Annotated in this window: 47 protein-coding genes (1 of these 47 running past the window's edge); 9 read left to right on the top strand and 38 right to left on the bottom strand. The window is 73.6% G+C overall.

The features are described from left to right. Both AC3ET3_RS12605 and AC3ET3_RS12600 read left to right on the top strand, forming a co-directional pair. Positions 1–199, top strand: the 3' portion of a protein-coding gene (locus AC3ET3_RS12605; RefSeq protein WP_432137010.1) for a TusE/DsrC/DsvC family sulfur relay protein. Its footprint begins 119 nt before the window's first position; only the last 199 of its 318 coding nucleotides appear in the window; its start codon lies off the left edge, out of view; the stop codon is at positions 197–199. 29 nt (positions 200–228) lie between these two features. Next, positions 229–702, top strand: coding sequence for a DsrE/DsrF/DrsH-like family protein (locus AC3ET3_RS12600; RefSeq protein WP_432137011.1), 474 nt, complete (start codon positions 229–231; stop codon positions 700–702). A 1-nt stretch (position 703) separates the two neighbouring features. Here the strand turns inward: AC3ET3_RS12600 and AC3ET3_RS12595 are convergent, their stop codons facing one another. The 13 genes from AC3ET3_RS12595 to AC3ET3_RS12535 form a co-directional block, all read right to left on the bottom strand. After that, positions 704–1,564, bottom strand: coding sequence for a sulfite exporter TauE/SafE family protein (locus AC3ET3_RS12595; RefSeq protein ID WP_432156239.1), 861 nt, complete (start codon positions 1,562–1,564; stop codon positions 704–706). Beyond that, on the bottom strand, positions 1,561–2,142 hold the full coding sequence (locus AC3ET3_RS12590) for a rhodanese-like domain-containing protein (protein WP_432137013.1): 582 nt from the start codon (positions 2,140–2,142) through the stop codon (positions 1,561–1,563). The genes AC3ET3_RS12595 and AC3ET3_RS12590 overlap by 4 nt, the downstream gene beginning before the upstream one ends. A 136-nt stretch (positions 2,143–2,278) precedes the next feature. Further along, entirely contained in the window at positions 2,279–3,661 is a 1,383-nt protein-coding gene (locus AC3ET3_RS12585; RefSeq protein ID WP_432137014.1) for an MBL fold metallo-hydrolase, read from the bottom strand. 128 nt (positions 3,662–3,789) lie between these two features. Continuing rightward, positions 3,790–5,019 (bottom strand): NAD(P)/FAD-dependent oxidoreductase, encoded by a 1,230-nt coding sequence (locus AC3ET3_RS12580; protein WP_432137015.1) that lies wholly within the window; start codon positions 5,017–5,019, stop codon positions 3,790–3,792. Positions 5,020–5,071: 52 nt separating this feature from the next. Beyond that, complete coding sequence (locus AC3ET3_RS12575) at positions 5,072–5,398, bottom strand: rhodanese-like domain-containing protein (protein WP_432137016.1); 327 nt, start codon at positions 5,396–5,398, stop codon at positions 5,072–5,074. A 174-nt stretch (positions 5,399–5,572) separates the two neighbouring features. Next, on the bottom strand, positions 5,573–7,873 hold the full coding sequence (locus AC3ET3_RS12570) for a beta-L-arabinofuranosidase domain-containing protein (protein ID WP_432137017.1): 2,301 nt from the start codon (positions 7,871–7,873) through the stop codon (positions 5,573–5,575). A 137-nt stretch (positions 7,874–8,010) separates the two neighbouring features. Then, on the bottom strand, positions 8,011–9,759 hold the full coding sequence (locus AC3ET3_RS12565) for an ABC transporter ATP-binding protein (RefSeq protein ID WP_435612174.1): 1,749 nt from the start codon (positions 9,757–9,759) through the stop codon (positions 8,011–8,013). A gap of 167 nt (positions 9,760–9,926) precedes the next feature. Further along, positions 9,927–10,364, bottom strand: coding sequence for a lasso peptide biosynthesis B2 protein (locus tag AC3ET3_RS12560; protein WP_432137018.1), 438 nt, complete (start codon positions 10,362–10,364; stop codon positions 9,927–9,929). After that, positions 10,361–10,615 (bottom strand): lasso peptide biosynthesis PqqD family chaperone, encoded by a 255-nt coding sequence (locus AC3ET3_RS12555; RefSeq protein ID WP_432137019.1) that lies wholly within the window; start codon positions 10,613–10,615, stop codon positions 10,361–10,363. The genes AC3ET3_RS12560 and AC3ET3_RS12555 overlap by 4 nt, the downstream gene beginning before the upstream one ends. Positions 10,616–10,646: 31 nt before the next feature. Beyond that, positions 10,647–12,485 carry a lasso peptide isopeptide bond-forming cyclase gene (locus tag AC3ET3_RS12550; protein ID WP_435612121.1) on the bottom strand — a complete coding sequence of 613 codons (1,839 nt, stop codon included), beginning with the start codon at positions 12,483–12,485 and terminating at the stop codon, positions 10,647–10,649. A 25-nt stretch (positions 12,486–12,510) separates the two neighbouring features. Beyond that, positions 12,511–12,621: a keywimysin-related RiPP gene (locus tag AC3ET3_RS12545; RefSeq protein WP_019759430.1), complete on the bottom strand. Its 111-nt coding sequence runs from the start codon at positions 12,619–12,621 to the stop codon at positions 12,511–12,513. Positions 12,622–13,110: 489 nt separating this feature from the next. After that, positions 13,111–13,623 carry a hypothetical protein gene (locus AC3ET3_RS12540; protein ID WP_432137021.1) on the bottom strand — a complete coding sequence of 171 codons (513 nt, stop codon included), beginning with the start codon at positions 13,621–13,623 and terminating at the stop codon, positions 13,111–13,113. 263 nt (positions 13,624–13,886) lie between these two features. Next, on the bottom strand, positions 13,887–14,417 hold the full coding sequence (locus tag AC3ET3_RS12535) for an SRPBCC family protein (RefSeq protein WP_435612120.1): 531 nt from the start codon (positions 14,415–14,417) through the stop codon (positions 13,887–13,889). A gap of 335 nt (positions 14,418–14,752) precedes the next feature. Here AC3ET3_RS12535 and AC3ET3_RS12530 point away from each other — a divergent pair, with 335 nt between their 5' ends. Continuing rightward, positions 14,753–15,439, top strand: coding sequence for a phosphatase PAP2 family protein (locus AC3ET3_RS12530; RefSeq protein ID WP_432137023.1), 687 nt, complete (start codon positions 14,753–14,755; stop codon positions 15,437–15,439). A 219-nt stretch (positions 15,440–15,658) separates the two neighbouring features. On the opposite strand, the gene AC3ET3_RS12525 is transcribed toward AC3ET3_RS12530, so the two are convergent. The 22 genes from AC3ET3_RS12525 to AC3ET3_RS12420 form a co-directional block, all read right to left on the bottom strand. Then, a complete protein-coding gene (locus tag AC3ET3_RS12525; RefSeq protein ID WP_432156235.1) occupies positions 15,659–16,990 on the bottom strand; it encodes a glutamate-1-semialdehyde 2,1-aminomutase in 1,332 nt (443 codons plus the stop codon). Positions 16,991–16,995: 5 nt separating this feature from the next. Further along, positions 16,996–17,547, bottom strand: a complete 552-nt coding sequence (locus tag AC3ET3_RS12520; RefSeq protein WP_432137025.1) for a dTDP-4-dehydrorhamnose 3,5-epimerase family protein — start codon at positions 17,545–17,547, stop codon at positions 16,996–16,998. Further along, positions 17,544–18,767, bottom strand: a complete 1,224-nt coding sequence (locus tag AC3ET3_RS12515) for a polysaccharide pyruvyl transferase family protein (protein ID WP_432137026.1) — start codon at positions 18,765–18,767, stop codon at positions 17,544–17,546. Before AC3ET3_RS12515 ends, AC3ET3_RS12520 begins: the two co-directional genes overlap by 4 nt. After that, positions 18,764–19,711, bottom strand: coding sequence for a glycosyltransferase family 2 protein (locus AC3ET3_RS12510; protein ID WP_432137027.1), 948 nt, complete (start codon positions 19,709–19,711; stop codon positions 18,764–18,766). Before AC3ET3_RS12510 ends, AC3ET3_RS12515 begins: the two co-directional genes overlap by 4 nt. Beyond that, positions 19,708–21,015: an MATE family efflux transporter gene (locus AC3ET3_RS12505; RefSeq protein ID WP_435612119.1), complete on the bottom strand. Its 1,308-nt coding sequence runs from the start codon at positions 21,013–21,015 to the stop codon at positions 19,708–19,710. Before AC3ET3_RS12505 ends, AC3ET3_RS12510 begins: the two co-directional genes overlap by 4 nt. Further along, positions 21,012–22,265, bottom strand: a complete 1,254-nt coding sequence (locus AC3ET3_RS12500) for a DUF4910 domain-containing protein (RefSeq protein WP_435612173.1) — start codon at positions 22,263–22,265, stop codon at positions 21,012–21,014. Before AC3ET3_RS12500 ends, AC3ET3_RS12505 begins: the two co-directional genes overlap by 4 nt. 50 nt (positions 22,266–22,315) lie before the next feature. Continuing rightward, positions 22,316–23,341, bottom strand: coding sequence for an NAD-dependent epimerase/dehydratase family protein (locus AC3ET3_RS12495; RefSeq protein ID WP_432137029.1), 1,026 nt, complete (start codon positions 23,339–23,341; stop codon positions 22,316–22,318). Positions 23,342–23,344: 3 nt separating this feature from the next. Beyond that, a complete protein-coding gene (locus AC3ET3_RS12490) occupies positions 23,345–23,992 on the bottom strand; it encodes a PIG-L deacetylase family protein (protein ID WP_432137030.1) in 648 nt (215 codons plus the stop codon). Continuing rightward, positions 23,989–24,783 (bottom strand): sugar phosphate nucleotidyltransferase, encoded by a 795-nt coding sequence (locus AC3ET3_RS12485; RefSeq protein WP_432137031.1) that lies wholly within the window; start codon positions 24,781–24,783, stop codon positions 23,989–23,991. Before AC3ET3_RS12485 ends, AC3ET3_RS12490 begins: the two co-directional genes overlap by 4 nt. Continuing rightward, on the bottom strand, positions 24,780–26,030 hold the full coding sequence (locus AC3ET3_RS12480) for a class I SAM-dependent methyltransferase (protein ID WP_432137032.1): 1,251 nt from the start codon (positions 26,028–26,030) through the stop codon (positions 24,780–24,782). The genes AC3ET3_RS12485 and AC3ET3_RS12480 overlap by 4 nt, the downstream gene beginning before the upstream one ends. Then, on the bottom strand, positions 26,027–27,235 hold the full coding sequence (locus AC3ET3_RS12475; protein ID WP_432137033.1) for a glycosyltransferase: 1,209 nt from the start codon (positions 27,233–27,235) through the stop codon (positions 26,027–26,029). The genes AC3ET3_RS12480 and AC3ET3_RS12475 overlap by 4 nt, the downstream gene beginning before the upstream one ends. 1 nt (position 27,236) lies before the next feature. Then, complete coding sequence (locus tag AC3ET3_RS12470) at positions 27,237–28,469, bottom strand: O-antigen ligase domain-containing protein (RefSeq protein WP_432137034.1); 1,233 nt, start codon at positions 28,467–28,469, stop codon at positions 27,237–27,239. Between the two features lies 1 nt (position 28,470). Next, the gene (locus tag AC3ET3_RS12465) at positions 28,471–29,991 is read right to left on the bottom strand and encodes a right-handed parallel beta-helix repeat-containing protein (protein ID WP_432137035.1); all 1,521 of its coding nucleotides are present in this window, start codon (positions 29,989–29,991) and stop codon (positions 28,471–28,473) included. A 10-nt stretch (positions 29,992–30,001) separates the two neighbouring features. Then, positions 30,002–31,957 carry a heparinase II/III family protein gene (locus AC3ET3_RS12460; RefSeq protein WP_435612118.1) on the bottom strand — a complete coding sequence of 652 codons (1,956 nt, stop codon included), beginning with the start codon at positions 31,955–31,957 and terminating at the stop codon, positions 30,002–30,004. Then, positions 31,954–34,122 (bottom strand): bi-domain-containing oxidoreductase, encoded by a 2,169-nt coding sequence (locus AC3ET3_RS12455; RefSeq protein WP_435612117.1) that lies wholly within the window; start codon positions 34,120–34,122, stop codon positions 31,954–31,956. Before AC3ET3_RS12455 ends, AC3ET3_RS12460 begins: the two co-directional genes overlap by 4 nt. A gap of 32 nt (positions 34,123–34,154) precedes the next feature. Then, positions 34,155–36,089 (bottom strand): asparagine synthase (glutamine-hydrolyzing), encoded by a 1,935-nt coding sequence (gene asnB / locus AC3ET3_RS12450; RefSeq protein WP_432137038.1) that lies wholly within the window; start codon positions 36,087–36,089, stop codon positions 34,155–34,157. 3 nt (positions 36,090–36,092) lie between these two features. Next, positions 36,093–37,646, bottom strand: coding sequence for a Wzz/FepE/Etk N-terminal domain-containing protein (locus AC3ET3_RS12445; RefSeq protein WP_435612116.1), 1,554 nt, complete (start codon positions 37,644–37,646; stop codon positions 36,093–36,095). Continuing rightward, entirely contained in the window at positions 37,643–39,004 is a 1,362-nt protein-coding gene (locus AC3ET3_RS12440; protein ID WP_435612115.1) for a Wzz/FepE/Etk N-terminal domain-containing protein, read from the bottom strand. The genes AC3ET3_RS12445 and AC3ET3_RS12440 overlap by 4 nt, the downstream gene beginning before the upstream one ends. Further along, positions 39,001–40,308, bottom strand: a complete 1,308-nt coding sequence (locus AC3ET3_RS12435; protein WP_432156231.1) for a glycosyltransferase family 4 protein — start codon at positions 40,306–40,308, stop codon at positions 39,001–39,003. The genes AC3ET3_RS12440 and AC3ET3_RS12435 overlap by 4 nt, the downstream gene beginning before the upstream one ends. Next, positions 40,298–41,623 carry a nucleotide sugar dehydrogenase gene (locus tag AC3ET3_RS12430; protein WP_432137042.1) on the bottom strand — a complete coding sequence of 442 codons (1,326 nt, stop codon included), beginning with the start codon at positions 41,621–41,623 and terminating at the stop codon, positions 40,298–40,300. The genes AC3ET3_RS12435 and AC3ET3_RS12430 overlap by 11 nt, the downstream gene beginning before the upstream one ends. An 82-nt stretch (positions 41,624–41,705) precedes the next feature. Beyond that, positions 41,706–43,184 (bottom strand): sugar transferase, encoded by a 1,479-nt coding sequence (locus AC3ET3_RS12425; RefSeq protein ID WP_432156311.1) that lies wholly within the window; start codon positions 43,182–43,184, stop codon positions 41,706–41,708. Positions 43,185–43,734: 550 nt separating this feature from the next. Then, positions 43,735–44,460: an NAD(P)-dependent oxidoreductase gene (locus tag AC3ET3_RS12420; protein WP_432137043.1), complete on the bottom strand. Its 726-nt coding sequence runs from the start codon at positions 44,458–44,460 to the stop codon at positions 43,735–43,737. 121 nt (positions 44,461–44,581) lie between these two features. On the opposite strand from AC3ET3_RS12420, the gene AC3ET3_RS12415 reads away from it, so the two are divergent. The 3 genes from AC3ET3_RS12415 to AC3ET3_RS12405 all read left to right on the top strand — a co-directional run bounded on the left by AC3ET3_RS12415 (position 44,582) and on the right by AC3ET3_RS12405 (position 47,004). Continuing rightward, the gene (locus AC3ET3_RS12415; RefSeq protein WP_432137044.1) at positions 44,582–45,277 is read left to right on the top strand and encodes a TetR/AcrR family transcriptional regulator; all 696 of its coding nucleotides are present in this window, start codon (positions 44,582–44,584) and stop codon (positions 45,275–45,277) included. Between the two features lie 153 nt (positions 45,278–45,430). Then, on the top strand, positions 45,431–45,868 hold the full coding sequence (locus tag AC3ET3_RS12410) for an NfeD family protein (RefSeq protein ID WP_435612114.1): 438 nt from the start codon (positions 45,431–45,433) through the stop codon (positions 45,866–45,868). A gap of 29 nt (positions 45,869–45,897) precedes the next feature. Continuing rightward, the gene (locus AC3ET3_RS12405; RefSeq protein ID WP_435612113.1) at positions 45,898–47,004 is read left to right on the top strand and encodes an SPFH domain-containing protein; all 1,107 of its coding nucleotides are present in this window, start codon (positions 45,898–45,900) and stop codon (positions 47,002–47,004) included. A gap of 537 nt (positions 47,005–47,541) precedes the next feature. Here the strand turns inward: AC3ET3_RS12405 and AC3ET3_RS12400 are convergent. After that, complete coding sequence (locus AC3ET3_RS12400; protein ID WP_432137047.1) at positions 47,542–50,358, bottom strand: ATP-binding protein; 2,817 nt, start codon at positions 50,356–50,358, stop codon at positions 47,542–47,544. A gap of 151 nt (positions 50,359–50,509) precedes the next feature. Continuing rightward, a complete protein-coding gene (locus tag AC3ET3_RS12395) occupies positions 50,510–51,361 on the bottom strand; it encodes a helix-turn-helix transcriptional regulator (protein WP_432137048.1) in 852 nt (283 codons plus the stop codon). 125 nt (positions 51,362–51,486) lie between these two features. On the opposite strand from AC3ET3_RS12395, the gene AC3ET3_RS12390 reads away from it, so the two are divergent. Together AC3ET3_RS12390 and AC3ET3_RS12385 are read left to right on the top strand one after the other, a co-directional pair. Beyond that, positions 51,487–53,157 (top strand): AMP-binding protein, encoded by a 1,671-nt coding sequence (locus tag AC3ET3_RS12390; RefSeq protein ID WP_432159086.1) that lies wholly within the window; start codon positions 51,487–51,489, stop codon positions 53,155–53,157. Further along, positions 53,154–54,770, top strand: coding sequence for an AMP-binding protein (locus AC3ET3_RS12385; protein WP_432137050.1), 1,617 nt, complete (start codon positions 53,154–53,156; stop codon positions 54,768–54,770). The genes AC3ET3_RS12390 and AC3ET3_RS12385 overlap by 4 nt, the downstream gene beginning before the upstream one ends. An 18-nt stretch (positions 54,771–54,788) precedes the next feature. Here AC3ET3_RS12385 and AC3ET3_RS12380 read toward each other — a convergent pair whose 3' ends face one another. Beyond that, entirely contained in the window at positions 54,789–55,124 is a 336-nt protein-coding gene (locus AC3ET3_RS12380; RefSeq protein ID WP_432159087.1) for a hypothetical protein, read from the bottom strand. 778 nt (positions 55,125–55,902) lie between these two features. Here AC3ET3_RS12380 and gcl point away from each other — a divergent pair. Further along, on the top strand, positions 55,903–57,671 hold a 1,769-nt coding region (gene gcl, locus AC3ET3_RS12375), incomplete at its 3' end, for a glyoxylate carboligase (RefSeq protein ID WP_435612112.1).

Genomic DNA, 57,671 nt, shown 5'->3' with positions numbered 1-57,671 from the left:
CACCCTCACCGAGCGGCACTGGCAGGTGATCCGCTTCATGCGCGACCAGTACGCCGAGAAGGGCACCGGCCCGACGGTCCGGGTGCTCGGCAAGACCTCCGGGGTCGGGGTGAAGGAGCTGTACCAGCTCTTCCCGAAGGGCCCGGCCAAGACGGCCGCGAAGATCGCCGGGATTCCCAAGCCGCGCGGCTGCATCTGAGCGCCGCCGCATCCGAGGAGGAGGACACCATGGCGGACACCGCCACCATCGAGAAGGTCTCGATCATCGTCTCCAAGGGCTCCCTGGAGGGCGTCTACCCGGCACTGATCATGGCCAACGGCGCCCGCGCGGAGGGCATCGAGGCCGATCTGTTCTTCACCTTCTTCGGTCTGGACGCCGTGACCAGGAGGCGCTGGGACCACATCAAGCTGGCCACCGTCGGCAACCCGGGCCTGCACCTGCCGACCCTGCTGGGCGGCCTGCCGGGCGTGCCCGACCTGGTCACCCGCTTCATGGCGCGCAAGATGGACAAGCTCGACATCCCGCCGATCCCCGAGTTCATCGAGATGATCTCCGACACCGGTGCCGGTCTCTACGCGTGCAAGGCCTCGGTCGACCTGTTCGAGCTGGACAAGGACGACCTGGTGGAACAGGTGCAGGGCATCATCACGGTCGGCGAGTTCTACGAGCACGCCGCCGGCGGCCAGATCATCTACACCTGAGTCACGAGCCTCGCCGCGCGTGAGCGGCCCGCTGCACGAACCGGGCGACCGGGACGCAGGCCGCGGCGGCGAGGCCGGCCCACAGCCAGGGACTGGCCGACAGGGCACGCAGCGGGCCGAAGCCGACCTGCTGCCCGAGCACGAAGACCCCCATGACGGCGACGAACCAGCCGAAGGCCCGGCGCAGCGCGTCCTGCGGCAGGCGCCCGGCGACGCGGCCGCCGAGCAGAGCGCCGACCACGGCGGTCACCGTGACGAGGGCGGCCAGGCCCCAGTCGATGTGCACACTGGCCAGGTAACCGGCCAGCCCGGCGAACGACTTCATGGCGATGACGAGAAGGGAGGTGCCGACGGCGACCGTCATCGGCAGCCCGCCGAGCAGGGCCAGCGCCGGGACGACCAGGAAGCCGCCGCCCGCGCCGACCAGACCGGTCACCAGCCCCACCACGATGCCGTCCAGCAGGACGTGTGCGACGGGGAGTTCGTGCGGAGCGGCCTTCCGCGGCCCGCGCCGGCCGCGGATCATGGCGACGGCGGTGGCGATCATCATCAGGGCGAACGCGATCAGCAGCACGGAGGCGGCGACGAACTCGGCCAGCCGCCCGCCCGCGTAGGCGCCGATCATGCCGGCCAGGCCGAACAGCAGCCCGGTGCGCCAGCGGACGCGTCCGGCGCGGGCGTGCGCGACCACCCCGGCGGCGCTGGTGACGCCGACGACGAACAGGGAGGTGGCGATGGCCTCCTTGGTCTCCACGCCGGCCAGGTAGACCAGCACGGGAACCGTCAGGATGGACCCGCCGCCGCCCAGGACACCCAGCGCGACCCCGACGAGCAGGGACGCGGCGACGACCAGGACGATCACGGAGCGCTCCGCAGCGCGGCCACGACACCGTCCAGGTCGGTGCGCGGGCCGCGGTTGTACGGCAGCTTCGACAGCAGCATCCCCATCGCGCAGGTGTTGGTGAGCGCGGCGACCGCCAGACCCCCGCCGACGGCCGTGCCGATCAGGTGCAGCCCCGGCACGAACACCCCCGCGACACCGCTGACCAGGACCAGCGAGCCGGCGACCAGCCGCACCTGCCGCTCCAGCTCCCAGCGCTCGGGCCCCCGGGTCAGGGCGCCGCCCGCCGCCTCCCAGGCCATCACACCGCCGTCCAGGATCCGCAGGTTGGGCAGCCCGGCCTCGGCCAGCGCCCGCTCGGCGCGGGCGGCCCGGGCGCCGGAGCGGCAGATGAGGACGACCTCCTCGTCTAGGTGGTGCCGGATCTCGTCGCGGTGCTCGCGCAGGGTGTCCAGCGGGACGTTGTACGAGCCGGGTATGTGGGCGGTGCGGAACTCGCCCGGCGTGCGCACGTCCAGCAGCCGGGGGCCCGAGCCCTGCTCGTGGAGGGTGCGCAGGGTGGCGGGGTCGAGACGCGGGGGGTCGGTCGGTGTCGTCACGGGGGTGTTCCTCGCTGTCGGACGGGCGGCAGAGGCCGGATGGGTGGCGCAGGACGGTTCGGGTGGCGCAGGGCGGCGCAGGACAGTACGGGGCGGCGGCCGGTGCTGCGGGCCGCCGCCCGGGGTGCGGGCCGGGTCAGGCGTCGGCGGTGGTGTGGACGGGCCAGGCGCCGTAGCCGCCGAGCAGGTCGGACACGTCGGCGCGGCCCTGGTGGCGCAGCAGGCTGGCGGCGATGGAGGAGCGGTGGCCGCCGGCGCAGTGCACCACCAGCGGGCGCCCGGCCGGGATCTCCCCGGCGCGGCGGGCCAGTTCGGCCAGCGGGATGTGCAGGGAGCCCTCGATGAAGCCGCCCTCGCGCTCGGCGTCGCCCCGCACGTCGAGGACCAGCGGCGCGTCGTCGCCGTCCAGCAGCATGCGCAGCTCGTCCGCCGTCAGCCGGCTGGCCTGCTCCATCTCGCCCGCCAGCGCCGGAAAGGCGCCCTCGGGTTCGCGCAGGTATCCGCCGACCCGGTCGAAGCCGATCCGGGCCAGCCGGGTGACGACCTCCTCCTCGCGGTCCTGCGGCGCCACGACCACCACCTCGTCGTCCGGGGTGACGACCATGCCGGCCTGCTCCGCGAACCGGCCGTCGGCGGGCACGTTGACCGAGCCGCGCAGATGACCGGCGGCGAACTCCTGCGGCGAGCGGGCGTCGACGACGACCGCGCCGGCCGCACGCCGCTCCATGAACTCCTCGGCGGACAGCGGCCGGGGGGCGGCGGCCGCGTCGAACAGGCCGTGCTCCTTGCGGTTGAGGATCGCGTCGTACACGAAGTAGGCGGGTGCCGTGGACTGGCCGGCGGTGACCAGTTCCACGAACCGCTCCTCGCTCATCGGCCGGCAGGCGTAGTTGGTGGCGCGCTGCTCGCCGATGGTGGACTGGCGCTGGGTGGAGAGGTTCTTGCCGCAGGCGGAGCCGGCGCCGTGCGCGGGGAAGACCCGTACCGCGTCCGGCAGGGCCATCAGCTTGTGGTGGATGCTGTCGTAGAGCATCGAGCCGAGCTCGTCGGCGGTCACTCCGAACGAGGCGAGCAGGTCGGGGCGGCCCACGTCGCCGATGAACAGGGCGTCGCCGGTGAGCACCCCGTAGGGGACGGAGTCGTCGGCGTGCTCGTGGACCACGATGCTGATCGACTCAGGGGTGTGGCCCGGGGTCTCCATGATCCGCAGCCGTACGTCGCCGAGGCTGATCACCTCTCCGTCGGCGAGCCGCCGGATCGGGTACTCCGCGTCGGCGCGCCGACCGTAGCCGATCCAGGCGCCGGTGCGGTCGGCGAGTTCCAGGTGCCCGGCGAGGAAGTCGGCGTGGAAGTGGGTGTTGAGCACGGCCTCGATGGTGAAACCGTGGGCCTCGGCGTCGGTGAGGTACTCCGAGACGTCCCGGCGCGGATCGACGACGACGGCCCTGCCGGTCGTCTCGTCGGCGATCATGTACGACGCCTGGGAGAGGCAGTCGAGGTAGTACTGGGCGAAGAACATGGTCCGGTGATCTCCCTCTCGGACGAACGGGTCTGTAATACCCCGGGGGGTATTAATGGGGGTCTGGTCCGCCCTGGGACGAGGGCGGGAGGGGCCGGTCCGGGCCGGGGGATGCCCGGACCGGCGGTTCAGATACGGCCGGTGAGCATGCCGTGCCAGTACACCGGCGGCAGCCCGTACCGCTTGAACACCCACATCGAGCGCCGTTCCTCGAACGGGTCGAGCAGCGGGAAGGTGGGCGTGGGGTTCAGGTCGTAGTCGAACTCGGCGAGCAGCATCCGGTCGCGGGCGGTCACCAGCGGGCAGGACGTGTAGCCGTCGTAACGGCGGGACGGGGAGCGGCCGTTCATCACGTCGAGCAGGTTGGCGGCGACCACCGGCGCCTGCTTGCGCACGGCCGCGCCGGTCTTGGAGGTCGGCAGGTTCGCCACGTCGCCCAGCGCGAAGACGGTGTCGTAGGAGGGGTGCCGGAGCGTGTGCTTGTCCGCGGCGACGAAGCCCTGTGCGCTGCCGGGGTCGGCGAGGGGGCCGCCCTTGATCCAGTCGGGAGCGCTCTGCGGCGGGACCGCATGCAGCAGGTCGTAGCGCACGGTCTCCTCGGTGCCGTTCGCGTGGTCGGTGATCACCAGCTCGCGGCGGTCGCCGTCGACGGCGGTCAGCTCCGAGCGCAGCCGCACCTCGATGCCGTACCGTGCCGCCACCTTCTCCAGCACCCGCGTCCAGGCGGGCACCTTGAAGAGGGCCGGGTCGGGGACGACCAGGATGATCCGGATGCGGTCGAGGACCTTCTCCCGGCGCCAGTGGTCGGCGGCCAGATAGGCGATCTTCTGCGGGGCGCCGCCGCACTTCAGCGGCGTCGCCGGGTGGGTGAAGACGGCCGTGCCGGACCGCATGCCCTTGATCAGCTCCCAGGTGCGCGGGGCGAACTCGGGTGCGTAGTTGCTGCTCACCCGGTCGTGGCCGACGGCCGCGGCCAGCCCCGGTACGCCGGCCCAGTCCAGCTGGAGGCCGGGGGCCACCACCAGGTACTCGTAGGCCAGCTCGGCGCCGCCGGACAGTGCCACCGTACGGGCCTCGGGGTCCACGGACAGGGCGCGCCGGCGGATCCAGCGCACGCCGTCGGGGATCACCGAGCCCTCGGGGCGCCGGGAGGCGCCGAGGGGGGCCTGGCCGCCGCCGACCAGGGTCCACAGCGGCTGGTACCAGTGGGTGTCGGAGGGCTCGATCAGGGTGATGTCGGTGACGCCGGCGCGGCGCAGCCGGGCCGCGACGCTGATGCCGGCGCTGCCGCCGCCGATCACGGCGACATGGTGACGGCCGGAAGCCGTCGCATCGGTGGGGTCGGGGGTGGCGGCCATGGCGGTACTCCTTCTGCCGTGGGGGGCTCGGTGGGGGCGCGGCGCGCGGCGGTCAGGCCGCGTGCTCGCGGGCGCCGGTCACGACCGGGCGGCCGTCGCGGACCCAGGCGCCGGTGCCGCCGGAGACGGAGCAGGCGTCGATGCCGCGGGCGGTCATCAGGTCGGCCGCGGTCCGGCTGCGGTTGCCGCTGGCGCAGATGACGTACACCGGCCGGTCGGCGGGCAGCTCGCCGCACCGGGCCGGCACGGTGTGCAGCGGCATCAGGCGGGCGCCCGGCACGTGCCCTGCCGTGTACTCCGCCGGCTCCCTTACGTCCACGACGACGCCCCCGCCGGCCCAGGCCGCCCCGAACGTCTCCTGCGTCACTTCACGAGCCATCTCGTTGCCTCCTCAAATACCCCCGGGGGTTTCCTGATGGCGAGGGTAGGACGACTCGCGGGCTCGCGTCAAATACCCCTGGGGGTATGAAGGGGGGCTTCCCGGCCACAGACGACGGCGCCCCCACCGGGAACGGTGGGGGCGCCGCGGGGCCGGGGCGGTGGCTGCCGGTCGTCAGCGCAGGACGCGCCACCGGTTGTCCGGTGTGCCGTCGTCCGAGTCCTGCACCACGAAGGCGCCGAGTGCGGTGGAGCCGTTCTGGACCGCGAGCAGTTTCCCGCTGTGCACGTTGCGGATCTTGTAGGTGCCGTCTCCCTGGTCGAGGAGGGTCCAGCGGTGGTCGGCGGTGCCGTTGTCCGACCATTGCAGAACGGTGGCGCCGGCGGTCGTGGACATGTTCAGCACGCCGAGCACCTTGCCGCTGTGTGCGTTGCGGAACCGGACGGCGTCCCCGTCGGGGATCATCTCCCAGTCGTGGTCGGCGGTGCCGTTGTCGCTCCACTGCAGGGCACGGCCGCCGTCGGCGGTGGACATGTCCTGGATGCCGAGGAGCAGGCCACTGGCCGCGTTGGCGAGGCGGACGGTGGCGCGGGCGCCGGTGTTCCAGTAGACGGTGTAGTTGTGGCCGTGCGCGTCGTGGAACGGCCCGAGGTTCACGGTGGTGCCGTTCGCGGTGGCGGTGAAGGCCAGCGCGGTGGCGCTGGTCCGCCGGACCGAGGCGGTGTCCAGCGACGGCGGGGCGGCGAGGGCCGTGTCGCCGTAGTCGCCGGACAGCACCACCGGCCCGTAGGTGACGGCGGCGACGTCCGGATCGTCGTTGGCCGGGCGGACGACGGTCCGCATGGGCAGGCGCACGGTGACGGTGTCGCCGGAAGTCCAGGCGCGGGTCAGTGTGGCGTAGCCGCCGGGTGTGGCCGGGATGTCCTGCGCCACGCCGTTGACGCTGACGGTGGCCCCGCCGGTCCAGCCGGGGATGCGGATGCGCAACGCCCAGGTCCCCCGGGTGTCGCCGGTGACCCGCAGGGTGGTGGTGTCGCTCGCCGGGTACGCGGTGGTCTGGGTGACGGTGATCCCGCGCTGGGTCCAGCTGAGCACCGAGGGTACGAACAGGTTCACCGTCAGGGTGGTGCCGGAGTGGAAGTAGACCGAGTCCATCAGCCGGGTGTGCATCTCCAGGCCCGTGCCCTGGCAGCACCAGAAGGAGGAGTAGTCGGTGCTCCAGGTGCCGCCGCCCCACGCCGGGCCGACCCCGCGCCGGCCGCCGGGGTTCAGGGGGGTGAAGTAGGTGACGTGACCGTGCGGGTCGGCCGGGTTCTGCTGCCCGGTCATCTGGTTCAGCCACGCCTGCTCGTAGTAGTCGAACAGCGCGGCCCGGTCCGGGGTCAGCGTGAACAGCTCCCGGGTCAGGGTCAGCATGTTGACCGTGTTGCAGCTCTCGCAGGTGTCCCGCCGCAGGTAGGACGCGATGGCGTTCGGCGCGCGGAAGTGCTCGGCCTGGCTGTTGCCGCCGATGGCGTACGTGTGGGCGGTGACGCACATCGTCCAGGCGTTGGCGGCGATGTCCCGGTAGCGGGTGGTGCCGGTGGCCTTGTACGCGCGGACGGCCCCGATCCACTTCGGCACCTGGGTGTTGGCGTGCAGACCCGCCAGCCGGTCCTGGTTCGCCGCCAGCGGGTCGAAGACCGCGGCGTGGTCGAAGCGCTGGGCGACGGTGAGCCACCGGGCGTCGCCGGTCTGCTGGTAGAGGTCGGCCAGGACGGCGTTCATGCCGCCGAACTCGGTGCCGAGGACGGCCTGCATCTGACCGGTGGAGAGCCGGCCGGTGCGCCGGTCCACCCAGCCCGCCAGCGCCAGCAGCACGTCCCGGGCCTGGCCGCTGCCGAGGTGCCGCCACACGTCCAGCAGCCCGGCCAGGGTCTTGTGGATCGTGTAGTACGGCACGTTGCCGTTGGACAGGGTCCGGTTCTCCAGGGCGGTGAAGTCGGACTCGGGATAGCCGGCGAGGTACCCGGCGCCGAAACCCGCGGCGCCGTTGTTCGCCTGGCACCTGGCCAGCTCCGCGACCATGTACAGGGCCTTGTCGCGGAACGCGGTGTCCCCGGTCACCGCGTACGACTGCGCCCAGGCGGTGAGGAAGTGGCCCTGGACGTGACTGCGGAACGGGAAGTCGGGCGCCTCCCAGCCGCCGGTGGGCGCCGCGCCCTGGGTGGACAGGCGATGGTTGGCGCGGAAGTTGTACAGCAGCCGGTCGACGTCGACGAACCGCAGATAGCTCTGCGTGCGGTTCTGGTTGTCCAGCCAGCGGCTCGCGGTCAGCCGGACCTGGCCGAGGTCGAAGGGGGAGGCCAGTACCCCGGCCTCGGACCGGGCCGGCGGCACGGCCGCCCGCGCGGTGGTGGGGCCGAGCGCCAGGGGCCCGGCGGCCGTGACCCCGGCGAGCTGGAGGAGGCGTCGTCTGCTGACGGAGGAGGACATGGCTGCACCTTCTTCGTGGGGGGCGTGCTCCTCAGGGCGTGTTCGTCATGTCGAACGTCGTTCGCAGAATCGTCGAGACCGTAGCGGTGTCAGGGATGACCCGTCAATGCGGCCGACGCGGGTGATCGCCCTCCGGATCAGGGCTGTCGAGGGGCCGGGTGTCCGCCCGGCCGCAGCATCTGACTCGCCGCCAGCTCGCGGTACAGGCCACTGGCGGCCAGCAGTTCCTCGTGGCGGCCGCCGGCGGCGATCCGGCCGTCGTGCAGGACCACGATGCGGTCGGCGTGCTGCACGGTGGACAGCCGGTGCGCGATGACCAGCAGCGCGCACTCCTCGGCGATGTCCTTCATGACGGTGGTCAGCGCCGACTCGTTGATCGCGTCCAGGTGGGACGTGGGCTCGTCCAGCAGGAGCAGCGAGGGGCGCGCCAGCAAGGCGCGGGCCAGGGCCACCCGCTGGCGTTCACCACCGGAGAGGGTGCTGCCCCGCTCGCCGACGACGGTGGCCAGGCCGGCGGGCAGCCGGTCGACGACCTCGTCCAGCCGGGCCAGCTCCACCACCCGCCGGATCTCCGCCTCCGGGGCGTCGGGGGAGGCGTAGGCGATGTTGTCGCGCAGGGTGCCGTGGACGACGTGCGCGTTCTGGTCCACGACGGCGATACGCCGGCGGCAGTCCTCACGGCTGAGGTCGGCGGCGGGCCGCCCGTCGAACGACAGGGTGCCCGCGTCCGGCTCGTAGAACCGCGCCACCAGGGCGAACACCGTGCTCTTGCCGGCCCCCGACCGGCCCACCAGGGCGACGTGCTGCCGCCGCGCCACGGTGAACGAGACATCCCGCAGGACCGGCCGGCCGGGGTCGTAGCCGAAGCGGACACCGCGTAGCGCCAGCGCAGGGGGCTCCGGGGCGGCGGTGGGACGCGCCGCGCCGGACCGAACGGCGGGCCGGCGGGGCGCGGTCGGCTCCACGGGCAGCCGGAGCGCCTCGTCGATGCGCTGATAGGCGCCCATCCCGCGCTGGATGAGCCCCACCGCCCGGAAGACCGAGGACAACGGCAGCACCAGGTACGACGCGTACAGCAGGAAGGCGACCAGGTCGCCGAGGGAACCGGCGTGCCCGCCCACGCGCAGCCCGCCCACCACCAGGACGATCAGGAAGGAGCCCTGGACGGCGAGTTCGACGGCTGGACTCATCACCGAGGCGAGCTTCGCCGTGCGCACCCCCGCACCGTAGGCCGCCTCGACGCGCGCGCCGATGCCCGCGGCCTCGCGCTCCTCGGCGCGGTGGACCCGGACCATCGGCAGGGCGCCCAGCGCGCGTTCCAGGTCGGCGGCGACCGCGCCGATCGAGCCCTGCATCTGCTCGGACGCCCGCCGGATGCCCGCCAGCAGCGAGGCGACCACCACGGTCGCCAGGGCCACGGTGACGGCGACCAGGAGCAGCAGCAGCGGATCGAGCCACGCCATCAGGACGATCGCCCCGGCGGCGACGAGACTGCCCGTCACCAGGTCGACGAGGGCCTGCGACACGACCTCCCGGAGCACGGTCGTGTCGGCCGTCACGCGGGAGACGAGGTCGCCGCCCCGGTGCCGGTCGTACTCGCGCATCTCCAGCCGGAGCAGCCGCCCCACCAGCCCGTGCCGCAGCTGCCGGACGACGCCCTCACCCGTCCGCTCCAGCAGGAAGCGGCCCACCGCCCCCGTGGCCGCCTCGGCGACGAACAGCCCGCCGAGGAGCGCGAGCAGCGACCACACGAGCTCTCCGCGGCCGCTCGCGTCGACCACCTGCCGCGCGATCAGCGGCTGGGCCAGCCCCAGGGCCGAGCCCACGAGGGTCAGGACGGCGGCCACGGCCATGGCGGCGCGGTGGCCCGCGGTGAGCCGGTACATCGTGGCCACCGCGGCCCAGGTGGAACCGCCGGTCGCGAGGTCCCGCGCGCGTCCGCGGCCCCTTGCCGGGCCGTCCCCACTCACGCCCGCGGCACCCGCCGCGGACCCGCCGACCGCGCGGCGGCCGCCGTCCGCCGCCCGCCCGTCGTCCGTCGCGGTCGTACCGCTCATCGGTGCGTGGGCCGGGACGGCGGGCCGACGGCCACCAGCCGGGCGAAGTAGCCGTCCGGCACGCCCTCGCCGACCGGGCGGCCGTCCGCCTCGATCCACGCGTGGGCGGTGAAGGGCGGCACGACACGAACCCCGGTGCACCAGGTCGGCCAGGTTCCGCCGAGCCGGCACAGCAGCGCCGCCCCGAGGGAACGCGGCAGGCAGCCCTTCGGCCCGGCGCAGTGCAGGCTGGCGGCGCACATGGCGTCGCGCGCGTCCTGGGCCTGCCCGGTGGTGGCCGGCGCGGCACCGCGCCGCAGCACGCCGAGCACGGCGCGGATGCGGCGGGGCGGCAGGAGGGCGATGCCGACGGCGGGGACGAGGACGAGGCGGGCGGCCAGCCGCCGGGTCAGCGGGACACCGGTGGGGCGTTCCAGTGCGCTGGGAGTCGTCATGAGGCGAGCCCCGAGCCGCGCAGCTGCGCCACGAGCGCCTCGACGTCCTCCAGGGCCTCCGCCCGGTCGACGTCGAACTCCCGGACCACGGCGTCGGCCGCTTCCGCCACCTCGCCGCCGGCCAGCAGCGTCCGCACCACCAGCGCGGCCGTCGGATTCAACTCCCAGTAGACGCCGTCTCGTTGGTCGAGCAGGACCGTGCCGTACTCGGTCTCGGCCGTGGCGACGTCGGCACCGAACCGCAGGGGCATGTGAGGGCCTTTCTGACGTTGGGGTGGCGGATCAGGACTGGGGGACGCGGGCGAGTCCGCGCAGCCACACCTCGGTGGCGATCGTCGAGTAGAGGATGGCGTCGGACAGCCCCCGGGTGGCGGGCCGCCGGGCGAGGCGGCGGAGTTCGGCACCGTCCACCAGGCCGAGTTGCTCCAGCCGCGAGCCCTCCCACAGGGCCAGCAGGTCCGCGCGGTGCTCCCGCAGGCCGTTGGAGGCGTCCATGGAGGCCGTGGCCTTGTTCGCCCGCCGCAGGCAGGGCTCGGGCACGACCCCGCGCATCGCCGCCGTCAGAACGGGCTTGTACCGCCAGGGCGTCACCCGGTCACCGGGACGTACCGCCAGACACGCCTCGACGACACGGTCGTCCAGGAACGGTGACGCCATCGGCAGACCGGCGCGGGCCGCCATCCGGTCCCACTGGCGCAGGATCCGGCCGCACACCCGGATCTGCTCCAGGTCGGCGTGCAGGCCGCGGTCCGGATGCAGCGGCCGCGCCGTGCCCGCGGCGTCCAGCAGCGCCTCGCGGGCCATCCGTTCGGCCTCGGGGGTCACCCAGCCGAACAGGCGCGGGGCCATGCCCCAGCCCAGGCCCGTCGCGACCGACGGGGGCAGGGGGTCCCGCAGCCGGCCGGCGGCCCGCGCGAGCCACGCCCCGTACGGCCGGGAGTCGGTGAGCGCCCGGGCGGTCCCGGCGAGCGGCCACTGCCACAGGGCCCGGAAACCCCGCAGCCGGCGCAGCGCGAACAGCGGGTGGGTGCGCAGCAGCCGGTGGTAGTAGGCCTCCGAGCACCAGGCCACGTGGTCGCCGCCGATGCCGGTCAGGTGCAGTCGGCTGCCCCGCGCGGCGAGGGCCGGCAGGTGGTGCAGGACCCGGGACCGGTCCATCACGCCGATGGTGGGCTCGTCGAGGAGGTCGTCGATGGTCAGCAGGTCCTCGTAGACCAGCGGGGAGGCGTCGGCGTCCCAGACGACGTGCTCGACGTCGGGCAGGTGCCGCACCGCCTCCTCGGCCCAGTGCAGGTCGGTGTCGGCCGGGTCGCGGCCCGGCCAGGTACTGGCCACCACGCGGGCCGGGGAGCGGTCGGCGAGGAAGCACACGCTGGTCGAGTCCAGGCCGCCGGACAGGTCGCAGCTGACGACGCCGCCCCGCGCGGTGCGGGCCCCGACGGCCTCCTCCAGGGCCGCGCGGATCAGCGGGGCCGCGTCGGTCAGCGGTCGCACCGGCTCCGGCGGGGTCCACCACCTGGTGTGGCGAGCGGTGCGCCCGTCCGCCGCGACGACCAGGGCGTCCTGCGGGGGCACGGCGGTGACCGCACGCCACACGGACCTCTCGGACAGCGGGTACGGGGCCGGCCACAGCAGCCGCACGGCCAGTTCCCCGGGGTCCGGGTCGATGCCGAGGGCCGCGGCCAGCGTGTCGGCGCGGGTGGCGGCCACCTGTACGCCGCCGATCCGCGCGTGGAAGACGAGCCGCTGCCCGGAGGCCGTGCCCTGGGCCCTGATCCGTCCGTCGAGGGCGGCGACGAGGTGGAAGCTGCCGGGCAGGGAGCGGGCCAGGGCGTCGAGCTCCGCGAGGTCCCGCAGCCGGGCCGCCCGGCGCCGTAGCGCCTCGGCGTCCACCGGGCAGCAGCCGACCACCGCGAGGGCGGCGGCGCCGGCGGTCGCGGCGACGACCTCGCTGTCGTGCCACCGGCCCACCAGCCAGGGTCGGCCGGACGGGTGCGGGAGGGTCCGGTCTCCGGGGCGGGTGAACGAGCGGGCCACGGCGGCGGCCTCCGCGTGGTCGGTGAAGACCGCGAAGTGCGCGTCGCCGGGGCCCGTCCCCGCACTCTCGTGCAGTTCAGTCATGACGTCGGGTCGAGACCGTCGGTCGTCAGTTCTTGCTCAGGATCAGCCGGTCGTTGCCGGAGCGCCCGAGGAGCCCCGTCTCCTTGCGGAAGGAACCGAGCCGGACGAGCGTCGGCGCTTCGTAGGCCTTCTTCATGACCACTCCTCACATGCGGGTTTCTCATCCACCTTCCTGACCGGCCGCCGATCCGGTCCGGCCGGAGCCGCCGGTCCGTTCCGGGTTCATCGGGAGCCCGGAACGGAAGGTGGGGTGACGCCATCCAGCTAGCTGCGGAGCACGGGCCCATGGCAAGAGCATGAGCAAAGCTCGCATAATATGCACAATCCCCCTCCCTGGGGGTTGTGCGCCCCCCTGTATGCGGCTGCGTGCGGCATGGCACCCCCGGCCCCGGGAGCCGGCTGCCGCGCACCGAAGCACGTGCCGGCGCGGCTCTCACGTCTGTGCCGCGCTGTGCGGGGGATGCCGGACGGGGCTCGCGGGGGGCGGCGGCGCCCGGCGCACTCGGCCTCCGGGGGAAGCGGTCTCGTCACTCCGAAAACCACGCCGCCGGACCTCGTCGTCCCGGCGGCACGCGAGAGGGCGGGCCCCGCGGGACCCGCCCTCGTCACGCCGGCCGGCGTCTGATCAGTCGATCAGCGGTGAACCGGTCAGATTCCACGTGTAGGAGCCCTTGCCGTCGCGGTCGAGGTCGTAGACGACCTTGCCGTCGGCGCTCCACTTGGCCGTCCGGTCGTGCGTGACGAACTTGGTGCAGAACTTGCCCCCGCGCTTGGAGGTGTTGATGCTGAACCGCATGTCGCAGGTACGGCTGCCCTTGACCACGTCGGAGCCGTTGACGCGCTGCTCCACCCGCACCTGGACGTCGAACCGGTCGAACTTGCGGTGGTCGTCGACGCTGCTGTCGCCGCCGTTGAACCAGTTGACGTCGGCGCTGGCCTCGTAGCCGTCGGCGACCCTCTGCACGCACAGCTCGATCTCGACGAACGTGTCGTCACCGGGCGTCGGGAACGTCTTGCTCTGGTACTTGCAGTTGAAGTCGACGGCGCTCGCGGGCGTCGCCGCGAGGGTGGTCAGCCCTCCGCAGGCGAGCAGGAACGCGGCGGCGGCGGTGGCCGGACGCCGGATGCCCAGACTCATTCGATTCCCCCTTGCTCAGACCTCCGTGCGAATCACTGGAGGATCACCTTCATGGTCAGCACGAAATGATCCACGACGGTGATCGGACCGGAGGACCGTGACCGAGGCGTTACCAACAGGCGAGCGACAACTCGGCTTCGCCCCAGGGCACTTCACGCCCTGCCCCATGATGTCGCCCAGTGCTCGGCCTCGCCGGGGAAGGCGCTGTCGTCCGCGAGGAACGCCTGGTCGCAGCGGCTCATCGTGAACACGACGGCTTGCCTTCATCCGCCTTCCTCCGCGAGTTCCTTGATGCCGCGAAGGGTGGCCTCCATCCCCGCGCGCAGCTCCTTCAGCCGGAACGCGACGATCTCCGCCTCCCGGTCCGGCCACCGCTCGACCGCCCGGGTCAGCCCGTTGCGCCCCGGCCCGAGGACGGCCGAGTGCCGCAGGCGGACGCCGTCGTCCTCGGCCTCGATCTCGAACCGCCAGGACGCCATGGCCCGCGCCGGATCCACCGTCGCCCCGCCGAAGCGCCCGTCCGCGTCCATGACGGCCCAGGCGAACACCCGTGGCTCGGCCACCTCGACCACGTGGGAGACGGTCCGCCACTCGCCGAGCATGTCGTGCCGGTTGTGGCCCTCGAACCGCGCACCCACCACGGGCCGGTCGGCGCCGTCGAGCCAGGCGACTCGCCGCAGTTCCGGGCTGAGCCGGGCCGGCAGACGGATGTCCGTCACCAGCCGCCACACCCGCGGCGCGGCCGCCTCCACGTGGACGTCGCAGGCCACCCGTGGCCCGTCGGTACAGCGCACGTCGGTCTCCCTCGATCGCGGATCTCCGTCCCGCTGATCCTCACCTCCCGGCGCCGTTTCCACAACGGCCTTCCACAGGACGGTGCCGCGGCCACCCACGAGTGGTGGCGGACGGGTGGACGAACCCGCCCCCGGGACAGCGGACGCTGTGCCAGAGTGGCGGCACACGGACCGTACGGCGACGGCCCACCGCGGGTCCTCCGCGGGCCGTGCCGCCCGGCAGGGGCAGGGGGCAGGGGCAGGTGGACACCGACCGGACAGGGGACTCCGCGCGGTCGGGCCGTGCGGTCGCGCGGCCGGCGACGACAGGGGCCGGCGCGCCGCCTCCCGGGCGGGTGACCGGCCGGGAGGCCCCCGCGGTGCTGCCTTTGCCGCTGCGCGCATGGCTCGCGCTGACGGCGGCCCTCGCCGCGCTGGTGGTCGTCGTGCTCGGGGCCGTGTACGCGGGGCACGGCGAGCCCGGCACGGTGGACGGATGGCTCGTCCCGCCGACGGCGGACAGCGTGCGGCCGCCGTGGCGGAACGTCGCCCTGGCCGTGGACTTCCTCGGGGAGCCCGGGGGAGCGGCGACGCTTCTCGGGGCCGCGGTGACCGGCTGTCTGCTTCTGCGCCGTCCGCGCGCGGCGGTGGCCGCGGTGGCCGGGACGGGCGTGACCGTGGCGGCGACCACGCTGCTCAAGTCACTGGTGGGGCGCACCATCCACGGCGACGACAACCTGTCCTACCCGAGCGGGCACACCGCCTTCCTCACCTCCGTAGCCCTCCTCGCGGCGCTGGTCGTGACCGGCCGGCTCGGCCTCGGCAGGGGGGCCGGGGCCTCGCTCGTGCTCGCCGCGGCGCTGGTCGCCGGTGCCGTCATGGGCTGGGCCCAGGTCGCCCTCGGCGCCCACTACCCCACCGATGTCCTCGGCGGCTGGTGCACCGCGCTGGCGTTGGTCCCGGCGACCGCGTGGCTGGTCGACCGGTCGGCCGACCGGAGAGCCGGCCGGCCGGCCGGCACTGGTCTGCCGGAGCGCCGCTGAGTGCGCGGTGCTGATCCCCGGTGCGGTGATCAGCCGCGCACCGCGCGGTGGAGAACGGCGCGGTCGGCAAGGCCCTGGTGGACGTCATGTCATGACGTCTGGTGCGGGTGCCGCTGCCGGTGTCCGCCCCGCCCCGACCGCCGGGCGCCCCACCGCGACCGCCGGGCGCCCCACCGCGGACGAGCGCGGTCCCTGCACGCGGCGTGCGGGGACGTCCCCTCACGCCAGGCGGCGGAACACCGGCTTCACCGGCCGCCCGCCCATCCAGGGGGTCGGATCGGCGGCGTCCAGCGCCTTCCGGTACACCGCGCACGCCTGGGCCACCACGTCGACGGTGTGCTCGATGTCCGAGTCCTGGAGCGCGCTGCTCACCACGAACGACGGGGCCAGCACCCCGCCCGTGAGGAGCCGGCGCAGGAACAGGGTGCGGTACCGCTGCGACGGCTGCCCGTTCTCGTCGAGGGTGGCGAAGACCAGGTTGCTGGCCCGCCCCCGGACGACGACGTGGTCGCCGACGCCCATACTGGCCGCGGCGTCCCGGACCCCGGCGGCCAGCCGCTCGCCGAGGGCGTGCAGCCGCGCGGTGACACCCTCCTCGACATAGGTGTCGAGGACGGCCGTCGCGGCGGCCAGCGAGTGGGTCTCCGCGCCGTGCGTGGTGGACAGCAGGAACACCCGGTCGCCGGAGTGCCGCAGCCCGCCCCGCTCCATCAGCTCGCGGCGCCCGGCCAGCGCGGAGACCGCGAACCCGTTGCCCAGCGCCTTGCCGAACGTGGAGAGGTCGGGGACGACGCCGTACAGGCCCTGGGCGCCCGCCTCGGACCAGCGCAGCCCGGTGATCATCTCGTCGAAGACGAGGACGCAGCCGTGCCGGTCGGCCAGCTCCCGCAGGCCGGCGAGGTACCCGGGCGGCGGCTCGGTGTGGGAGGCCGGTTCGAGGATGAGGCAGGCGACCGCGTCCCGGTGACGGAGCAGCAGTTCCTCCGTGGCGGCCAGGTCCCCGTAGGGGAACGCCACGGTCAGCTCGGTCGTCGCCGCCGGGACGCCCGCGGACATGGGGGTCGTGCCGATGAACCAGTCGTCGACGGAGAAGAACGGCTGGTCGGCGCAGACGGCCACCAGCGGCCGCCCGGTCACGGCGCGGGCGAGGCGCACCGCCGCCGTGGTGACGTCGGAGCCGTTCTTGGCGAACTTCACCATCTCGGCGGTCGGCACCGTGGCCAGGAAGCGTTCCGCGGCCTCGACCTCCACGACGGACGGCCGGACGAAGTTGCCGCCGCGGTCGAGTTCGCGCCGTACCGCCTCGGTCACGCGGGGGTGGGCGTGGCCGAGGCTGACCGACCGCAGGCCGGAGCCGTACTCGATGTACCGGTTGCCGTCGATGTCCCACACATGGGCGCCACGGCCGTGGCTGATGACCGGGGCCAGGCCCTCGGGGTACTGGTCGTCGCCCTTGGCGTACGTGTGCGCGCCCCCCGGGACCAGGGAGTGCAGCCGTTTGTTCGCCGCCCGCGACCGGGGCAGCAGGGGCTCTTCAGCCGTGTCGTCCACGTGACTCACCTCTTCCTTCCCTTCAGGACCTCGGCGAGGCTCGGTGCCTCCCGGTCCCGCCGGGACGCTGATGTGACCGGCAGCGGCCACGGAATGCCGAGGTCCGGGTCGTCGAAGGCGATGGTGACGTCCTCGGCCGGATCGTGGGGGCGGTCGATCCGGTACGAGGTGTCGGCGGTCTCCGTCAGCGCCTGGAAGCCGTGCGCGCACCCCGCCGGGACGTACAGGGTGACCTGGGTGTCGCCGGACAGCTCGAAGGAGGCCCGGCCCAGGTACGTCGGCGAGTCCGGCCGCAGGTCCACGACCACGTCGAAGATCCGCCCGTACGAGCACCGCACCAGCTTGGCCTCGCCGGCCCCGGAGCGCAGGTGCAGGCCGCGCAGCACTCCCCGCGCCGAGCGCGACAGGCTGTCCTGCACGAAGGCGTCCGGGTCGATGCCCACCGAGCGGACCACGTCGGCGTCGAAGGTGCGGCAGAAGAAGCCGCGTTCGTCGGCGTACGGCGTCGGCTCGAACAGGTACGCGCCGGCGATCTCCGGGACTTCGGTCGCTTTCATGGAGCCTTCCGCAGGGAGTGAGTGTGGTGGTCGGTCGCCGGGAACAGGGCCGCCGTCAAGGCCGTGAAGTGCGTCTCCAGTTGCCCGGCGGCGGTCCGGTTCCGCTCGGTGAGGGTCTGCCGCAGCTCCGCCGAGCGCTTCTCCAGCTCCCGGAACTGCTCCAGCAGCCGATCGGCGTCGACGTCGCGAGCCGGGTGGCAGAACGCGCCGAGGCCCATCCGGTCCATGAGCGCGTCGCTCTTCGCCGCATAGCTGAGCGCGAGCGTCGGTGTGCCGGCCTTCAGGGCACAGACCAGGTTGTGGTACCGGGTAGCCACCACGGCGTCGGCGGCCGCCGTCTCCTCCATCAGGTCGCCCAGCGAGGCCGCCTCGCAGACCGTGACCAGCGGCGAGTCCACCGCGTCGCGGATCGCCGCGACCACCGGCGCGTCACACTCGTCGCCGGTGAGCAGCCGGACCGGTCTGCCGTCCTCGACCAGCGCGCGCACGAACCGGGTCGTTCCGTCGAGGTAGCGCCGGTGGATCTCCTCGGCCCGGGCCCGGTCGTCGTTGCCGCCGTGGAAGTCCATGACGCCGACGCAGACCAGCCCCGGCGGGCCCGCCGACGGCGCGCCCGGCGCCGGCGCCGGCAGGGCGAACGCCAGGTCCGGGCAGACCTCGTCGCGCGCGGTGTCCACGCCCATCTCCCGCAGCGCCTCGCGGGACCGGTCGTCGCGGTACGACCGGTACGCCGCCAGCCGCGCCGACCAGCGCACCAGGGCCCGGGTCGCCCGGTCGCCGATCGGGGCGGCGCCGACACCGACCAGCGCGACCCGGGTGCCCAGCAGCCGGCCACTCGCGCAGAGCAGGAACAGCGAGTAGGGGAAACCCCAAGGCCGCAGCGGCAGCGTGGCCTCCAGGACGCCCATGCCCGGCACGATCACCACGTCGTGCCGGCGCACCCAGGCCGCGGTGCGGAACGCGTCGACCAGCTTGCCCAGCCCCTTCGCCGCGATCGCGCCCGCACGGGAGGCGGTCCGGTACTCCCCGCGGTACCAGTGCAATCGCGTCGCCGGGATCCCGAACCGTGCCGCGACCACCTCGGGCCCGCCGCACAGCGCGTCCACGACCGCGTCCGGGTGCTCGGCGCGGAGATACCCGAGCACCGCCTCCAGCGATCCGTCGTTGCCGAGGTTGCCGGAGCCCAGCAGGCCGAACACCCCGACCCGGGCGGCCGTCACGACCGCCTCCCCTCACGGCCGGCGACCAGCGCGTCGACGGAGACGGCCAGCCGGTCCGGGTCGACGGGGGCGCGGTCCTCGACCCGCTCCCCGGCACCCGGCCGGACCCGGCTGGTCATCCAGGCGGCCAGGTGGCGGTAGCAGGCGCGCCGGTCGGCCGGCGACAGCGGCGCCCGCCGGATCGCCGAGGCGAACCCCCAGACGTACTCGGCGAGCAGCCGGGGCGTCGGGTGCAGCGGACCCGCCCGGCGCGGGTCCAGGTTGACGCACCGGGAACGCTTGGACGGGTTCGCCCGCTCGGCGCGGGTGGGGTGGTCGCGACGGAAGTACAGCAGCTCCGGCACCTGGTGGAAGGGCCCGTGCAGGGTGATCTCGGCGACGAACGTGCGGTCGGCGTGGTGGTAGCTGTCGTGCGGTTTCACCCGGCGCAGCATGTCGGCCCGCATCACGCCGTAGAAGTCGTCACCGCCGGGCTCGAACAACAGGCTGCGGAAGCGCTCCGGCGCGTGCGGCGAGTCGGTGGCGAGCCCGTACTCGTACGGGACCCGCACCCGGCCCTCGCCGTCGATGACCGCCTGCCCGCTGTGTGCCAGGACCACCTCCGGCCGCTCGTCCAGCGCCTCGACGCAGCGCCGCAGCAGGTCCCGGGCGTACAGGTCGTCGTGCGAGGCCCACTTGAACAGCTCGCCGCGGCACTCGGTGAACACGTGGTTGTGGTTGGGCGCGGCGCCGATGTTGCGGGGCAGCCGGATGTACCGCACGCGTGAGTCCTTCGCGGCGTACCGGCGGCAGATGTCCTCGGTCCCGTCGGTCGAGGCGTTGTCGGAGACGACCAGCTCGAAGTCCTCGTAGGTCTGGCCGAGCAGGGCGTCGAACGACTCGGCCAGGTACTCCTCGCCGTTGTACACGGGCAGGCCGATGCTGAGCCTGGGACGGTCGGTCATGAGGTCCTCACTTCGGGAACGGAGTTGTGCCGGCGCTCGCGCAGGGCGGAGCGCAGGTGCAGCCACCACACGGCCGAGCCGCCGACGGTCGCGGCGGCGACGCCCCAGGCCGAGCCGGCCGTGCCGGCGAGAGCCGCTCCGCCGAGCCCGCCGCCGACATAGCAGGCGGAGGCGAACAACTGGCAGCGCAGGCTGCGCCGGGCCGCGCCGAGCGCGCGCAGCCCGGCCGCCGCGCCGGTGCCGAGGCCGGCGCCCGCGACGCCGAGGGTGACCGGCACGATGAGCCGGGAGGCGGAGTGCCACACGTCGCCGAGCCCGAACTCGCCGAGCCGGTCCGGCATCAGCAGCAGCGCGCCGCCCCACACCAGCGCGGCGGCGGCCTGCCCGCCGCCCAGCAGGAGGCAGAACCTGCCGAGGCGGTGCGGGGCCTGCCGCAGCACCCGTGCCGCCTCCGGGACGGTGACCAGCGAAAGACCCATCAGCACGGCGAGGAACGGTCCGAGCAGCAGCTCGGCACCCCGGACCGCACCCACCGCGCCGACCCCGGCGATCACGCCGAGGCCGTAGGCCCGCACCTGGCTCGCGCCGCTGAGGCTGACGTTCTCGACCAGGTACCGGTATCCGAGATCGCGCTGCTCGCGCAGCCACCCGCGTGCCTCGGCCGCCCGGGGCCGGATGCCGGACTGGACGTAGCCGTACCCCGCCGCCACCGTGGCGGAAGCACCCCAGGCGAGCACGAAGGCGGCCACGGTGCCCACGCGGGCCGCCAGCACCAGGGCCGGCACGAGCGCGACGCCCCACACGACGTCGTTGACGAACGCCTTCCGCCCGGCGCCGGCGGCGAAGAACGAGAACCGCCAGGCGTCCTGCAGCAGCAGCCCCGGCAGCATGACGCCGAGGCAGGCGAACGCGGGTCCCACACGGCCGCCGAGAAGCAGCCCGGTCACCAGACACGCCGCGCCGACGACTCCACCGACGCCGATCGCGGTACCCGTCGCCCGGGCCACCGCCCCTCGCCAGGAGGCGTCGGACACGCCGCTGAAGCGCACCACGAGGGGATCGGTGGCCAGCCCCCGCGCGACGTTGAGCACCACGCCGTACGTCACCCAGGCGAGGCTGAACACGCCGAACGCGGCCACCCCCAGCGAGCGGGCCACGTAGATGCCCACCGCGAAGTTGGACATGCTGGAGGCCGCCTGGTCGGCCAGCCCCCAGGACAGCCGGCCGGCGAGGGCCCGCCTGGCCGATCCGGCCGGCGGCGCCGTCGGCCGCGGATTCCCCTCCTCGGTGGTCACCGGCGTCATTCCTTGATCAACCCGGCGCCGTGCAGGGCGTCGGCCGCGGTGGCGACGGTGTCGAACGGCAGCCCGGACCGCTCGGCGACGTCCAGCAGACTGTGCTCGCCGTCGGAGAGGTTGAGCACCCAGAGCATGGCCATCTGGGCCTGCTTGGTGTCGCTGCGGCCACCGAGCGCGTCGTACAGCCCGCGCCGGCCCAACTGCGGTTCGCCGTACGGGCTGAGGTTGAGGTACGTCCGGTTGCGGTCCAGGACGTCGAACGCCTCGCGGCAGACCGCGAGGGTGTCCGCCATCGCCTCCGCGGAGACGAGGTCCAGGTCGTCCGCCGAGGTGTGGTACTCGGGATAGCCCGCGTACGGGGTCCGGGTGAGCGAGCCCACGCCCAGATCGAAGCCGGGCGAGCAGAACTGCCGCTCGTCGTATCCGTACGGAGTGAACTCGGCGACGCGGTGCGGGCGTTCGGAGGCGCTCAGCACATGCCGCATCACCCGGTCGATCTCCGCGTCGCCGCGCCTGCTCTGCTTGTACGTCAACGAGCCCGGATCCCCGGCGCAGGCCAGCACCAGGCCGTGCCTGACCCGCTCCACCCGCTCCGCGTTGCGGGCCAGCCAGGTGATCGCCCCGATGGTGCCGGGCGCGAAGAGGAACCGGTAGGTGTAGTACGGGGTCTCCTCGGCCAGCGCCCTGGCCAGGAACGTCGCGACCGCCACGCCGGCCATGTTGTCGTTGGCCAGCGACGGGTGGCAGACGTGGCAGGAGACGATCACCTCCTCCGGGACCTGTCCCGGGACCACGTGCTCGGCGTAGGTGAGGTGGCCGTCGGCGAGTGTGGAGTCGATCCGCACCTCGTACTCGCCGTCCGGCATCGCGTCCAGGGTCTCCTGCGCCAGGCAGAACCCCCACTCCGGCTTGTAGTAGCTGGTGCGGTACGGCACCCAGCCCGGTCGGTCCGGCAGGGTGTGCAGGTGCGCGCGCAGCTCGGACAGGGGCATGGTCGCCGACACCGGCACGCTGTAGCCGAGCACGTGCAGGCTGGACGCGGCGAAGTCGACGACACGGCGGCCGGCACCGTCGGCGATGTACGCGTCGCGGATGTTCCACTCCTGCGGCACCGTCCAGTCGAGCACCCGCGTCCCGGTCGGCACCTCGTGCACCCGCAGCGGGATGTACTCCCCGACGATGTCCAGGGTGGCGCGCACCCCGTCGCCGGTGATGCTGCGGCACAGCGGGTACAGCCGCTCCACCAGCGCGTACATCTCCTCGCCGAGCGCGGGCGCGGGCGCGGGCGCCGGCCGGCCGGCCGCGGTCACCGGCGCCACCGCAGGGTGTCGTCGACCGCGCCGGTCCCGGACGCCGAGCGCAGCACGGCCAGCCGGGTGAAGCGCCGCTCGAAGCCCTCGCGGGTCAGGCCGTGTTCGCGGTAGGCGTCGGCGAGTTCCAGCGCGCCCCGCTTCACCGTCCACTCGCAGTCGAAGCCGGGCACCGCGGCGCGGAACCGGGAGAAGTCGACCCGGTACGACCGCGGATCGGCGCCGGTCTCCCCGGTGATGACCACCTTCGCGCCGGACACCGCCTCGGCGACCTGCCCGGCGATCTCGGCGACCGTCACGTTGTTGGCCTCGCCGCCGATGTTGAACGCCCGGTCGTGCACCGCCTCCCGCGGCGCGGACAGCGCGGCCGTGAAGGCCCGCGCGATGTCGGCGGCGTGCACCAGCGGGCGCCAGGGCGTGCCGTCGGAGAGCACGAGGACCTCGCCGGACAGCAGGGCGTGGCCCACCAGATTGTTGAGCACGATGTCGGCGCGCAGCCGGGGGGAGTACCCGAAGGCGGTGGCGTTGCGCATGAACACCGGGGTGAAGTCGCCGTCGGCCAGGGCGTGCAGGTCGTCCTCCACCCGTACCTTGGACTCCGCGTACGGCGTCACCGGGCGCAGCGGGGCGTCCTCGGTCACGAGCTCGCCGCCCCCGGCGGCTCCGTAGACGGAGCAGGTCGACGCGTACAGGAAGCGCCGCACGCCGGCGTCGCGGGCCAGCCGGGCCAGCCGCACGGACGCGTGGTGGTTGATGTCGTAGGTGAGCTGCGGTGCCAGTGATCCCAACGGGTCGTTGGACAGGGCGGCCAGGTGGATCACGGCGTCGACGCCGGCCACGTGCTCGGCCGTGACGTCGCGCAGGTCCACCCGGTGCCCCGGCGGGTCGGCGGGCGCCGGGCCCAGCACACAGTCGGCGAACAGGCCGGAGTCGAGGCCGACGACCTCGTGTCCGGCGGCGGCGAGGACCGGGGCCATCACGGTGCCCAGATAGCCCTGGTGTCCGGTCAGCAGTACGCGCAAGGTTCAACCCCCCAGGTTGAGCGTGAGTTTGGTGACGGCGAACGCCTCTGCGTATCGCTGATGGCATTCGATGCCGCGGATCCGCGCGAGGCCCAGGAACGCCTCCCGGTCGTACCAGGGCCGGTGCCGCTGCGAGGGGTAGTGCTCCTGCAGCAGCCGCACCTTCCGCTCGGCGGTCTCCGGAGTGAGCGGCTGGTAGGCCGTGGGGCGGCCGAGATCGCCGTCCCACTTGACGATCTCGTAGCCGAGCACCAGGTGGTCGCGGAAGGCGGTCGGTATCAGCTTCGCCAGGCCGCGGTGGTCCTGGTGCGCGTCCTCGGCGCGCGGTGCCAGCACCAGGTCCGGGTCGGTGCGCCCGCGCAGCTCCTCGACCGCGGCCTTGGCCTCCTCCCAGTGCGCGGGCAGCCGGCCGTCCGGCAGCTTCAGCACGGTCAGCCGCAGGTCGGCGCCCGGGCAGAAGGCGGCGAGCGCGGCCTGCTCCTCCTGTTCCCGCTCACCGCCGCCACCTGACATGACCAGCGCGTCGACCCGGACGCCAGGCCGCCCCTGACACAGTGTCAACAGCGTGCCGCCGGCCCCGATGGCGATGTCGTCGCAGTGCGCGCCCACCGCGACGACCCGGTCCGGGCGCCCGGCCCCGAGCCGGATCACGCGCCCACCCCGGCGCCGTCGCGCTCCCACACGGCCCACGGCCGGTCGCCGCGGGCGTAGGCGGCGTCGAGCGCGGCCCGCTCCTTCACGGTGTCGGTCGGCTTCCAGAAACCGCGGTGCCGGTGCGCCACCAGCCGGCCCCGCTTCGCGAGCCGGGCGCACCCGTCGGCGACCAGGTCCCCGTTCTCCGGTATGTGGTCGAAGACCTCCTGACGGAGCACGAAGTAGCCGCCGTTCTCCCACAGGGGCAGTTCGCTCACCGCGGTGATGCCGCCCACCAGGCCGTCCTCGCCCAGCTCCACGCAGTGGAACGACGACTGCGGCGGCACCACCATCATCGACGCGCCCGCGTCGCGCCGCGCGAACCGGTCGATCATCTCCGGCAGCGGGGCGTCGGTGAGCACGTCGGCGTAGTTGGCGAGGAACATCTCGTCCCCGTCCAGGTGGTGCCGGACGCGGCGCAGCCGCTCGCCGATCGGCGACTCGACGCCGGTCTGCGCGAAGGTGATCGTCCAGTCCGAGATGTCGGTGGACAGCAGCTCGGTCCGGCCGGCCCGCAGCACGAAGTCGTTGGACGTCGTCTCCTCGTAGTTGAGGAAGAAGTCCTTGATGTGGTGGGCCCCGTACCCGAGGCACAGGATGAACTCCGTGTGCCCGAAGTGCGCGTAGTAGCGCATGACGTGCCAGATCAGCGGCCTCGGGCCGACCATCGCCATCGGCTTGGGCACGTCGTCGGAGGTGCCGTTGCGCATCCGCATCCCGTAACCGCCGCAGAACAGGACGACCTTCATGCTGTGACCTTTCGGGACGCGACCTCGACAATGCTCAGTTCCGGGATGGGGAAGACCAGCCGGCCGCCCCACTCGTGCACGTACGACAGCTGCTCGACCAGTTCGGCCCGCAGGTTCCACGGCAGGACGAGGACGTAGTCCGGCCGGTCGGCGGCGATCCGCTCGGGCGGCAGGACCGGAATCCGGGTGCCCGGGGTGAACCGCCCGTGCTTGTAGGGGTTGCGGTCGACGGTGTAGGGGAGCAGGTCGGGCCGGATGCCGCAGTGGTTGAGCAGGGTGTTGCCCTTGCCCGGGGCGCCGTAGCCGACGACCGTCTCGCCGCGATCGGCCGCCTCGATCAGGAACCGCAGCAGGTCCCGGCGCACCTTGGCCACCCGCGCGGAGAACGCGGTGTATCCGGACAGCTCCTGGAGTCCGGCCGCCTTCTCCCGGTCCAGTACGTCGGTCACCCGCCGGGTCGGCTCGCCGGCCACCTCGGCGGGCCGGGCCCACAGCCGCAGGGAACCGCCGTGCGTGGGCAGCAGCTCCACGTCCACCAGCGCGAGGCCGCCGCTCGCCAGCGCCCGTATCGCGGACGCCACCGTGTAGTACTGGAAGTGCTCGTGGTAGATCGTGTCGTACTGGTTCTCCTCGATCAGCGTCAGCAGGTGCTGCACCTCGACGGACACCCAGCCGTCGTCGGCGACCAGCGCGCGCAGCCCCCGGGTGAACCCGGTCACGTCGGGGATGTGCGCGTACACGTTGTTGGCCACGACCAGGTCCGCCGGCCCGTGCTCGGCGCGGACGGCCGAGCCGGTGTCCGGGTCCAGGAACGCCGTGAGCGTGGGCACCCCCGCCTGACGTGCCGCGCCGCCGACGTTCACCGAGGGCTCGATGCCCAGACAGCGCATCCCGCGGTCCACCACGTGTCTCAGCAGGTAGCCGTCGTTGCTCGCGACCTCGACCACGAAGGCGTCGGGACCGAGACCCAGCCGCCGCACGGCGTCGGTGACGAACGTGCGCGCGTGCTCCACCCAGGAGGTCGAGTAGGAGGAGAAGTACGCGTACTGCGTGAACGTCTCCTCCGGCGTGATCAGCGGCGGGATCTGCGCCAGCCAGCACTCGGTGCACACCCGCAGGTGCAGCGGGTACGTCGGTTCCGGCTCGTCCAGCCGGTCCGCGGCGAGAAAGCTCTCACACGGCGGGGTCGCCCCCAGGTCGACGACGCTCGCCGGCGCCGCCGAGCCGCAGAGTCGGCATCGTGTCATGTACTGCCCCCCATTGATTCCGTCCGATCCGCGATCGCGGTGCGGTATCCCTCCACCAGGCGCTCCAGCCCGACGGCCGGGCTGAAGCCCTGCTCGTACCGGCGCCGGGCCGCCCGGCCCATCTCCCGGCCCAGGGCGGGCCCTTCTGCGATCCGGCGCAGGCACGACGCGAGCGAGGCGGCCTCGCCCGGCCGGTGCAGCAGCCCGGTCACCCCGTCCTCGACGAGTTCGACGAACGCCCCGTGACCGGCGGCGACGGCCGGGACCCCCGCCGCCATCGCCTCCACGACCACCAGGCCGAACGCCTCCAGCCACGTCGACGGCGCCACCACGGCGACCGCCCGCGCGACGGCCCGCCGGCACTGCTCCGGGTCGTACAGGCCGGCGAAGCGCACGTCGTCCCGGCCCGCCGCCCAGGCGGCCACCTCGCGCTCCAGGGGCCCCGCGCCCGCGATCACGAGCGGCACGCCCACCCCGCCGTCGGCGGCGAGCTCGTCCCACGCGGCCATCAGCAGCCGTACCCCCTTGGCCTCCGCGAGCCGCCCCAGGTAGAGCACGTGCTCGCCCGCGCCCTCCCGGCGGACGCCCGGATCGGGCACGAAGTTGTGCTTCACCGACAGCCGTTCGGCCGGCATGCCGGCCCGCACCAGGACGTCGCGCTGCGCCCCCGAGATGCAGAAGAACCGCTCCACCCCGGACCACCACCGCCGCCGGTTCACCGACAGGCTGACCGCGAGCGGCACCGTCGCCAGCCGGGAACCGCGGTAACAGCCGTGCCGGACGGCGGGCAGGGGCGTGGCCCCGACGCACTCGGCGCACGGTCGGCCGTCCCGCTGCAGCGTGCCGGGCGGGCAGACCTGGGTGTAGTTGTGCAGCGTGGCCACGGTGGGCACGCCGGCGTCGGCGCAGGCGGCCAGCACGGCCGGCGACAGCAGCGGGAAGACGTTGTGGACGTGCACCACGTCCGGGCGCTCGGCGCGCAGCCGGGCGGCCAGCTCCCTGCGGACCGCCGGGTTCCACGGCACCAGCAGCGGGATCGCGGCCTTGGCCGGCAGGGACCGGGCGGCGATCTCGTCGCTGCGCCGCTCGAACACCCCGACCCGGTGGCCGGCCCCGCGCAGCAGCGCCACCTCCTGGTCGACGACCCTGTTCTCGCCGCTCGGCTGCGCCGATGCGTAGTGGTTGTGCACCACGAGGACGTGCACGCTAGATCACCTCCGGTTTCCGGGCCCATCGCGGGACGCGCCGCCGGAGGACCTCGGGCGCCGGCGGGGCGGTGGCCGTGGCGGGTGCCGCCAGCAGCGAGGCGGCCACGGTCAGGTGCAGCAGGTACGGCGAGGCGTCACCCAGCCCGGCCTCGGTGTACGAGGCGATCGCGCAGTAGCTGATCAGGAAGATCGCGCAGGCCCTCGACAGCGACGGCGGCCGCAGCAACGCCACGGCGCCCAGCACGGCGACGAACGCCGCCACCAGCACCACGCCGGTCACCCCCTGCTCGTGGTAGACGGCCAGCCAGCTGTTGTCGATCGGCAGCCCGCCGAACGACTTGTCGCCCAGGCCCGATCCGAACAGGTACTGCGACGTCGTCCGCGGCGCGGCCAGCAGGGCGTGCCAGACCTTGGCCCGGCCGGTGAGGCTGGAGAAGTTCTCCTGGCTCTGGCCGCGCAGGAACCACGCCTGCAGCGCGGGCCCGAGCGCCACCGCGGCCACGGCCGCGCACAGCACCGCCCGGGCGAAGAACCGGCGGGCGGCGGCGCTGGTCAGGACGAGCGAGCCGATCGCCAGCGCCAGCCCCGCCAGCAGGCCGAGCGTGGCCGTCCGCGTGTGGGTCAGCGCGAGCAGCACCAGGGACGGCACGACGACCACCGCCGCGCTCCTGCGGTCGGTCTGCCGGCCCAGCAGGAGCAGCACGGTGAGCCCGATGATCACCGCGGCGTACTGTCCGATCTGTGGCGGGGTGAGCGGCCACAACGCGCCGACCAGCCGCCCGCCGTACAGCTCGGGCAGCGCGGCGCCCGGTGAGACGACCAGGCCCGCGGCCACCGATCCGAGTACCGCGAAGTACATCCGGATGTGGTGCCTGACGAACCGCGGGCCGCCGTCCCACCAGCGGCTCAGCAGCCACAGCGTGCCGACGAACAGTGCCAGCCGGGCGCAGCGGAACAGCGCCCCGAACCCGGACTGCTGCTGCACGCTGGACAGCACGGACGGCACCAGCAGCAGGGTGAGCAGGAGCAGGAAGGCGCTGGCCCGCACCCGCAGCCGGAGGTTGAGCGCCAGCGCCAGTGTGAACGCGGCGACCAGCGCACCCATGGTGACCATCTGGATGAGGGAGCGGGGCAGCGGGACGATGGTCCTCGCCCCGGCGGAGCCGAGCGTGTTGAGGACCAGCAGCCCCCAGACCGTCGCGACGGTCCTCGACGTGGAGTCCGCGGACATCTCAACCACCGTCCCGCGCACGGAAGGTGCTGCCCGCGTCCTGCCGGTACGGCGAGGCCTGCCACTCCCCGGCGTCGAGCACCCGGCTCGGGTCGTGGGCGACGAACTTCCACGGCCCGACGTACACGTTGTCGTGCCAGCGGTTGTGCTGCCCGCGCGTGATCGCCTCCGCGACCCGCTCGCCCTTGTAGGGCGACCAGTCCGGATAGGTGCCGTAGTTGGCCAGCACCGCCATGCGGTCGCACCTCACCGTGCAGTCGACGACGGACTTGTCCAGCACGAAGCGGTTGCCGTGGATGTCCACCCGCTGGGTCTTCCACCGGCAGTCGGCGTACAGCGGCGCGGCGGCGATCGCCGGCGGTGCGCACCGGTCGGTGTCGTCGACCAACAGCGTGCAGGCACCGGAGGACGTGTTGGCCGGACTGTTGCAGAACCGGTCGGCGTTCTCCCACAGGGTGATCCCGGACCAGTTGTCCTCCAGCACGTTCCGGTAGATCTCGATCTTGTCGGTGCGGGCCCGGATCCGCGGCTCGCCCCCGGACTCGGACAGGTAGACGGTCGCGAACGGGAAGGTGTCGCCGCGCTCGGCGTACCCGCGGCCCTCGACCCAGTTGTTCCGCCGGATCGTGTTACCGCGGATGACCGCGTTGTAGCTCGTCTCGTAGATCAGCGCGGCACCGTCGTTCGCCTCCAGCAGGTTGCCCTCGATGCGGAAGTCGTTGTTGTTGGTGTCCGCCCACAACCCGGCCCCGCGGTTGTCGTGCACCCAGTTGCCGCGTACGTCGGCGCCGTCGACCGCCCAGAACTTGACGCCCGCGGTGCAGCCGCAGCCCGGCCGCCGCCGCTCCCAGTCGTCCCGGTTGTTGCCCGTGATCTCGTTGCCCTCGACCACCAGGCCGGTGATGCGCCCGCCGGCCTTGTACGCGTTCATGCCGTACTGGCCGTTGCCGCGCAGGCAGCTGGCTCTGACCCGCTGGCGGGCCCCGGCCATCAGACCCGCGCCGGAGTTGTTCTGGACCGTCGCGTGCTCGATCACCCAGCCGTCGGCCGAGTCGTGGTTGACCACGCCCTCGTTCTGCGGCGCCACGAAGCCCTGCACGGTCAGGTGGCCGATGGTGACGTCGCGGGCGGTGCCGCCGAACGCGTACTGGTTGGTCCGCCGGCCGTCGAGCACCGCGCCCGGCGCGCCGAGGTAGCGGTTCCCCTCCTTGGGGACGACCTGGGCGTACCGGTCCGGTTCGAGCCGGTGCGTGCCCGGCCGCAGCCAGAAGGTGGTGTGCGGTGGGCTGTTCCGGGTCTTGGCGGCGAGGTCGCCCACCACCGCGGGGTCGACCGTCACCGCGCCCGCCGGCGCCTTGGCCGGGCCGGGCGCGGGCTCGGCGCACACCCGGGCCGCGGACGGGGACGGCGTGGCGGACGGCGCCGGCCGCGCGCCCGGCCCGCCCTCACAGCCGGCCGCCGCCAGCAGGGCCAGCGCCAGCGGTGCCGCCGACCATGCCCGGTGCCGCCTCCACAACCCCACGCCGTCCCCCCTAGCCGCGGAACCCGAGTACGGTGACGAACCCCCGCGTGCCGTCGGCGGAGCCGGTGCCGACCAGCGTGGTGGCGGGTTCCTTGCGCCCGAAACCGGGGGAGTACCAGCCCAGCGGCGGGTCCGTCTCGCCGCGGTGGGCCCGCCAGCGCAGCTGCCCGGGCAGGTCGAGCACCGCGGAGCGGTCCTCGCCGTCCCGGGTCCAGGTGAGCACGGCCCGGTCTCCCACCAGGTCCGCGGTGATCGCCGGGCCGAGGTGGAACGCCAGCCGAACCGCCCGGCCCGACCCGCCGCGCACCTCGTCCACCACCGTCAGTTCCCGGCGCTCGGCCGCCAGCTCGACCCGCCTGCGGTGCACGGCGGGCCGGTAGCCGTCGTGCTCGGCGCACCAGCGGGACACCCCCGGCCCGGCCGGGTCCGCCACCAGGACCCGGCTGCGGGCGTGCCGCGTCCACAGGAACGGGCCGCCGGAGACGGACTGGTCGCCGTCGTCCAGTTGCAGGGTGCTGTGGCCGAGGGTCGACCGGAAGTACCGCCGCCACTCCGGCTGCCCGTGGTAGCAGTACGTCCCCGGATCGGCGAGCACGTCGACCCCGTCGTGCCGGACCTCCAGGGACAGAGCGTCCGCGTGGGCGTGCGCGGCGATGGACAGGAAGCCGTGCGGGCCGCCGTCGCAGCGGCACCAGATGCCGTCCGGACCGCGCAGGACGGTCATCCCCGCGTCGGCGAAGTGGCCCGGCCGACGGGACGGGCGGGTCACCGACGGCGTCGTGGGCCTGATGAGCGCGGCCAGCAGCGGCGTGCGCACATCGGTGCCGGTCACCTCCGGCCACCAGGCGAGCCGGCCGAACACGGCGTCCCCGGTGGCCAGCAGCGAGGCCCAGCGGTCGGTGCCCGCGCCGTCGACGACCAGGCCGTGGCCGTCGTCCGCGTCCCCCTGGCGCGGCGGCCGCAGCCGGTCGTCCACGACGGCCGCGAGCGCGTCGGTCATCCGCAGCAGCACCACCCGGACCGACGCCGGGACCGGCACGCCGGCGGTGTCCGCCTCGGCCACCGCGGCGAGACCGAGCTCCAGCACCAGTCCGTGGTACTCCGTGGCCAGTTCGCGGTTGAGACCGGAGCCGAAGGTGTTGCCGCGCAGATGCCGCTCCAGCGACCGCAGGGCCTCCGCCCGCCAGCGCGCCGAATCGGGGAACCAGCCGAACGCGCAGGCCGCCGCGAACTGACCGGCGGCCTCGGCGATGACGTGGTTGTTCGCCGAGGAGCCCCGGCTGGGGAAAGCGGCCAGCCAGCGCTGGTGGTGCCAGATCTGGTGCAGTGCCTTCGGGTTCTCCTCGAACAGTCCGGCCGCACCCGGCCAGCCGTCGAGCAGCCGCCTGATCCACACCCAGGACAGCAGCCGGATGCCCAGCTCGATCCCGCTGGTCCAGTGCACCCCGCGCAGCGGCGCGTTCGCCGCCCACCACGCCCGCAGGTGCTCGGCCACCCGCTCGGCGTACCGCTCGTCGCCGGTGAGCGCGTAGGCGGCGGCGAGCACGGTGAGGTACTGGTGCCGGGACAGCTCCCAGATCTGCTTGATGTCCCCGACCGCGTCCTCGTCGCGGTACGGCACGTCGAAGGCGTAGCCCCAGGGGGCCCGGCGCCCGGTCCTCGGGTCGTACCACCAGTCCGGGTCGGCGAGGTCGTCGCGGCCCACCCCGAAGTACTCCACGTGACCGGTCATCAGCCGGTCCGCCTCGGCGACGAGGCGCTTCGCGGCGTCCGGCGGCACCTCGGCCACCGTCCCCGCGGGCAGTACGGCGGTGAACCGGGCGCCGCTCACGCTCGGGCCGGCCGGCCGCGCCGACCGCCACCGCCGCCTGCGCACCGCGTCGCCCACCCGGCCGCCGACCTCCCGCGGCCCCATCCGGGACAGCCGCCGCAGGTACCAGCCCGCACTCCCCGAGCGCGCGGTCATCGCACCCCCGCCAACGTCACCGGAGCACCGCCGACCAGGCCGGCCTGCACGGCGAGGGTGGCCGCCGTGGTCGCGGCCAGCGAGCGAAGCGGCACCGGCATCGGCCCGCCGGTCCGCACGGCCCGTACGAACGCGGCCATTTCGGCGGCCTGCCCCTTGTCCCGGGCCCTGGGCAGCCGCGAACTCACCCACCGCCTGGGGCCGTGGACGGAGGCGCGGACGAAGTCGTCGAACCGCAGCACCCTGCCGTCCGCGACCAGGTCCAGGGTCTCCTTGGGGAAACCGGGCGCGCCGGTGGTGACGTAGCTGATGGTGGCGGTGGACCCGTCCGGGTAGCGCAGCACGACCTGCACGTCCTGGTGGCCGGACGTGGCGACCGCGTACACCGAGACCGGGTCGGCCTCCAGCAGCCAGCTCGCCGTGTCGATGAAGTGCCCGCCCTCACCGGCGAACCGCGAGCCCTCGCCGGACCGCAGGTACCAGCTGCCGTGCTCCAGGCGGCCCGCGTTGACCAGGTAGCGCAGGGCGGCCGGCCCGGTGCGGGCGCCGAACCGCTCCCTGGCCTCCCGCAGCAGCGGCGCGAACCGGCGGTTGAAGCCCACCTGCAGCCGGTCGTTGCCGGACTCCTCCACCGTCTTGAGCACGCCGGCCAGCTCGTCCTCGGTGAGCGCCAACGGCTTCTCCACGAAGACCGCCTTGCCGGCCAGCAGCGCCTTGCGGGTCAGTTCGGCGTGCGAGCTGTGCCGGGTGACCACGAACACCGCGTCGACGGACTCGTCGCCGAGCACGGCGTCGAGATCGGTGGTCGCCCCGGCGAAACCGAACTTGCGCTGCGCGTTGGCCCCGGACAGGGCCGTCGTGGTGACGACCGTGGCCAGCTCCACGCCGTCGCGCCCCGCCAGGTGCGGCAGCAGCATCGACGTCGCGTAGTTCCCCGCGCCGACGAACGCCAGCCGCACCGGCGTCCCGGCGGCCCGGCCCGGCTTCCGCCCGGCGGGCACCGCGGGAACGGCCACCGTGGGGGCGGGCGCCTCCGCCCGGTCGTCGGGGTAGCGGAACAGCACGGCCACGGCCTTCAGTTCGCCGTCCTGCAGACTCCGGTACGTCTCGACGGCGTCGTCGAAGTCGGCGACGTGGGAGACCAGCGGCTCCACGTCCACGCTGCCGCGGGCCAGGAGGTCGAGGAAGCACGCCAGGTTGCGGCGCTCGGTCCAGCGCACGTAGCCGATCGGGTAGTCCCGCCCCTCCAGCTCGTACGCGGGGTCGTAGCGCCCGGGGCCGTAGCTGCGGGAGAACCGGACGTCGAGCTCCTTCTCGTAGTACGCGTTCCACGGCAGGTCCAGGCGGCACTTGCCGATGTCGACGACCCGGCCGCGGTCCCGGCTCAGCCGGGCGGCCAGCTCGACGGGCTGGTTGTCGGTGCCGCCCGCGGCCAGGTACACCTGGTCCACGCCCAGGCCGCCGGTGAGTTCCGCGACGGCGCCCTGCACGGCCGCGGACGCGGGGTCGCCGCACGCCGCGGCGCCCAGGCGCTCGGCGAGTTCGCAGCGCACCGGGTCCGGGTCGGCCCCGACGACGCGGACCCCCGACGCGGCCAGCAACTGCACGACCAGCTGCCCGATCAGTCCGAGACCGATCACCAGCGCCACCTCGCCGAGTTGCGGCTCACCACGGCGGACGCCCTGCAACGCGATCGACCCGACGGTGCCGAAGGCCGCGTGCCGCGGCGCCAGGCCGTCCGGTACCCGGGCGTAGAGGTTCTTCGGCACCCAGTTCAGCTCGGCGTGCAACGCGTGCTCGTTGCCGGCGCAGGCCACGAGGTCCCCGACCGCCACGTCGTCGATGCCGGCGCCGACCTGCTCGACCACCCCGCACAGCGAGTAGCCCAGGGGCGTGTAGGAGTCCAGCTTGCCCATCACCTTGCGGTAGGTGGCGGGCACCCCGTTGGCGGCCACGCTCTGCACGACCTTGGCGACCTGGTCCGGCCGGGAACGGGCCTTGCCCAGCATCGACATACCGGCCTCGGACACCTTCATCAGCTCGGTCCCGGTGGAGATCAGCGAGTAGGCGCTGCGGACCAGCACACCGCCCGGCTTGCACCCCGGCACCGGCACGTCGAGCAGCGCCAGCTCACCGCTCCTGTAGTTCTGCACAACCTGTTTCACCCGAAGTCCTCTTGTCTCTACGCCGTTTGTCTCTAGGCCGTCAGGGAAGGGGTCCGGCCGGCCCCGGAGGTCGCGCCGCGGTACCAGTACTCGAGGGTCAGCACATGCCACAGATGCTTGGAGAAGTCCCGCTGCCCGGCGGCGTCCTGGGCGACCATCCGCGCCAGCGCGTCGCGGCGCAGGAACCCGGAACGCACCAGCAGACCGTCATCGACCACCTCCCGCACCAGCGGTGCCAGGTCCCGGCTCATCCAGGCCCGCAGCGGCGCGCTGAACAGGCCCTTCGGGCGGTAGACGATCTCCCGGGGCAGCACCGAGACGGCCGCCTCCTTCAGGACGGCCTTGCCCTGCCGCCCCACGATCTTGCGGTCCCCGGGCACCGCGAACGCCGCCCTGACCACCTCGACGTCCACGTACGGCACCCGCACCTCGGTCGACGCGGCCATGCTCGACCGGTCGGTGTAGGCGAGGTTGAGGCCCGGCAGGAACATCCGGGCGTCGCCCAGGCACATGCGGTTGACGAAGTCGTCGAGGTCGTTGTCCCGGTAGACGTCCGCGTGCTCGGTCAGCACGTCCTCGACGGCCTGGCCCAGGTCCGGATCGAGCAGGGCGAGCAGTTCGGCCCGGTCGTACATGGTGTAGCTGCGCCGGAACGCGGTCTCCTCCGGCAGATCGGCGAAGGAGAGGAACCGCTTCGCGAACCGCACCGACCGGTACCCCCGGCGTGACGTGGCGACCGGCAGCCGGTCCACGGCGGCCGACAGACCGCGCCGCAGGGGCCGCGGGACACGCTGGTAGCGCAGCGCGATCAGATTGGCCAGATGCTTGCGGTAGCCGGCGAACAACTCGTCGGCCCCCATCCCCGAGAGCATCACCTTGACCCCGGCCTCCCGGGCGGCCGAGCAGATCAGGAACGTGTTGATCGCGGCGGGGTCCCCGATCGGCTCGTCCAGGTGGTACGTCATCCGCGGCAGCAGGTCGAGCACGTCCGGGGCGATCTCGATCTCGTGCAGGTCGACGCCGAACCGCTCGGCCACCCGGCGGGCGTGGCGCAGGTCGTCCGGCATCGCCTCGTACCTGGCGTCCGCGGCACGGAAGCCGATGGTGTACGCGGAGATCCCGGGCCGCTCCCGGGCCGCCAGCGCGGTCAGGTAGCTGGAGTCCAATCCGCCGGACAGGAAGGTGGCCACCGGAACGTCGGAGAGCAGGTGGCGCCGCGTCGACTCCTCGACCACGGCGGCGATGTCCGGCGACTGCCCGGCGCGGGCCCGTTCCCGGCCCTCGGCGGCGACGTCCCGCAGGTGCCAGAACCGGCCGCGCTCCACCCGGCCGTCGGGCCGGCACCTCAGCCAGCTGCCCGGCGGCAGCTTCTCCGCCTCCCGGAACGCGCACCGCGAGTCCGGCACCCAGTAGTACAGCAGGGAGGCCACCAGCGCCGTGGGGTCCACCTCCAGCGACCCTCCGGTCACGGCGGCGAGCGCCTTGAGCTCGGAGGCGAACGCCACACCGTCGCCGCGCCGCAGCAGGAACAGCGGTTTGACGCCGAGCTGGTCGCGGGCGAGGACCAGCTCACCGGTCCGCTCGTCGAAGACCCCGAACGCGAACATGCCGCGCAGCCGGGGCAGGCAGTCCGTACCCCAGCGCCGCCAGGCCTCCAGCAGCACCTCGGTATCGGACGTGCCGCGGAAGCGCACCCCGGCGGCCGCCAGCTCGGCCCGCAGCTCCGGCGCGTTGTACAGCTCCCCGTTGTACGTGAGGGCGAGCCCGCCCGAGACCATCGGCTGGGCGCCGGTCCCGGACAGGTCGACGACGGCCAGCCGGCGGTGCCCGAGGTGCACTTCGCCGTCCCCGACGGGATGGCTGTAGCGTCCGGCCCCGTCCGGGCCGCGGTGGGCGAGGATGTCGGTGAGCCGGTCGGTGACGGCCTTCCCGTCCGGCCACCGGTACGTACCTGCGATGCCACACATGTCCTACCGCGCCTCCTGGTCGCTGTCGGGGGTTCCCGCCGCCCGCGTCGGCAGCCGCTCGGCGCGCGGCAGGCCCGCCCCCACCGCCTCGACGGCGTGGGAGGCACCCCCGCCGTTGGCCCGGGCGGGCCGCTCGGCGCCGCCCGGGGGCGCGGTGCGCGGCCCGTCCCACAGCGTGCCGTCGGTCCGGTCCCGCGGATCGGGGTCGATCAGCACCACACCGATCACCGCGACGCGCTGCTCCGCGAGCTGCCGCGCCACGGTGTGCAGCCAGGCGGCGCTGCCGTGCCCGGCCCGTACGACGAGCACCGTCCGGGTGCCGAGGTACCGCAGGTCGGTCCACGTCGTGCCGGGCGCCACCGAGCCGACGCCGAGCCGGCGTTCCGCGGCGGGAGCGGCCGCGGCCCGCTCGCCGCTGACCACGGCCGGGTCGCCCGGCCTGCGCCGCCGGTCCGCGAGCCGCGACCCGGGCAGGCCGTCGACGACGGCCACCGGCCCGTCCGCCGCCAGCGCCCGGGCGAGGTCCAGGGCGATCGTGCCGGTGACGCGCGCGCAGCCCAGCTCCAGCAGCGACACCGGTGCCGCGCCACCGCGCACCGTACGCGCCAGGGACGTGGTGAGCCGTTCGCGTGCCGCCCGGAGCCGCCGACGCCGCCACGGCCCGGCCGGCCGGCCGGGCAGCTCCGCGACGACCGACGCGCCGAGGTGCGCCGCGATGTCCCGGCGCAGCACGGGGCGGTCCGCCACCACGGTGGCGACCGCGGCCACCGCGAGCCCGAGGACGAGCCCGAGGACGAGTCCGATCGCCGCGTCGGTGGCGGCGGCCCTGGGCAGGGAGTGCCGCACCGGGCGCGGGGCGTCGACGATCTGGGTGCCGGCGACGAGCCGGGGCATGCCGACCCGCGCCTCCGCGGCGCGCTGGCCGAAGTCGGCGATGCGCGAGGTGAGTTCGGCCCGGCGGGCGAACAGCGACTCCAGGTTCGCCGCCGCCTTCGGGCCGCTGTCCGGCGATTCTTCCCCGATCGCCTTGTTGACCTGGGCGAGTTCGTCCTGGAGCCGGTCGCGCTGGTCGAGCAGGCTCTTGGCCTCGGCGTCCGCGGCTTCCCGGATCCGCCGCACGTGGTCCGCGACGAACGCGTCGGCCAGCGCCCGGGCGCGGGCGACCGCCTCGGCGTCGCTGCCGCCCGTCACGGTGATCTGCAGCAGGTTGTTGGTCAGACCGACCCCGCCGTAGTCCCGCATGAAGTCCTCGGGGGCGTCCGGGGACCCGAGGGAGCGCAGGGCCGCGTCGGCGATCCGCGTGGTGTGCAGGAGCGCGACGTCGGTGCGGATCAGCGTGCCGGGGTCGTTCGGCTGGTCCGCCTGGTGCGCGACCAGCACCTTGGTCACCGCGGTCGGCGCGGGCGGCAGCAGCACCGCCACCGCGAGGCCGACGAGCAGGCCCAGCAGCCCCGCGGAACACCAGAGCCGGCGCCGCCTGCGGACGGCCACGACCAGCGCCTGCAGATCCACCAGGGGAGCGGCGCCCGGCCCCTGCGACGGCGTGCTCGTCGTCACCCGGACCCTCCCGTCACCTGGTCGGCGAGCGCCGGCGCGGCGGCCTGCCGGGGCCGGCCGGCGGACCCCGTCGCACGGGCCCGGACCAGGCCGGCGACGACGACGCCGACCATCTCGTGCCCGGCGTCCGCGCACGCCTCGGCGATGCCGGCGAGTTCCCCGGTGGTCCAGCGGCCCGCGCTGAGCACCACCAGGACCCCGGACTCGTGGTCGCGGTCCGGCACCATCGGCCGGTCCACCGAGACCCCCACCACCCCCGGCGGCGGATCGCCGCCGCACTCGGCCGCGAGCTCCTCGGCGGCCCGGCGGGCGACCTGGTCGCCGTCCGGGACGACCACCAGCGGCCGCCGCGGGACCGGCAGTCGGTCCCGGACGCGGGCGCACACCCGGCGGTGGCGGACCCGCAGGGCGTCGTCGTCGCCGCAGGCCCGCGGGACGGGCAGGTCCCACCGGACGTCGAGGCCCAGCAGCCGGCGGATCCGGGCCCGCGGACCCCCGTCCTCCGGCCGGTCCGCGAGCCGGTCGCCGGGCACCTCGACGGTCCCCAGCAGCGTCGAGCCGAGCGCCGTGGCGATCTCCGCCTCGGTGCGCGGCCGGCGGCTCATCCGGGCGGCGGTGAGATGACCGACGACCGCGAACAGGAAGAACAGCAGTGCCCCGCCGCCGACGAGCTGCACCCGCGTCGGCGGCGCCTCGCCGGCCGGGCGGGGCGAGGGGCCCATGACGACCATGTTGGCCTTGGTGGCGGCCGGGTCGGCCTGGTCCAGCTTGTTGATGGCCTCCTGCAGCGCGGTGCGCAGCTTCTCCAGGTCGGTGCGCGCCTGCACGCTCTCCACGGTCTGCCCCGGATCGGCCGCCTCGGCCAGCTCCGTGATGCGGCCGCTGGTCTGCACCACCATCTGCCGCAGCGCCTCCAGCCGCGCCGCCGCCTCGGGATCGGCGTTGTCCCCCACGATCCGCGCGGCGTACGCCACGAACTGCTGGGCCACCTCGTCGGAGAGCCGCTGGGCGCGCTCCGGGGTGTCGGCCGTGCCCGAGATCCTGATGATGTTGCCGTCGGCGGCCTTGGCGCTCACCCGGTCCCGCAGCTCGCGTCCGCCGACCCCGCTCCAGTCGAGCGAGGCGGCCGCGCGGTCGACCACCACCGAACTGGTCGCGATCTCCGTCTGGGTCCGCAGCTCGCGTTCCTCCCACGCACCCGGCAGCAGCACCGAGGCCGACGTCGTGTAGCGCGGTGGGAACAGCAGCGAGGAACCGTAGCCGACGAGCGCGCCCACCACGACGAGGAGGGCGAGCAGCCGCCGTCGCCGACGGACGATCCGCCCGATCGTGACCAGGCGTATGGTGTCATCGCTCAATGGCGCGGCCTCCTCCCGGCCGGTCCGGATCGCCCGTCGGCAGCCGGGCGTTCACGGCAGGCGGTGGTGTAGGCGGCGCGCAGCGAGGCCTGCGAGTTCCGCCAGGAGAGCGGTCCGCCGATCCGCTCCTGGCCGATCTTGCCCATCAGGGCCCGCTTCTCCGGGTCGTCCAGCAGTTGTGCGACGAGCCGGGCGAACGCGCTCTCGTCGTTGGCGGGCGCGTAGACGGCGGCGTCTCCGGCGGAGATTCGGGCCTCCTTCAGGTCGAACGAGACGATCGGCCGGCCCATCACCATGTACTCGAGGACCTTGTTCATGGTCGACACGTCGTTGAGCGGATTGTGCGGGTCGGGGGAGAGGCACACGTCGGCGGTGGACAGGTAGCGCACCAGGTCGGCGTCCGGGATGCGCCCGGTGAACCGCACCTGCTCCGAGAGCCCGAGCCGCCGGGACAGCTCCACCATCGCGTCGAAGGTGTCGCCGGCGCCGACGAACACCGCGTGCCAGTCGGTGCGGCCGAGTTCGTCGCGCAGCTTCGCCAGGGCCCGCAGGGCGTAGTCGACGCCGTCCTGCGGTCCCATCACCCCCAGGTAGCACAGGAGATGGGGTTTGCCGTTCTTCAACTCCGGCTCGGGCGGCACGGGATGGAACCGGTCGATGTCGGGTGCGCTGCGCACCACGAAGACATCCTCCGGCCGCCGGCCGCCACGGCGCACCGCCACGTCCCGGTAGCTCTCGTTCGTGGCGAGCACGACGTCCGCGGCCCGGTAGGTCATCCGTTCCAGCGCGCACACGGCCCGGTAGAGCAGGTCCTCGCCGCGGCCGAACCGGGAGAGGTACAGCTCGGGCACCAGGTCGTGCTGGTCGAAGACGAACCGCGCGCCCCGCCGCTTCAGCCACCGGGCCGGCAGGAACAGCAGGTCGGGCGGGTTGCAGGCGTGGACCACGTCGACCGGGCCGACCTTGCGGGCCAGCCGGACCGTGTGCCACAGCGCCGACCCGTACTCGCGCAGGTAGCCGGCCGGCCCTCCGGTGGCCGCGCGCAACGGGTAGCGGTGGATCCGCACCCCGTCGATCTCCGCCTCCGCCTCCGTGTCCCGCTTGGTGCCCCGGGGACAGATGACGTGCACGTCCCAGCCGGCGTCCCGCAGCGTCGTGCACTCCTGCCACACCCGCCGGTCGAACGGCACCGACAGGTTCTCCACGAGGATCAGCGCGCGCCGGCCCGCCCCGTCCGGGCCGGCCGTGCCGTCGGACGGGATGCCACCGGAAGGCGTGTCAGCAGCAGGCGTGTCACCAAGCAAGGCCCATGTACCCCGGTTCGGCCCGGCGCGTCTCCGCGTCGGGAAGGCGGACGAGGTCGACGATCACCGGGCCGTCGCCGTGCGGCAGCGCCGCCAGCACGGCCGGATCCCTGGTCCCCACCAGGCACACCTCGGCGTGTTCGAGCACCTCGTCGACGGAGTCCGCGAGCAGTTGCGCGAGGTGCGGCAGCCGGGTCTCGATGTACTCGCGGTTGGCGCCGAGCAGCCGGGACAGGCTCACGTTGGCGTCGTAGATCTTGAGGTCGTAGCCCTTGCCGAACAACCGCTCCGCCAGCTCCACGAGCGGGCTCTCGCGCAGGTCGTCGGTGCCGGGCTTGAAGGACAGCCCGAACAGGCCGGCCCGGCGCTTGCCGGTGCGCTCGACCAGCTCCACCGCGCGCTGCAGGTGGTCGGAGTTGGAGGGCAGCACGTGGGCGAGGATGGGCACCGAGACGTCGGCCCGCCGCGCGGCGTGGACCAGGCTGCGCAGGTCCTTGGGCAGGCAGGAGCCACCGAAGGCGAAGCCGGGCCGCAGGTAGGCGGGGCTGATGTTCAGCTTGCGGTCGGCGAGGAACACGTCCATCACCTGGTGCGAGTCCACGCCGAGCGCCTGGCACACCGCGCCCAGCTCGTTCGCGAAGCCGATCTTCAGGCCGTGGAAGGCGTTGTCCGCGTACTTGATGGCCTCGGCCGTCGGGACCGGCACCCGGAACACCTCGCCGGGCAGGCCGTCGTACAGCGCGAGCACCATGTCACCGCTGGCCGGGTCGAGTTCGCCGACGACGGTCTTGGGCGGGTCGTAGAAGTCCCGCACGCTGGTGCCCTCGCGCAGGAACTCCGGGTTGACCGCGACCCCGAGGTCCACACCCGCGGTGCCGCCGACGTACTTCTCCAGGATCGGCACCAGCAGGTTCAGGCAGGTGCCCGGGAGCATGGTGCTGCGGTAGACGACCGTGTGCCGCCCGCCGCTTCCGCCGCGGTCCGCGAGGGCGGCCCCGATCTGCTCGGTGACCCGCTCCAAGTAGGTGGTGCACAGGCTGCCGTTGGGTTCCGACGGCGTGCCCACGCAGACCAGCGAGACCTCGCTGTGCGCGATCGCGTCCCGGACGTCGGTGGTGGCGCGCAGCGCCCCGGTCCCGACGACCTCGGCGACGAGCTCGCCGATCCGCTCCTCGACCACCGGGGCCCGGCCGGCGTTGACCAGGTCGACCTTCACCTGGTTCACGTCCACCCCGATGACCTCGTGCCCCATGCCGGCCAGGCACGCGGCCGACACGCAGCCCACGTAGCCGAGCCCGAAAACACTGACTCTCATGACCCGTTCCTCCCCCCAGGCAGGCCTCCTGGCCTGCGGTCCGCGCACCGCCGGGACCGTCGAGCGGCAGTCCCCCCGCGCATCAGTAGGCGCCTTGCCCGTAGAGCACCGCACGCAGCGTCTTCCACAAGATCACCGCGTCCAGGGCGAGCGACCAGTCCTCCACGTACCGCAGGTCCAGCCGGACCGCCTCCTCCCACGAGAGATCGCTGCGCCCGCTGATCTGCCACAGGCCGGTGAGTCCGGGCTTGACCAGCAGCCGCCGCCGGATGTCCGGGTCGTACGCGGCGCACTCCTCCGGCAGCGGAGGCCGCGGACCGACGAGCGACATCGATCCGGTGAGCACGTTGAACAGCTGCGGGAGTTCGTCGAGCGAGTACCGGCGCAGTACCGCTCCCACGCGGGTCACCCGTGGATCCCGGCGGAGCTTGAACAGCGGGCCGGCGCCCTCGTTCCGGTCGGCCAGCGCCTCCCGCGCCCGGTCGGCGTCGGCGACCATGGTGCGGAACTTCCAGATGGTGAACTCGTGGCCGTCCTTGCCGACCCGCGACTGGCGGTAGAACGCCCCGCCCCGGCTGTCCGCCAGCACGAGCAGCCCGATGAGCGCCATCAGCGGCGCTAACAGCATCAGCAGAATCGTTGCGCCTACCCGGTCGACGACCCCCTTGACCGCCCGGCGGGCACCGGTGAACGTCGGCATGCTGACCCGCAGCAGAGGGATCCCGAGCACGGCGTCGACGTGCAGCCGAGGACCGGCCACCTCCATCAGCACCGGGGCCACCACCATCTCGGCCTCGCTGCCTTCGAGGTTCCAGGCCAGCCGTTGCAGCCGGTCCGGTGACCAGTGCGGGTCCGGGGTGACCGCCACGACCCGGTAACCGTCGTGGCGGACGTGCTTGGCGACGTCCCCCAACTCCCCGACGACAGGCACCCCGTCCAGGTGGTCGCCGTCGATGCCGCGTCCGTCCGTCGTGCACACCGCGTCCACCCGCCAGCCGAGGTGGGGGAACTTGCGGGTCCGGCCGATCAGGTCGCGCAGGGTGTCCGGGCTCCCGGCGGCGAGCACCGGTCTGAGGCACCGCCCTTCCTGGCGCTGCCGGTGCAGCCGGATACGCAGCAGGTACCGCGCGGTCATGGTGACGAGCGCGATCGCGGGGATCGCGACGAAGATCCAGAGCTTGATGTTGCGCGAGGTCAGGGCGATCCCGCCGAGCGCCAGGACGACGGTCGCCGTGAACAGCGAGCGTCCGAGCCGGCGGAATTCCTCGGCGCCCTGGCCGAGCACCGGCGGTGCCCACGACCGGTTCACCGCCAGCGCCCCCAGCACCAGCAACTCGGTGCCGAAGGCGAGGATCACCCATTTCTCGTGCCAGTTGGCCGCGTCGCGGGCCCCGAAGAAGTTGCCGATGGCCGCCACGACGACGGCCGTGGCCACGGTGTCGCCGGCGATCACGGTACGGCGGTACCGCTGCTCCCAGTCGGTCGCGGTCCGGCTGACAGTCCCGTTCGCCGGCCTGCCGCGCGCCGACGGAAACGGGTTGACCAATCCCCCCTGTTGCACAAGGACCCCCCAGGTCACCAGTGGTTCGAGGTGTTCGTCTGGCACGCATGTCCTCCGGGAGGCACCCCTGCCTCCCGCACCGCGCTCTTCCTCCCCCGGGAGGCCCCCGCCTCCCGCCATGACAGATGTGCCGGCGCTACGTGAACAACCCGCCCTGGCGGCAGCCGAATACGCGTGCCCTGCCGGGCTTTCGAGGCGCGCGGACCCCGTGCGGACTTCGGGCGCTCCCCGCACCCGAGGCCCTGTTGGGGGCTCCGCGTGTTGATCGATCGCTGGCTGTGAATGGCGCCGGACCTGTAGATCATTTACTGGGCGCTTCCCGCCCGAACGGCTGAAGCACGGTCAATCTAGACCATCGGGGCCTGTGTGTAGAGAGGATGTGTGGAATTTGTGGTCAGAACAGTGATCGGCGAGCCACGGAGCGTCTACCCGGACGCCCGGGTCGGCGATGGTTTCCCGCTGTTCCTGCACTACGACGTGCCGGACACGTCCGGCGGGCGCCGCACGCCCGATGTGATGTCGGCCGAATCCGTACGGTCGGCCCGGCCCGTCACGGCACCCGGGGCGAGGCCGCGGAACCGCTCGCGTGGGCGAGGGCGCCGGCGGTGCGGCAGCCGACGATCGCCGGGGCCTCCTGGACGAGCGTGTCGTCGGTGAGCGCCTCCACCATGAACAGCGCGAAGTCCACCCGGCGGGTCAGGTTGCCGGACAGCACCGGGTCGCCCACGTGCCGGCTCCACACCGGCAGCCCCTGGCTCTCGCCCTCCTCCAGATCGCTGCCGCGCACCACCGTCCACCGGGTGTCGCTGGCGAACACCCTGCGGCAGGCCTCCACCTGATCGTCGATGTCGACGGCGCGGACGAGTCGGGCCAGGCGGGCGACGATCCGGACGGCCGTCCTGAACCGCCACGAGTACCGGTCCTTGCCGTCGCGCGTGATGTGCCAGCCGCACGAGAAGACCAGGCGCGCGCCCGGCCGTGCGTGGTCCAGCACTGCCTGGGCCGTGCCCGAGGAGTACTGCTGCACGCCCCACGGCACGAGCACCGTCAGCACCCCGTCGCAGCCGGCGACCGCGCGCCGGATCACCTCCGGGTCGTTCGTGGGGCCGGGCACGACGGTCATCCGGTCCCGGAACGCCGCCAGCTTCGGCACGCTGCGCTCCCGGCACACGCCGACCACCTCGTACCCGCGGTCCAGCGCGTGCCGGACCATGTACTGCCCGAGCTTCCCCGAGGCTCCGACGATGCAGACCTTCTTCACGCGATCCGTGCTCATGGCACAACCCCTTCCGCCGCAGTGTCGACCTTATGGTGTAAGGCACGGTAGCCTTATGTCGTAAGGCAATCAAGGGGCGCCGGGAGGCGCGGGGCCGAGGGGTATGGAGAAGGAGCGACGAATGCCGGAGACGGGCAGAGGCCGGCGCGGGGCGTCGGAGCGCACCCCGCTCAGCCGTGAACGCGTGATCCGCACGGCGGTGGCGCTCGCGGACCGGAAGGGGTCGGCCGCGCTGAGCATGCGCGCCATCGCCGAACCACTGGGCGTCGAGGCGATGTCCCTCTACCACCACGTCGCCGGCCGCGAGGACATCCTCGACGGCATGGTGGACGCGGTGTTCGACGAGATCGAGCTGCCCGAGCTGTCACCGGGCGACCCGGACTGGAAGGGTGCCATGCGCCGCCGCGCGGACTCCGTCCGCGCCACGCTGCGCCGCCATCCGTGGGCCCTCGGCCTGATGGACTCCCGCTCGCGGCCCGGCCCGGCGACCCTGCGCCACCACGACGCCGTCCTCGGCGTGCTGCGCGCCTCCGGGTTCTCCGTCCCGATGGCCGGCCACGCCTTCTCGCTGATCGACAGCTACCTGTACGGCTTCGTGCTCCAGGAGCTGAGTCTGCCGTTCGGCGACGCGGCGGAGCTGGAGGAGGTCGCGGGCGCAATCCTCCGGGAGATGCCCGCCGACGCCTACCCCCACCTCGCCGAACTCGCCACCGAACACGCCCTCAAGCCCGGCTACGACTACGCGGACGAGTTCGACTTCGGCCTCACCCTCATCCTCGACGCCCTGCGGCCCGACGAGGATGCGGCCGGGAACTGAGCCGCGCCGGCGCGGGCCGCCCGCCGACCGGGCACCCGCCCCGTCGGCCGGCGCGCGGGCCGGCGGCGGCCGAGAATCCCGGTGGCCGTCCCTGCCCGCCCGCGCCACCGGGAGGTAACTTGGTGGGGGAGGCCTCATCGGGAGGGCGATGCGATGCCGTGGTTCGTGTGGCTGGCCGCCGCCGCGGCGCTGGGCGTCGCGGAGTTCTTCACCCTGACCCTGGTCTTCGGACTGCTGGCGGGCGCCGCGCTGGTCGCGGCCGTGGTCGCCGGTACGGGCATCGGCCTCCTCGGCCAGCTGGTGGCCCTCGCGGCGGCGGCGGTGGGAGGCCTCGCCCTCGTCCGCCCCCTCGCGCTGCGGCACCTGGAGCAGCAACCCCTCACCCGCGAGGGCAGTGACGCGCTGATCGGCAGGCGGGCCGAGGTCGTGCAGGAGGTGACCGCGACCCGCGGCCTGATCAAGCTCTCCGGCGAGGAGTGGTCCGCCCGCGCCTTCGACGAGAGCCTGGTGATCCCGGCGGGAACACTGGTGGACGTCATGGAGATCGAGGGCGCCACCGCCCTCGTCTACCCCCGCGAACTCCTTCCGTGAGCGGCTGAACACCTAGCGACGGAGGCACTGTGGACCCAGTCGTCATCCTCACCCTCGTGGCGGCCCTGGTCGTCGTCTTCTTCGTGGCCTCCGCCGTGCGCATCGTCCCGCAGGCGCGCCGCTACAACATCGAGCGGTTCGGCCGGTACCGCCGGACCCTGCAGCCCGGCCTGAACCTGGTCCTGCCGGTGGCGGACCGGGTCAACACCAAGCTCGACGTGCGCGAGCAGGTCTACTCCTCCGACCCAAGGCCGGTGATCACCGAGGACAACCTCGTGGTGAACATCGACACCGTGCTCTACTACCAGATCACCGACCCGCGGGCGGCCGCCTACGAGGTCGCCGACTACCTCCAGGCGATCGACCAGCTCACCGTGACCACGCTGCGCAACGTGATCGGCAGTATGGACCTGGAGGAGACCCTCACCTCGCGCGAGGAGATCAACTCACGTCTGCGCGCCGTCCTCGACGACGCCACCGGCAAGTGGGGCATCCGGGTCAACCGCGTGGAGATCAAGGCCATCGACCCCCCGAACACCATCAAGGAGGCGATGGAGAAGCAGATGCGGGCCGAACGTGACAAGCGCGCGGCCATCCTGCACGCCGAAGGGGAGCGACAGGCCAAGATCCTCACCGCTGAGGGCACCAAGCAGAAGGACATCCTGGAGGCCCAGGGCACCCAGCAGGCCATGATCCTGCGGGCGGACGGCGAGGCCAAGGCGGTGGAACTCGTCTTCCAGGCCGTCCACCGCAACAACGCCGACGCGAAGGTCCTGGCCTACAAGTACCTCGAGACGCTTCCGCACCTGGCGGGCAGCGACAACAACACCTTCTGGGTCATCCCCGGAGAGCTGACCGAGGCCGTCCGGACCGTCACCAGGGCCTTCGGTGACCAGTCGACGGCAGGCCCCGTCGAACCCGCGCCCGCCGAGCAGCAGGCCGGAGGCGACGGCACGTCGCAGGACAGCCGGACCCCGGCGCTGGAAGCGGGCTCGACGGCGTCCCTCGACGCCGCCGCGCTCGCCGACCGGGCCGAGAAGCAGGCCGCCGCCGCGGTGAAGGACGCCAAGGCGGAGGCCGAGGCCGCGAAGTCACCCCAGCGGCCGCACGGCATGGGGCACGGCCGGCGCACCTGATCCGGAGCCCGGCCGGGCGCCCCCGCGTGCGCAGGGACCACGTACAGGCTCAGGCACGGTCTCGGCGAGCGTGGCCGGGGAGGAGACACCCGGGCCGGCGGACCGCCGGCCGGTACGTACGAGCAGGGCGCACGGGGCGCACACCGGCGGGCGTTCGTGACCGTCCCTCCCCACCGGACCCGACCGGCACCCGGCGGTCCCCGACATGGAGAGGGGGCGCTGCGGGCCGCTCGTGGAGGCCCGCAGCGCCCCCTGGTTCATCACCTGAGGGGTGCTCAGGAGTCGTGCCCTGGGCGGAGGCGGTCGTGGGAGTCCGTGTCCGACGGCACGTACCGCCACCCCTCGCCCGGGAAGTCGTCCCTGCCAGGACGCCCCCGATGACGGGGGGCCGCCGCTGTCGCCCTGGCAGGTGTCCACGTCCACGGTAGGACTCGGCCGCCGCCCTCCCAATGAGGGAACTCCCTAGGGGGAGGCGGGCAGGGAAAACCCTCGGTGGCCCGTCGGGGGCCGAGCCGGGGCGGTCGCCCCGCGCGCCCCTCACTTCGCGCGGTGCCCCGCCGCCAGCCGGACGATGTCCACCCGGGAACGGATGCCGAGCTTGCGGTAGACCCTGGTCAGGGTCGCCTCGACGGTCTTGACGCTGATGAACAGGCGAGCCGCGATCTCCCGGTTGGTGGCGCCCTCCATGACCAGCGAGGCCACCTGACGCTCCATCGACGCCAGCCCCTTCAGCGCGTCCGCGGCGGGCGCCGGCACGGCCACCGCCGCGGCCTGCGGCCGTGCCGCCGTGGCCGCCGCCTCGACGTGCCGCAGCCACGGCAGGGCCCGGCAGCGCCGGAACAGCCGCGCCGCCTCGTCGTACGAGGTCGGCCCCGGCCGCACGGTGCGCAGCCGGGCCAGCGCGAACGCGGCCCGCGCCTCCTCCAGGCCGTAGCCCAGCCCGGCCAGCCGCTCCTGCGCGGACGTCAGCTGGGTCAGCGCCGCCTCGTGCTCGCCGCGCGCCGCCCGCACCAGCGCCTCCGCCCGGTCCAGGACGGCGAGCACGCTCGCCCGGCCGAGCCGCAGCGCGTGCTCGCGGGTGACGTCGATCAGCTCCTGCGCCTCGCCCGGCTCACCCGCGCGCACCAGGGCCTCGGCGAGGTCGCCCTGCCAGCGCCCGCGCGCCGGGTCGGTGATGCGCAGGCCGCGCTCCAGCTCGCGCACCCGGCGCAGCGAGCCGACCGCGCCGGCGGCGTCCCCGGCCACGAGCTGGGCGTAGCCGAGCGCGGCCAGGGCGAGCGAGAGGTACATCTGGTCGCCGTCCTCCTCGGCGCGCTCGGTGGCCTCCCGGGCCAGCGCCAGCGCCCGGTCGACATCGCCGCCGGACGCCTCGGCGAGGGAGGCGAGCATGGCGGAGGCGCCCATCCCGATCCCGGTGTCCCGGGCCAGCCGCAGGCTCTCCCGGGCGAGATCCAAAGCGCGGCCGCAGTGCCCGGCACGTAGTTCGACATCGGCGAGGAAACGCTGGAAATGGACTTCGCTCTCCACCATGCCGCGCCGGCGCACCTCGCGCAGCAGCGCGGTGACGGTGGTGCGTGCCTCGGACAGTTGGTCGCTCATCAGCAGCCAGCGGAAGCGCGCCATGCCGGCGCCGTTGTGGTGGCAGGCCACGTAGGGGTCCTGAGGCTCGCTCAGGGCCTTCTTGATGGTCGCGGGGGCATCGGGATGGCCCATCAGGGTTTCGGTGGACGCCTGGAAGGACAGGGCCATCAGCTCGGTGCGGCGGTCGCCGCCGCGCGCGGCCAGCTCCGCCGTGTGCGCGGCCTCCCGGCGGGCCTCGGCGAAGTCGCCCTCCATGATCAGCGCCCGCCAGGACAGCTGGTAGTGGACCAGGCCGAGCAGCTCCGGGTCGTCGCCGGCGTCGGCCAGCATCTGCGGGAAGGCGGTGTCGACGTCTCCGAGCGCCTGCCCGGCCGACTCGACGACCACCATCCAGGCCCGCACCCGCTCGGCCGGCGCGGTCGCCCGGGTCAGCACGTCGTGGGCGATGTCCCGGGCGAGGTCGGTCTCGCCGGCGGTGATCGCGTCCTCCGCGGCCTCCAGCCGCCGCTCGTCCGGGCGGGGGACGTGGTCGGCGGGGGTGTGCCGGGCGGCGAGCAGACCGAGCGCGGCCGCCACCGAGGGCGCCCCGCGGTCCCGGGCCAGCGCCGCCGCCTCGGCGAGCCGGGCGGCCACGTCGGGGTCGGTGCCGGTGGTGGCCAGCGCCAGATGGCGGGCGCGTTCGATCGGGTCGGAGGCGGCGGTGGACAGTGCCGCGTGCACGGTCCGGCGCTCCTGGGCGGGGGCCTCCGCGTACAGCGCGGCGGAGATCAGCGGATGCGCGAAGCGGACGGCCGGCCCCTCGGGTTCCGTGGCGAGCAGGCCCAGCGAGGCCGCCTGGGCGGTCTCCGCCTCGGCGTTCTCCCGGCCGGCCGCGTGCAGCAGCGCCAGTGTGGGGCGGGCGCCCGCGCTGGCCACCAGCAGGGTGCGGCGGGCCTCGGCGGAGAGCATGTCGAGGCGGCTGAGCACCAGCGCGCGCAGCGAGGTCGGCACCGGCAGCGGTTCGCCGGGCCGCGGCGGGGTCGGGTTCTCGCCCAGGGCGCGGCCCAGCTCCAGGGCGAACAGCGGGTTGCCGCCGCTGGTGCGGTGGATCTCGCGGACCGTGGAGCGCGGCAGGTCGGTGTACCCCTGGTGGTCCAGCAGCGCGGACACCTGGGCGCGGGAGAGCGGGGTGAGCCGGACCGCGAGGGTGTCCGGCGGGGAGGAGCGCAGATGACGGTCGTACTCCTGGCCCTCGGTGCGCACCGCGCACAGCAGCTGCACGGGAGTGTCGCCCAGGCGGCGGGCGGCGAAGCCGAGGAGCTCGGCGCTGGCCGGATCCAGCCACTGCAGGTCGTCGGCGACGATCAGCACCGGGCCCCGGTCGGCCAGCGCGCGCAGCGCCGACAGCACGGCGAGCCGCAGGGCGAGGCCGTCGCGCTGCAGGGTGGACTCGCCGCGCCCGGTGAGGGCCGACTCCAGGGCGGTGCGCTGGGCCGCGGGGAGCCTGCCGGACACCTCGTCGAGGGCCAGGCCGAGCAGATCGGCCAGCGCCAGGAACGGCAGGTGGGATTCGGACTCGGTCGCCGAGCAGCGCAACACGGTGCGCGCTGATGCGCCGTAATCCGTGGCCAAAGCGCGCAGGACGGTCGATTTCCCTATTCCGGCCGGGCCGTGCAGGAGGACGCTGCCGCCGCGTCCGAGCTGCTCACGGGCGGCCGTGAACAGCTCGTCCCTGCCGATGACCAGGTCGGGGCGGCCTCGGGTGGGCTCCTGGAAGTCCCGTCGCACGGTCACCGCTGCCCTCCCTGTGTCCTGTTCCGGCCAAATTCTAGGCAACGTCTCTTTGAAATTCTGAGCCGCGGCGTGGTGAGGGATATTACAAGTGCGCCCATTGACGGCATATTCGTATTCCTGGAGGGGGTCGGTGAACGGCTGCGTGCCGCCGCTACGGCAGCAGGCCCGTCCTGCGGGCCGACGCGACCGCCTCCCCCCGGGTGTGGGCGCCCAGCTTCCGCATCGCCGAGCGGAGGTAGCCCTTGACCGTCTCCGCGCGCAGCCCCAGCCGCTCGGCCGCCGCCGCGTTCGTCGCGCCCGACGCCACGCACGCCAGCACGTCCACTTCGCGGGGCGAGAGCACCGCCCCGCTGTCCCCCTCGTGCGCCGGGGCGCCCGACGCGGTCAGCAGGCCGCAGGCGGCCAGCAGCTCCGCCCGCAGCGCCGGGTCCGTGATCCGCGGGGCCAGGGCCCTGAGCGCCGTGTGCGCCTCGCGCACCTGCTCCCAGTCGGCCGGCGAGCCGCCCCCGTCCTCGGCCGGCCGCGGCCGGGCCGCCGCCAGCAGGCCGCTCACCTCGTCCCGTACCACCAGCGCCTGCTCGATGTCCCGGGCCACGTCGACCGCGGCGGCGATCGTGCGGTCGCCCAGCGGCTGGGCCGTGCGCAGGGCGCCGTACAGCACACCGCGCACCCGGCGCCGCACCACCACCGGCACCGCCAGCACCGAGCGCAGACCCTCCTCCGCCACGGGGGTGTCGTACTCGTGGCTGATCTGCCGGGACAGCGAGTAGTCGGTCACCGCGCACGGGCGGGCCAGGGCCAGGGTCCGGCCGCCCAGGCCGTTTCCGGCGGACACCGCCAGCCCGCGCAGCGCGAGCGTCGCCGCGCCGTTCAGCTCGCTGATCCGCATCCTGCGCTGCCCGGGTTCGGCCAGGCCGCCGAAGGCCACCGGCAGCCCGGTCGTCCGCCGCAGCCGCGCCAGCGCGCCGCGTATCTCCATCGCTCCGGACGCGTCCGCTGCCACTCGTTCGCCCTTTCCCGCGGCCCACCCGCCGCGCACACCCCCGTTCGGGGGTAGTGAGACCCGCATCACGGATTACACGATGGCAGAGAGCCGCCCGGCAATGGCCCGGTACAGAAGGAGCACAGATGGTTACGGCGACGGAGAGCTTCCGCGGGGCACGGGACTTCCTGCTGGCCCACCGCGAGGACTACGAGACCGCCTGTGAGGGCTTCGCATGGCCCCGGCCCGACCGGTTCAACTGGGCCCTCGACTGGTTCGACGTCATCGCCGAGGGCAACGACCGCACCGCGCTGCACATCGTCGAGGAGGACGGCGCCGAGACCCGGGTGACGTTCGCCGAGATGGCCGAGCGCTCCGACCGGGTCGCGAACTGGCTGCGCGAGCGCGGGGTCGCCGCCGAGGACCGGATCATGGTCATGCTCGGAAACCAGGTCGAGCTGTGGGAGACCGCGCTCGCCGCGATGAAGCTGCGCGCCGTCGTCATCCCCGCCACCCCGCTGCTCGGCCCCGCCGACCTGCGCGACCGTGTCGAGCGGGGCCGGGTCCGGCAGGTGATCGTGCGCGCCGGGGACACCGCCAAGTTCGACGAGGTGCCCGGCGGCTACACCCGGATCGCCGTCGGCGGCGCGCCCGAGGGCTGGCACCGCTACGAGGAGGCGTACGCCGCCCCGGCCGGCTTCACCCCCGACGGGCCGACCCTCGCCGACGACCCGCTGATGCTGTACTTCACCTCCGGCACCACCGCCCGGCCCAAGCTGGTCGAGCACACCCACACGTCGTATCCGATCGGCCACCTGGCCACCCTGTACTGGATCGGCCTCAAGCCGGGCGACGTCCACCTCAACATCTCCTCGCCGGGCTGGGCCAAGCACGCCTGGTCCAACCTCTTCGCCCCGTGGAACGCGGAGGCGACCGTCTTCATCCACAACTACACCCGGTTCGATCCGGCCCGGCTGATGGCAGAGATGGACCGCGCGGGCGTGACCACCTTCTGCGCGCCGCCCACCGTGTGGCGGATGCTGATCCAGGCCGACCTCACCCAGCTCGCCACCCCGCCCCGGGAGGCCGTCGCGGCCGGCGAGCCGCTCAATCCCGAGGTCATCGAGCAGGTCCGCCGGGCCTGGGGAGTCACCGTCCGCGACGGCTTCGGGCAGACCGAGACCGCCGTCCAGGTCGCCAACACGCCCGGCCAGCCGCTGAAGACCGGCGCCATGGGCCGGCCCAGCCCCGGCTACCGCGTCGAACTCCTCGACCCGGTCACCGGCGCCCCCGGCGCCGCCGAGGGGGAGATCGCCCTCGACCTCGCCTTCCGCCCGGTCGGCCTGATGGCCGGCTACCACGGCGACGCGGACCGTACGGCCGAGGCGATGGCCGGCGGCTACTACCGCACCGGTGACGTCGCCTCCCGCGACGAGGACGGCTACCTGACGTACATCGGGCGCAGCGACGACGTCTTCAAGGCCTCCGACTACAAGATCAGCCCGTTCGAGCTGGAGAGCGCCCTGCTGGAGCACGAGGCGGTCGCCGAGGCCGCCGTCGTCCCCGCCCCCGACGAGCTGCGGCTCGCCGTGCCGAAGGCGTACATCGTGCTCTCGGACGGATGGGAGCCCGGACCGGACACCGCCAAGGTGCTGTTCGAGCACTCGCGCCGGACGCTCGCCCCGTACAAGCGCGTCCGCCGGCTGGAGTTCGCGCCCCTGCCCAAGACCGTCTCCGGCAAGATCCGCCGCATCGAACTGCGCGAGGCCACGGCGGCGGGCTCGGACGCGGAGTACCGCGAGGAGGACTTCCGGTGAGCGGACAGCTGTCGTACACCCACGGAACCGGCGACACCGCCCTGCTCGGCGACACCATCGGCGCCGACCTCGACCGGGCCGTGGCCACCTGGCCGGACCGCGAGGCACTGGTCGACGTACCGTCCGGGCGGCGCTGGACCTACGCCGAGTTCGCCGCCGACGTGGAGCGGCTGGCGTGCGCACTGCTGGCGAGCGGGGTCGCCAAGGGGGATCGGGTCGGCATCTGGGCGGTCAACTGCCCCGAGTGGGTGCTCGTCCAGTACGCCACCGCCCGCATCGGCGCGATCATGGTGAACATCAACCCGGCGTACCGCACCCACGAGGTCGAGTACGTCCTCGGCCAGGCGGGCGTCTCCCTGCTGTTCGCGTCGCTCGCGCACAAGAGCAGCGACTACCGGGCGATGGTCGAGGAGGTCCGGGGCCGCTGTCCCGGGCTGCGGGAGGCCGTCTACTTCGGCGACCCCGGCTGGGACGCGCTGATCGCGCGCGGCACGCCGGACCGGACGGCCGAACTGCGTGCCCGCGAGGCCGAGTTGTCCTGCGACGACCCCATCAACATCCAGTACACCTCCGGCACCACCGGCTTCCCCAAGGGAGCCACCCTCTCCCACCACAACATCCTCAACAACGGTTACTTCGTGGGGGAGTTGATCGCCTACAGTGAGCAGGACCGGATCTGCGTCCCGGTCCCGTTCTACCACTGCTTCGGCATGGTCATGGGAAACCTGGCCGCCACCTCGCACGGCGCCTGCATGGTGATCCCCGCCCCGTCCTTCGACCCGGCGGCGACCCTGCGCGCGGTCGAGCGGGAACGCTGCACCTCCCTCTACGGCGTCCCGACCATGTTCATCGCGGAGCTGAACCTTCCCGACTTCGCGGCGTACGACCTGTCGTCGCTGCGCACCGGCATCATGGCGGGCTCGCCCTGCCCGGTGGAGGTGATGAAGCGGGTGGTCGCCGAGATGCACATGGCGGAGGTCTCCATCTGCTACGGCATGACCGAGACGTCCCCCGTCTCCCTGCAGACCCGCAGGGACGACGACCTGGAGCACCGCACCGGCACCGTCGGCCGGGTGCTCCCGCACATCGAGGTCAAGGTCGTCGACCCGGTCACCGGGGTCACCCGGCCGCGCGGCACGGCGGGCGAGTTGTGCACCCGCGGCTACAGCGTGATGCTCGGCTACTGGAACGAGCCCGAGAAGACCGCCGAGGCCGTGGACGCCGGACGCTGGATGCACACCGGTGATCTCGCGGTGATGCGCGAGGACGGTTACGTCGAGATCGTCGGCCGCATCAAGGACATGATCATCCGGGGTGGGGAGAACATCTACCCGCGCGAGGTGGAGGAGTTCCTCTACACCCACCCGAAGATCCGCGACGTCCAGGTCGTCGGCGTACCGCACGAGACGTACGGCGAGGAGGTGCTGGCCTGTGTCATCGCGCAGGACCCGGCCGACCCGCCCACCCTCGACGACGTGCTGGCCTTCAGCCGCGGCCGGCTCGCGCACTACAAGATCCCGAGCCGGGTGCAGGTGCTCGACACTTTCCCGATGACCGTCTCCGGGAAGGTGCGCAAGATCGAACTGCGGGAGCGGTACGGCTCACGCTCCTGAACGCCGACCGCGCGCCGGTCAGGGCCGGCCCTGCGCACGGCGGTGCAGGGCGGCGGCCGGTCCGTTGACCGGCTGCACGGTGCCCGCCAGGTCCAGCAGGAACAGCGGGACGCCGAGCGCGTCGGCGGCGGCGCGGGCCTCACCGGTGTGCCCGGACAGGGAGATGTGGAGGCAGCGGGCCGACTCCGTCATCGCCGTCAGCCACAGGCACTCCACGTCCCGCGCCGACGCGGGCCGCCGCCCCGGGTCCACCTGCACCACCAGCCCCCGCGCGGCGAGCCCGATCCCCGAGGTGGGCCGCTGGTCGGCCCGTCGCACGTCGCCGTGCCCGAGCCGCCGCAGGTACAGCACCACGACGGTGACCGCGTCGCGGGCACTGCGGATCGGACGGTCCGTCAGGGGAAGGCCGGCAGTGTCCGGTGTCCGGGGGCCGGGTACGCCGGCTCCGGCGGCCTGCGCGACCGGCGAAGGCGTCCGAGGGCCCGGCCCGGGGTCCGTTGCGGGGCCCGGGGCGGGTGCGCGAGGGTCCGGTTCCGCGGCGGGTCGGTGAGGGCTCGGGTCTGCGGCCCGTCCATGAGGGTCCGGGGTCGCTTGCCGGGGTGGCGCGCCGGGGTTGCGGACGGGCCCGCGTTCCCCCGGATCGGCGGGAGCCGTCTCGTGCTCCACCCCGCCCGGCTCACCCGTGACCGGGATGCGCAGGACCGTGCCGCAGGGGCAGCCCAGTTCCGGGTGGGGCCAGGAGGCGGGGCGGCCGCAGGCGGGGCACGGGAGCGTGACCCACTCGTCGGACCAGGCGCGGTGGGTGACGACGGCGGGGGCGGCGCCGGCGTCCAGGGCCGGAGTGACGGGCGTGCCGCAGGCACAGGGGTACGCGGGCGCCACGTACCGGCGTTCGCGTCGGCACGCCGGGCAGCGCACCGGCACGCTCTCGGGCATCGGCCGACTCCAGGACGTCGTAGCGGATCGCGGCCCATCCTGCTCCACCCGGCCCCCGCCTGTCCGGCTCTTGACGCCCTTCCGCCACCCCACCTACATTGCTTCCAGATAGTAGAAGTTATTTTCCGCTATACGGAAGTGCTGACCGTGGGGCGCGACGGGAGAGCTCGTCCGACAGTCGAAGCAGGAGTACTCCATGGCTCGAATGACCGCCGCCCGAGCGGCAGTTGAGATCCTCAAGCGTGAGGGCGTCACCGCCGCGTTCGGTGTGCCCGGCGCGGCGATCAACCCCTTCTACGCGGCCCTCAACGCCTCCGGCGGCATCCAGCACACCCTCGCCCGGCACGTCGAGGGCGCCTCCCACATGGCCGAGGGCTACACCCGGACCCACCCGGGCAACATCGGCGTCTGCATCGGCACCTCCGGCCCGGCCGGCACCGACATGATCACCGGTCTGTACTCCGCCACCGGCGACTCCGTCCCGATCCTGTGCATCACGGGCCAGGCACCGACCGCCGTGATCCACAAGGAGGACTTCCAAGCCGTCGACATCGCCTCGATCGCCAAGCCGGTCACCAAGATGGCCGTCACCGTGCTGGAGGCCGCCCAGGTCCCCGGCGTCTTCCAGCAGGCGTTCCACCTGATGCGCTCGGGCCGCCCCGGCCCGGTCCTGATCGACCTGCCGATCGACGTCCAGATGACGGAGATCGAGTTCGACGCGGAGACCTACGAGCCGCTGCCGGTGTACCGGCCCGCCGCGACCCGCGCCCAGATCGAGAAGGCGATCGGGATGCTGAACGCGGCCGAACGGCCCCTGGTCGTCGCGGGCGGCGGGGTGGTCAACGCGGACGCCGCCGGCCTGCTCGTCGAGTTCGCCGAGCTGACGGGCACTCCGGTGGTGCCGACCCTGATGGGCTGGGGCACCATCCCGGACGACCACCGGCTGAACGCCGGCATGGTCGGCCTGCAGACCTCCCACCGCTACGGCAACGCCACGTTCCTGGAGTCGGACTTCGTCCTCGGCATCGGCAACCGCTGGGCCAACCGCCACACCGGCAAGCTGGACGTCTACACGGCCGGCCGCACCTTCGTGCACGTCGACGTCGAACCGACCCAGATCGGCAGGATCTTCGCGCCGGACTACGGCATCGCCTCCGACGCCCGGGCCGCCCTCGAACTGTTCGTCGAGGTCGCGAGGGAGCTGAAGGCGGCCGGGAAGCTGCCCGACCGTTCCGCGTGGGCCGCCTCCGTGCAGGAGCGCAGGGCCACCCTCCAGCGGCGCACCCACTTCGACGACGTCCCGATGAAGCCCCAGCGGGTGTACGAGGAGATGAACAAGGCGTTCGGCCCCGAGACGCGGTACGTCACCACCATCGGCCTCTCCCAGATCGCCGGCGCCCAGATGCTGCACGTCTACCGGCCCCGGCACTGGATCAACTGCGGCCAGGCCGGCCCCCTCGGCTGGACCGTCCCGGCCGCGCTGGGCGTGGCCAAGGCCGACCCGGAGGCCCAGGTGGTGGCCCTGTCCGGCGACTACGACTTCCAGTTCATGATCGAGGAACTGGCGGTCGGCGCCCAGCACAAGATCCCGTACGTCCACGTCCTGGTCAACAACTCCTACCTGGGCCTGATCCGGCAGGCGCAGCGGGCGTTCGACATCGACTTCCAGGTCAAGCTGGAGTTCGAGAACGTCAACTCGCCGGAGCTGGGCGTCTACGGCGTCGACCACGTCAAGGTCGCCGAGGGGCTGGGCTGCAAGGCGATCCGGGTGACCGACCCGAACGAGCTGGGCGACGCCTTCGAGCGGGCGAAGAAGCTGGCGCAGGAGTACCGGGTCCCGGTGGTCGTCGAGGCGATCCTGGAGCGGGTCACCAACATCTCGATGTCCACCACCAACGACATCGGCAACGTCGTGGAGTTCGAGGAACTCGCCACCGAGCCGGCGCACGCGCCGACGGCGATCAG

The organism is Streptomyces sp. bgisy159, from assembly GCF_057707805.1.
Note: the sequence above shows the minus strand (reverse complement) of the source record. Positions and strands in the feature narration are given on the sequence as shown.

What these genes read in the sequence shown, in the direction of transcription:
- AC3ET3_RS12565 (WP_435612174.1), bottom strand. Translation starts at nt 9,759, where the DNA reads ATGTACCGGCTCACCGCGGGCCACCGCGCCGCCATGGCCGTGGCCGCC.
- AC3ET3_RS12505 (WP_435612119.1), bottom strand. Translation starts at nt 21,015, where the DNA reads ATGACGCCGGTGACCACCGAGGAGGGGAATCCGCGGCCGACGGCGCCG.
- AC3ET3_RS12570 (WP_432137017.1), bottom strand. Translation starts at nt 7,873, where the DNA reads ATGTCCTCCTCCGTCAGCAGACGACGCCTCCTCCAGCTCGCCGGGGTC.
- AC3ET3_RS12555 (WP_432137019.1), bottom strand. Translation starts at nt 10,615, where the DNA reads ATGCCCCTGCGGTTCGGTGCCGACGTCGCCACGGCCGAGACCGAGTAC.
- AC3ET3_RS12485 (WP_432137031.1), bottom strand. Translation starts at nt 24,783, where the DNA reads ATGAAGGTCGTCCTGTTCTGCGGCGGTTACGGGATGCGGATGCGCAAC.
- AC3ET3_RS12460 (WP_435612118.1), bottom strand. Translation starts at nt 31,957, where the DNA reads ATGACCGCGCGCTCGGGGAGTGCGGGCTGGTACCTGCGGCGGCTGTCC.
- AC3ET3_RS12420 (WP_432137043.1), bottom strand. Translation starts at nt 44,460, where the DNA reads ATGAGCACGGATCGCGTGAAGAAGGTCTGCATCGTCGGAGCCTCGGGG.
- AC3ET3_RS12545 (WP_019759430.1), bottom strand. Translation starts at nt 12,621, where the DNA reads ATGAAGAAGGCCTACGAAGCGCCGACGCTCGTCCGGCTCGGTTCCTTC.
- AC3ET3_RS12390 (WP_432159086.1), top strand. Translation starts at nt 51,487, where the DNA reads ATGGTTACGGCGACGGAGAGCTTCCGCGGGGCACGGGACTTCCTGCTG.
- AC3ET3_RS12410 (WP_435612114.1), top strand. Translation starts at nt 45,431, where the DNA reads ATGCCGTGGTTCGTGTGGCTGGCCGCCGCCGCGGCGCTGGGCGTCGCG.
- AC3ET3_RS12550 (WP_435612121.1), bottom strand. Translation starts at nt 12,485, where the DNA reads ATGACTGAACTGCACGAGAGTGCGGGGACGGGCCCCGGCGACGCGCAC.
- AC3ET3_RS12560 (WP_432137018.1), bottom strand. Translation starts at nt 10,364, where the DNA reads ATGACGACTCCCAGCGCACTGGAACGCCCCACCGGTGTCCCGCTGACC.
- AC3ET3_RS12430 (WP_432137042.1), bottom strand. Translation starts at nt 41,623, where the DNA reads ATGAGAGTCAGTGTTTTCGGGCTCGGCTACGTGGGCTGCGTGTCGGCC.
- AC3ET3_RS12480 (WP_432137032.1), bottom strand. Translation starts at nt 26,030, where the DNA reads ATGACACGATGCCGACTCTGCGGCTCGGCGGCGCCGGCGAGCGTCGTC.
- AC3ET3_RS12415 (WP_432137044.1), top strand. Translation starts at nt 44,582, where the DNA reads ATGCCGGAGACGGGCAGAGGCCGGCGCGGGGCGTCGGAGCGCACCCCG.
- AC3ET3_RS12520 (WP_432137025.1), bottom strand. Translation starts at nt 17,547, where the DNA reads ATGAAAGCGACCGAAGTCCCGGAGATCGCCGGCGCGTACCTGTTCGAG.
- AC3ET3_RS12600 (WP_432137011.1), top strand. Translation starts at nt 229, where the DNA reads ATGGCGGACACCGCCACCATCGAGAAGGTCTCGATCATCGTCTCCAAG.
- AC3ET3_RS12500 (WP_435612173.1), bottom strand. Translation starts at nt 22,265, where the DNA reads ATGTACGCGCTGGTGGAGCGGCTGTACCCGCTGTGCCGCAGCATCACC.
- AC3ET3_RS12540 (WP_432137021.1), bottom strand. Translation starts at nt 13,623, where the DNA reads ATGAGTCTGGGCATCCGGCGTCCGGCCACCGCCGCCGCCGCGTTCCTG.
- AC3ET3_RS12580 (WP_432137015.1), bottom strand. Translation starts at nt 5,019, where the DNA reads ATGGCCGCCACCCCCGACCCCACCGATGCGACGGCTTCCGGCCGTCAC.
- AC3ET3_RS12585 (WP_432137014.1), bottom strand. Translation starts at nt 3,661, where the DNA reads ATGTTCTTCGCCCAGTACTACCTCGACTGCCTCTCCCAGGCGTCGTAC.
- AC3ET3_RS12510 (WP_432137027.1), bottom strand. Translation starts at nt 19,711, where the DNA reads ATGACCGACCGTCCCAGGCTCAGCATCGGCCTGCCCGTGTACAACGGC.
- asnB (WP_432137038.1), bottom strand. Translation starts at nt 36,089, where the DNA reads ATGTGTGGCATCGCAGGTACGTACCGGTGGCCGGACGGGAAGGCCGTC.
- AC3ET3_RS12470 (WP_432137034.1), bottom strand. Translation starts at nt 28,469, where the DNA reads ATGTCCGCGGACTCCACGTCGAGGACCGTCGCGACGGTCTGGGGGCTG.
- AC3ET3_RS12575 (WP_432137016.1), bottom strand. Translation starts at nt 5,398, where the DNA reads ATGGCTCGTGAAGTGACGCAGGAGACGTTCGGGGCGGCCTGGGCCGGC.